The following is a 57,325-nucleotide window of genomic DNA, read 5'->3' as shown; positions in this document are numbered from 1 at the left end:
GCCGGGCCGCGTGATGACCAACGCTCACGTGGTCGCCGGGGTGTCGGCTCCCCGGGTGGAGACCCGCGAGGGCCGCCGCTACGACGCCCGGGTGGTGTCGTACGACCCCGAGCGGGACGTCGCGGTCCTCGCCGTACCCGACCTGCCGCTCGATCCGGTTCCGCTGGACGAGGGGGCCAAGCCCGGCGACGAGGGCGCGGTGCTCGGCTACCCCGGCAACGGCCCGTTCACCGCGGGTGCGGCCCGGGTGCGTTCGGAGCAGCCGCTGCGGGGCCCGGACATCTACGGCGACCAGCAGGTCACCCGCGACGTGTTCTCGCTGTACGCGAAGGTGCGGCCGGGCAACTCCGGCGGTCCGCTGATCTCACCCGAGGGCACCGCCACCGGGCTGGTCTTCGCCGCGTCGGTCGAGGACGGCTCGACGGGGTATGCCCTGACCGCGCAGGAGGTGGCCGGCAACGCCAGGGCCGGGGTGAACGCCACCGAACCGGTGTCGACCGGCGGCTGTTCCTGACGTACGTCCCCCGTTGCTCAGGCGTCGTCGAGCCAGGCCAGGAGTTCCTTGAGGAAGGCGTCCGGCGCCTCCTCGTGCGGGAAGTGACCCACGCCGTCCAGCAGCCGCCAGCGGTGGGTGCCGGCGACGTACTCCGCCGACCCCTCGGCGGTGGCGGGCAGGACCGACGGGTCGAGCATCCCGTGCACCTGCAGCACCCGCTGGGTGACGGGCTGCTTCATCCGGGCGACGAACCTGCGCCCGTCGGAGCGGAACGCCGCCCGCACCAGCCAGCGGTAGTACTCCAGCGCGCAGTGCGGCGCCGGCCACAGCTGCATCGCCGTGCGGTAACGCCTGGCCGCCTCGGGGTCGGGGAACGCCGAGCCGGGGGCGGACCACCGGCGCAGCAGGCGCTCGACGAGCGCGCCGTCGTCGGCGACGAGTTGGCGTTCGGGCAGCAGTGGGGTCTGGAACGACACGACGTGCCCGGCGGAGCGGAGCTGGCTGGCGCCGCGGAACGCCTCCCGGCGCAGCCGGAGTGGGTGCGGCGCACCGACCACCGCCAGCGAGCTGACCTGGCGGGGGTGCAGGGTGGCGGTGGCCCAGGCGACGTAACCGCCCCAGCCGTGCCCGACCAGTACGGCGTCGGAGTGGCCGAGTGAGCGCACCAGCCCGGCCACGTCACCGGCCAGGGTCACCGGGTCGTAACCTCGCGGCGTCTTGTCGCTGCCGCCGTATCCGCGCAGGTCCATGGCGACGGCGCGGTATCCCAGGTCGGCCAGGGCGGGCAGCTGGTGCCGCCACGCCCACCAGAACTCCGGGAAACCGTGCAGGAAGAGGACGAGCGGCCCGTTGCCGCACTCGGCGACGTGGAACCGCGCGCCGTTGGCCGCCACCCAGCGGTGGGTCCACGGCCCGTCGATCTCGACGGCTCCCCCTGCGTGGGCGCTCATGCCCCCACTGTCCCATAGCGGACAGCGCACCGACGCGGAGGTGACCGCTCGGCGCCCGTGGGGGCGTGTCGGCTACCGGCGCGGTGCGTCGAGCTGCGCTTGGCCGCTGGAGTTCTGGTCGTGGTGGCCGAGCTGCTGCATCATCGTCTTGGTCTCGTCGATGGACCGCTTGGTGCGCTCGGGCGGACCGGCCTTCTTCATGTTGCGCTTGCCGATCAGGGCGAGGATGCCGGCGATGATCAGGTAGACGACCCCGACGACGACGAACGCGAGCGCGGGGTGCAGGCCGGCGGCCACCAGGCCGTAGCCCGCGGCGATGGACAGCATCAGGAACGCGACGTATCCGAGGAACGCCGCACCTCCGAACATGCCCGCGCCCTTGCCGGCCGCCGTGGCGCTCTCCTTCAGCTCCACCTTGGCGAGCTCGATCTCGCCACGGAGGAGGGTGGACAGGTCGCGACTGGCGTCCGCGACCAGCTGGCCGAGCGACCGCTCGTCGGACGCCGACGCGCTGGACTGCGATCCGGGCACAGTGTCGTGCTGCGTGGCCATGCGCGCTCCTTGCCTCGTGACAGCTCCTGGCGAGGTTCTCGACCAGGTCGCGACAAGACTATGACTATGTCACCTGACGTGCTCGTCGCCGTAGCCGAAGAAACAGCACGGCGATCGCCGCGGCGACCAGCGAGGCGGTGAGGACGGCCGCCTTCACCCGGGCCGTCTGCGCCGGGTCGGATCCGAATGCAAGGTCGGTGACCAGCAGCGAGACGGTGAACCCGATCCCGGACAGTGCCGCCACGGCGAACAGGTCCCGCCACTCCAGGTCGGGGTTGAGGTCGGCCCGGGTGAAGGTGGCCGTCAGCCAGGCGCCGCCGAAGACGCCGACCGCCTTGCCGACGACCAGGCCGACCATGACGCCGACCGCGGCGGGGTCGCGCACCATCGCGCCGAGTGCCGCCGCGCTGACCGGGACACCGGCCGCGAACAACGCGAACGCGGGTACGGCCAGGCCGGCCGACAGGGGGCGGATCCGGTGTTCGAGGCGTTCGGCGGGGGAGTGTTCCTCGTCCGGGTCGGGCCGTACCCGCGTCAGCAGGCCGAGCGCGACCCCCGCCACCGTCGCGTGCACCCCGCTCTCGTGCACGAACCACCAGACCGTGAGGGCCAGCGGGACGTAGACCCACGGAGTACGGACCCTTCGGTGCTGGAGGTAGGCGTACACACCGAGCAGCACCACTGCCACGGCGAGCGCGAGCAGGTCGAGGTGGTCGGTGAAGAACACCGCGATCACCGCGATCGCGCCCAGGTCGTCCACGACCGCCAGGGTGAGCAGGAACGCGCGCAGCGCCGGTGGCAGCGCCGAGCCGGCGACCGCGAGGACGGCCAGCGCGAACGCGATGTCGGTGGCGGTCGGCACCGCCCACCCGCCGAGGGCGGAACGGTCACCGGAGCCGGCGACCACCGCGACGTACAGCAGCGCGGGCACCACCATCCCGGCCAGCGCGGCGACCACCGGGACCAGGGCGAGGGACAGCCGGCGCAGGGAGCCGGTGACGAGTTCGCGCTTGAGTTCCAGGCCCGCGACGTAGAAGAAGATCGCCAGCAGCCCGTCGGCGGCCCACTGCTCCACCGACAGCGGGCCGATCGCGAACTCGCGTACGTGCTCGTAACCGGCGTGCCACGGGGAGTTGGCCCAGACCAGCGCGATCACCGCGGCGGCGAGCAGGAGGGCGCCGCCCACCGTCTCCTGGCGAAGGACGTCGCCGAGGAAGGAACGCTCGGATCCGGTCTGGTCGGGAAGGACCAGCCGGCGGATGCGTTCGGTGGGGCGCGCCATGGTGGTCTCCGTCCGTCGGCTGGATCGGCGGAGGACCCGCACCTGGGCAGGCTCCGCTGAGGACTGCCGACCAGACTTCCCGGCGCACCGGGTCCCACCCTACGGGACGCTGCGGTCCACCTGGGGGCGGCCGGTCCGCCGCTGGCGGCCCGCCTCGTAGAGGACGACGGTGGCCGCGACCGCGGCGTTCAGTGAGCTGGCCGCGCCGCCGGCCGGTATCCGGGCAACGACGTCACAGGCCTCGCGCCAGGCGGCACTCATGCCGCGGGCCTCGTTGCCGACGACCAGCAGTGTGGGGCCGGTCAGATCCACCTGGTCGACGTCCTCGGTGCCGGCTTCATCGGTGCCGACCACCCGCAGGCGTACGCCGGCCGCGCGCAGGTCAGCGGCCCAGCCGAGCACGTCGCGGGGAGCCGCGGCCCGCACGGTGGGCAGCGCGAACAGCGAGCCCGTGCTCGCCCGCACCGCCTTCGGGTCGTAGACGTCCGCGGCGTGACCGGTGACCAGCACTCCCCGGGCGCCGAACGCGTCGGCGGAGCGGACGAGCGTGCCGATGTTGCCGGGGTTGGCCGGTCGGTCGAAGGCCACCACCAGGCCGTCGGCACCGACGTCGATCCGGTCCGGCCGGTCCTCGGGAATCCGCGCGACGGCGAGGAGTTCGGGCAGGTCGTCGGACTTCTCGCCGAGCTCGCGCAGGAGTTCGGGGTCCACCGCGATGTGCTCCACGTCCGGCTGCTCGGCGCGAACCCGCTCGGTGATCCGCCGGGCCCACTCCGACGTCGCTCCGGAGGCATCGGAGGACCTGCTCGCCGGGCGCAGCAGCGCGCGCAGCGGCCACCCGTGCTCGACCGCCAGGGTGATCGGGCGGACGCCGTGGACGAGGAACTCGCCCTGCTGGTTGCGCTTGGTCCGGTTGTCCAGCAGCGCCTGCCACTGCTGGAACCGCGCGTTGCGGGCGCCGACGTGCAGGTCTCGGTGGGGGCGGCGCGGAGTACTCGACACGGATCCCGATGCTGGCACAGGTCCACCCCGCGGGATGCGGGGCCTCGGGCTCCGTGCGTGGGCGGTATGACCTTCTCGCACCTTATGTCGCACCGTTTGTCCTGGCCTGGTTGGTGTCGGTGACGGCGGTTAGGATTTCCTCACGTCGCCGCGAGGCGGTCGGTGTTCGCGAGCGGCCCACGACAGCTGCCGAGACGACGTCGTTCCCAGCGGCGCCGCGGGTGGACGTGTGCCCTCACCGCCAGAGCTTTCCCGCCGGACCCGAAGGACGAGTGCCCCATGCCAGACCCCGACACCACCTCCTTCCGCGTCGTGCGCCGGGGCTACGAGCCGGCGCAGGTGGACCAGGCGGTACGCAAGCTCGGCGAGGCCCTGGACACCGTTCGCCGGGAGAAGTCCTACCTCGCCGGCCGGGTGCAGGACCTCGAGGCCAAGGCCGCACAGGCCCGGGAGCGGCGCAGCGAGGCGACCTACTCCGACCTCGGCGAGCGGATCGGCCGGATCCTCGCGCTGGCCGAGGAGGAAGCAGCCGAGCAGCGCGCGACGGCGACCACCCACGCCCACGAGCTACGCCAGGAGGCCGAGCAGGCCACCGGTGAGCTGCGCAGGGAGGCCGACCGGTACGCCAACGAGCGGCGCGCCGGGGCCGACCGTGGCGCCGCGGAGCTGCTGAGCGAGGCGAAGGGCCAGGCCGCGGAGATCATCGAGGGCGCCGAGCGGGACGCTGCCGCCCGCCGGGCCGAGGCCGAGGCGATGCTGGAGGACCAGCGGGCCAGGTCCGCGCAGGCCACCGCCGATCTCGAACGCGAGCTCGCGCAGCGTCGCGAGCACGCCGACCAGGACATCGCCGAGCGGCGGTCGGCCGCCGAGCAGCACCTCGCGGCCGTCCTGGAGCGCGCCGAGCAGACCCACACCGAGGCCGACCGTCACCAGGCCGAGGCCACCGCGCAGGCCGAGCGAACTGGTGAGGAGGCGCAGCGCACGGCGCAGACGATCGTGGCCGAGGCGAAGGCGCGTGCGGAGCGGATCCGCGCCGACGCCGACCGCGAGCTGGAGTCCATCACCCAGCGTCGGGACAACGTCCTCGCCCAGATGGCCAACCTCCGGCAGATGCTCGCCACCCTGTCCGGGAACGACGACACCGGAGCCGCGCTGACCGCCGTCGGCGGCCCGGCTCCTTCGGGCGGGGCCGCGGTCCCGCCCGCGCCCGCTGGTCAGGGGACGGATCAGGACGCCGGGAAGGGCGCCGCCCAGCAGGCGGATGCCTCGCCCGCGACCGGGGCCGGGCCCGAGCAGGGTGACCAGAACGCGGGCGGTGACCGGCCGGTGGACGAGTCCGCTCAGAACGGGACCCCCGGCGCGTCCGGCAACGCCGACGACAAGACCCAGCAACTCGCGCCCGTACGCCCCGACGACCAGACCCTGCAACAGCCCCGGGTGCACCAGCGGCGCAGATGACCGAACCGAAAGCAGTTGCGGTGCCCGGTAGGGTCGCCGCGATGGCACACGTTCTCTCCGTCAACGTCGGAGCACCCAAACCCAACCCGCACAAGGACGTCGGGACCACCGGTATCGACAAGCTGCCGGTCACCGAGCCGGTCGACGTGCGTGCACCCGGTCCCAAGCACGGCGGGCAGGGCAGCGGCCTGGTCGGCGACTTCATCGGCGACCGCGAGAACCACGGCGGCGACGATCAGGCGGTGTACGCCTACGCCCGCGAGGATCTCGACCACTGGCAGCGCGTGCTCGGCCGGGAGCTGAGGTCCGGCTCGTTCGGGGAGAACCTCACCACGATCGGCGTCGACGTCAACGGCGCCCGGATCGGGGAGCGGTGGCGGATCGGGTCGACGGTCCTCGAGGTGGCGGTGCCGCGGATCCCGTGCTCGACGTTCGTCGGCTGGCTCGCCGAACGCGGCTGGATCAAGACGTTCACTCGCGGGGCGCTTCCCGGGGCCTACCTCCGGGTGGTCACGCCCGGGCAGGTGCGTACCGGGGACGAGGTGGTCGTCCTCGATCGCCCCGACCACGACGTCACGATCGCGCTGACCTTCCGTGCGCTCACCCTGGAGCCCGACCTGCTGCCGAAGCTGCTGGCCGCGGACGCGTTGCCCGCCGGCGTGCGCGACCGGGTCCGCCGGCGCCAGGGCTACCAACTCGACGACGAGGCCGCTCAGGACTGACGGCAGGCCGGATCGGCCTGTGGCAGCAGGGCGAGGAGTTCGCGCATCTCGGCGTACGACTCGGCGACGCCGGCCGCGTTTCCCAGGCGGTGGCGTTCCAGCCGGGCCCCACCGAGATGCGAGGCCCGGTAGATCAGCCGGCGCAGCCGCGCCTCGTCGGTGTTCGCCAACGGTCCGTACGCCTCCCAGAACGCGTCCCGCTCGGTGCCCGGACGCCGGCCCGCGAGCAGGATCGGCCAGTCGGCCTCCGGGTCGCCCCACGAGGTTCGGTCGCAGTCGAACACCCCGCAGATCGTGGGTTCCGGCGCACCGGGCGCGAGCATCACGTTGACCGTCCACAGGTCACCGTGCAGCAGTCGCGGCTCGGTGATCCGGTTCAGCGCGGCGCGGTGGCGAGCGGCGGACTCGGCGAGCCGGCGTACGTCGGTGGAGTCCAGGCCGAGGCCGTCCAGGTCGGCGGCGAGGTCGGCCAGATGAGCAGTCACCGCCTCGGCCCAGGTGGCGAACACCGGACCGGCGACCGGGCCGAAGCGTTCACCGCGTACGTCATGGATGGTCCGGGTGATCGCGCCCAGGCTCCGGTAGAACGCACCCCAGGCCGTACGGGGATAGGCGCCCAGCCCCTCCGGCGCCGGTACGCCGGCCAGCAGCGACTGGAAGACGTGGTCGCGGCCGACCACCTCGTGGCTGAAGTCTGTCGCCAGCAGCCTCGGCATCAGCGCGGCGATCGGGGCGAGGTGGGGGATGCTCGCGACCTCGTTGCGCAGGAACCCGCGTTCGGTGCGGAACTGCCGGGCGGGCTCCGGCGCGACGCGCAGGATCACCGAGCGGTCCCCGGGCGGGGGCGCGCCGCCGTCGTCGTCATCGACCACGACGGCGCCGGCGGCTGCCAGGTCGAGGTCGACGCGGTAGGTGTTGTTGTACGTGCCGTTGCCGAGTTCGACCGCCGCGCTGACCCGAACGTGCGGACCGAAGGCGCGGCGGGTCATGGCCACGATCTGGTCGGCGGTGACCGGCTGCTGGAACGCCTCCGGCGAGCGTTCGATCGGCTGGAAGTCCACGGGTCTCTTCGATCTCCTGGGGCCGGAGGCGCAGCTGGACTGGCCGGCCTGACGGTGCCGGGTCCAGCTGCTCAGGTGACGTCGAGCACGGCCTTGCCGGCCACCTGCCGGCCGAACAACGCCTCGACGGCCTCGGCCATCTGCTCCCACGAGTCGCGGCGGCCGACCTGGATGTCGAGGCGGCCGCGGGCGGCGAGGCCCGCGAGGTAGCCCAGGTCGCCGGCCAGGTTGCCGCCCATGGTGAACGCTTCCAACCGGCGGTACGTGCCGACCGTGGCGTACGGCGGGAACACCGCCGGCTCTCCGGAGGTGGCACCGATCGACTGCAGTGAGCCACCCTCGCCCAGCAGGCCGAAAGCCTTCACCAGGTGGGGACCGCCGACGTTGTCCACCACCCCGTGCAGCGGGCCGGCCACCGAGTCCAGCCCGACGACCACCTCGGCTGCACCGAGCTCGGCCAGACCGGCGCCGCGCTCGGGCCGGCCGACGCTGGCGATCACGTGGGCGCCGGCCAGCGCGGCGATCTGCACCGCGAACCTGCCCACACCTCCGGACGCGCCGGTCACCAGCACCCGCTCGCCGCCGACGAACCCGAACCGGCGGATCGCCCGCAGTGCCGTCACGCCGGCCACCGGGAGAGCGCTCGCCGTACCAAGGTCCACCTCGTCCGGAACGACGGCGAGCTCGGTGGTGTCCACCGCGCGCAGCCCCGCCCAGGCGCCGGCCGGCCCGAACGTCACCACCCGGGAACCCTCCGCCGGACCGGTCCCGTCGGCCGCGGCGGACACCACGACGCCGGCGGCGTCCCAGCCCGGCACCATGCCCTCGGGCTGGTTGGGCAGACCGGCCAGCTCGCCGTAGTTCAGGGAGAACGCGCGGACCTCGACCAGCGCCTGGTCGGCGGCCGGCCGCGGGTCGGGCGCCTCCGCGAGCCGAAGATGTGCGGGGGCGGAGTGATCGACGACGAGTGCGCGCATGGGTGGTCCTCTCCGAGATGCCGAGTTGCCGAGTTGCCGGCCGACATGACCGGGCCGGAACTTCTCCTTGCCCCAGCAAGGCGCGGCGCGGATGTAATCCCGCGGAGGCGAACGGCAGGAACCACGCGGGCCCGGGGCTCCTGGTGGGGAGCCCCGGGCCCGCGACGAATCCTCGAATCCGGCCCGAGGCCGGTCCGCCGGCTCAGTCGTCGTCGGCCGCGCCGGGCGTGGAGAGGTTGGTCCGGATCAGCTCCATCACCGAGGAGTCGGTGAGGGTGGTGACGTCGCCGAGCTCGCGGTTTTCGGCTACGTCGCGCAGCAGCCGGCGCATGATCTTGCCCGATCGGGTCTTCGGCAGCTCCTCCACCACCAGGATCTGGCGGGGCTTGGCAATCGGCCCGATCTCGGCGGCCACGTGGTTGCGCAGCTCCTTCGCCGCCTGCTCCCCGGACTCGGTCGCGCTGCCGCGAAGGATCACGAACGCCACGACGGCCTGCCCGGTCGTCGGGTCGGTGGCACCCACCACGGCGGCCTCGGCGACATTCGGGTGGGACACCAGCGCCGACTCGATCTCGGTGGTGGACAGCCGGTGCCCGGAGACGTTCATGACGTCGTCGACCCGGCCGAGCAGCCAGATGTCGCCGTCGTCGTCCTTCTTGGCGCCGTCGCCGGCGAAGTAGCGGCCCTCGAACCGCGACCAGTACGTGTCGACGTAGCGCTGGTCGTCGCCCCACAGCGTCCGCAGCATCGCCGGCCACGGCTCGGTGAGAACGAGATAGCCACCGGCGCCGTTGGGCACGGCGTTGCCGGCGTCGTCGACCACCTCGGCGGAGATGCCGGGCAGCGGGGTCATGGCCGCGCCGGGCTTCCCGTCGGCCACACCGGGCAGCGGCGTGATCATGATGCCGCCGGTCTCGGTCTGCCACCAGGTGTCCACGACCGGGGTGCGGCCGCTGCCGATGAACGTGCGGTACCACACGTAGGCCTCGGGGTTGATCGGCTCGCCGACGCTGCCCAGCACGCGCAGCGAGGACAGGTCGAACTCCGCGGGGATGTCCTCGCCCCACTTCATGAACGTCCGGATCGCAGTGGGCGCGCAGTAGAGGATGCTGACGCCGTACTTCGCGATCAGCTCCCACCACCGGCCGCGGTGCGGGGTGTCCGGCGTGCCTTCGTACATCACGCTCGTCACGCCGTTGGCCAGCGGGCCGTAGACGATGTAGGAGTGACCGGTGACCCAGCCGATGTCGGCCGCGGTCCAGTAGACGTCGTCCGGCTTGACGTCGAAGACCGCCCAGTGGGTCCAGGCGACCTGGGTGAGGTAGCCGCCGGTCGTGTGCAGGATGCCCTTGGGCTTGCCGGTCGTGCCGCTGGTGTACATGACGTAGAGCGGCTGCTCGGCGTCGAAGAACTCCGCCGTGTGCTGGTCGCTCTGCTTGTCGACCGCCTCGTGCCACCAAAGATCGCGGCCCTCGGTCCACTCCACGTCCTGGTCGGTCCGCTTCACCACGAGGACGTTGCGGACGTCCGGGCACTCGGTGAGCGCCTGGTCGACCTGCGGCTTCAGCGCACTGGGGGCGCCCCGGCGGTAGCCGCCGTCGGAGGTGATCACGATCCGGGCGTCGCAGTCCTGGATCCGGTCGCGCAGCGCGCTGGCCGAGAAGCCTCCGAACACCACGGTGTGCGGTGCGCCCAGCCGGGCGCAGGCCAGCATCGCGACCACGGTCTCGGGGATCATCGGCATGTAGATCGCGACCCGGTCACCGGCCCGCACGCCCAGCTCGATCAGCGCGTTGGCCGCCCGGGACACCTCGCGCAGCAGGTCGGTGTAGGTGAGGGTGCGGGTGTCGCCCGGCTCGCCCTCCCAGTGGTAGGCGACCTTGTCGCCGTTGCCGGCCTCGACGTGGCGGTCCAGACAGTTGTACGCGGCGTTGATCCGGCCGCCGACGAACCACTTCGCGAACGGCGCCTTGCTCCAGTCGAGCGCCTCGTCCCACTCGCGGTCCCAGTGCAACCGGCGGGCCTGCTCCTCCCAGAAGGCGATCCGGTCGGCGTCGGCCTCGGCGTAGGTCTCCTTGGTGACGTTGGCGGCGGCGGCGAGCTCCGCGGGCGGCGGGAACCGGCGGTCTTCCCGCAGGAGGTTCGACAGTGCTTCGCTCACGGACAACCCCTTCTTCGGTCTGCTGGCTGGGTGACTAGACCCTAGCCCTCCGGTCCGACATCGCGGGAGCGTGCCCGGTCCGCGGCCGGTGGCCTGGACCGGCCGTCGGCGGACCGGCGTACCGGAGACCACCGGAGGAGCCGTCCGGGCGGGCGCGCAGCGTGACGATCGGGTCTGGGACGGGATGAGGGATGCGCCGCTCAGCGTCCGGACGCGACCTCCGCCCCGGCGCCGGTGAGCGCGCGGACCTGCAGCTCGTCGAAGCGGCGTTCGGAGTCCTTGTCCCGGCTCAGCACGGTGCCGGCCCAGCCGAGCAGGAAGCCGAGCGGGATCGACACGATGCCGGGGTTCTCCAGCGGGAACCACGAGAAGTCGACGCCCAGCGGGAAGAGCGAGGCGCTCGTACCGTCGGGGGCCACCTTGCCCGAGACCACCGGGGAGAAGAAGACGAGCAGGACGGCGCTGCCCAGCCCGCCGTAGATGCTCCAGACCGCGCCCCGGGTGTTGAACCGTCGCCAGAACAGGTTGTAGACGATCGCCGGCAGGTTGGCCGAGGCGGCCACCGCGAACGCCAGTGCCACCAGGAACGCGACGTTGAGCCGCTGCGCCGGGATCGCCAGTGCGATCGCCACCGCGCCGATCAGGAACGCGGCCATCCGGGCGACCCGCACCTCCTGGCGTTCGGACGCCTGGCCGCGTCGTAACACGTGCGCGTAGATGTCGTGGGCGAACGACGACGCCGAGGTGAGCGTCAGGCCGGCCACCACCGCGAGGATGGTGGCGAACGCCACCGCGGCGATCAACGCCAGCAGGACCGCGCCGCCGGTGGTGCCCGCACCTCCGCCGGCGGCCTGGGCCAGCAGCGGGGCGGCGACGTTGCCCGCGGTCGCGGCCACCTGGGACTCCGGGCCGGTGTCGAGCATGGCCGCCGCCCCGAAGCCGAGCACCAGCGTCATCAGGTAGAAGGTGCCGATGATGCCGATCGCCCACTGCACCGACGACCGGGCCGCGCGCGACGTCGGCACGGTGTAGAAGCGGATCAGGATGTGCGGCAGGCCGGCGGTGCCGAGGACGAGGGCAAGGCCGAGGGACAGGAAGTCGATCTTGGACGTGAGCGTCTTGCCGTACTTCAGTCCCGGCTCGATGAACGCCTGCCCCTTGCCGCTGCGGTCCGCCGCGGTGCCGAGCAGGTCGGAGAGGTTGAAGTGGAACTTCCACAACACGATGCCGGTGACCAGCAGGGTGCCGCCCATCAGCAGGACGGCCTTGACGATCTGCACCCAGGTGGTGCCCTTCATCCCGCCGACCGTGACGTAGAAGATCATCAACACGCCGACGAGGGCGATCGTGATGTTCTTGGCGGTGTCGCTGCTGATGCCGAGCAGCAGCGCGACCAGCGAGCCCGCCCCGACCATCTGGGCAAGCAGGTAGAAGATCGAGACGCCGAGCGTGGACACCGCGGCGGCGGTGCGTACGGGGCGCTGGCGCATGCGGTAGGCGAGCTGGTCGGCCAGGGTGAAGCGACCGGAGTTGCGCAGCAGCTCCGCCACCAGCATCAGCGCGACCAGCCAGGCCACCAGGAACCCGATGGAGTACAGGAAACCGTCGTATCCCGACAGCGCGATCGCGCCGGAGATGCCGAGGAACGACGCGGCCGACATGTAGTCGCCGGAGATCGCCATGCCGTTCTGGAAGCCGGAGAACGACCGGCCGGCCGCGTAGTAGTCGGCGGCGGTGCGGTTCTGCCGGCTGGCCACCAGTGTGACGTACAACGTGACCGCCACCACGGCGAGGAACAACACGATGGTGAGGGTGCGGTGGTCCGAACCCTGGGCCGGCGCCGCGATCAGGAGGGTGCTCATCGGGTGGCCCCCTGCTGGGAACGGGCGTTCTCGAACCGGTCGTTGAGCTCGCCGGCCACCGGGTCGAGGTGGCGGCGCGCGTGCCGGCTGTAGAGGAACGCGATCACGAACGTGGACAGGAACTGCAACAGCCCCCACACCAGCGCGACGTTGACGTTGCCGGCCACCTTGGTGCTCATCAGGCCGGGCGCCCAGTTGGCGCACACGACGTAGAGGAGGTACCACGCCAGGAAGGCGATGGTCCACGGGAACGCGAACCCGTGGTGCCGCCTGCGCAGCCGGCCGAACTCCTCGCTGCGCGCGATCGCCGTGTATTCGCGGTGGTCCGCGACGGTCGGTCCGGAACCCGGGCCGGGTCTCGGCTCGGGTCTCGCGTCGGGTCCGGCCACGTTGCCACCTCCGCTGTGTGCGGCGCCGTGCACCGACGGGCAGCCGCGTCCGACGTGTGACGGTGCCTCACCGGAACATGTCGGTGCCGCACCGTGACTTCGTTGGAGGCCAACCGTAGAGGTGCAGGCGGCGCATCGGAAGGGTTTTCGTCAAGTGGCGCTCAGGAAACGGCAAACCCGTCTCTCGAGTCGGGCCCGGTCGAAGTCGGCTGGTCGACGTCGGCCGGTGAAGTCGGTCAGTCGAAGTCGGTGGGCAGGCTCGGGTCGCGGTGATGGGCGAGCAGGAGCGCGAGCTGGTCCGCGGTGCACCGTGGGGTGGACAGCTCGGGCAGGTCGTCGAGGGCGAAGAAGCCGACGTCGGCGGTCTCGCCGTCCAGGCCCGCTCGCGGCGGTGCGTCGTCCAGCCGGTCGACGAGGAAGAACAGCTTGTACGTGTGCCAGGGACTGCCGGCGTGGCCGTTACGGAGCGAGCCGTCGTGCACCGCCGCCAGCCGGCGCGCACGGACGCGAAGACCGGCCTCCTCGGCGAACTCGCGTTCGGCGGCGTCCGACGGAGAGTCCAGCGCGTCCGCCCAGCCGCCGGGAAGCGTCCAGAGCCGGTCGCGCGCCTCCTGGACCAGCAGCACCCGGTCGTCGTGGAAGAGTGCGCCGCGTACATCGACCTTCGGGGTGGCGTGCCCGGCCTCCGCGCTCAGCGCCGCCCGGAACTCCGCGGCGTCGGGCGTACCGATCAACCCCATCAGCTCGGCCGACATCGACCGCAGCCGTTCGTAGCGGGCGATGTCGTAGCGGTCGGAGCTGTACGTCAGGCCGTTCTGTGCCATCGCGGCCAGCTCGACCGCCCAGCGGTGCAGGACCCGGCCGGGCTCCTCCGCCGCCGGCCCGGTCGGCTCGGTCGGCTCGGTCCCCCCGTCATGGCCCCCGCTGCTGCTCATCGAGCCAGTCTCGCACCCGGGACCGTCACCATTTGCGCACACCGGTGCGGTAGCAGATCGTCGTGTACGGCAGCAGCAGGCCGTCGGGCTGGCGGACGGTGGCGTCGAAGAGCTGCCCGACGCTGAACAGCAGGTCCTCACGGTCGGCGGGGGACATCGTCGAGACGTACGACCTGGACGCGACCAACCGGACCAGCCCCCGCCGGTCCAGCCGCTGCCACATCCGGAAGGTGGCGCGCTTCGGCGGGGTGAACAGCCTGCTCCACTCCAGCTTCTCGATCAGATCCTCCGCGTGCCCGGTCCGGTGCCGGTCGCTGCCGAGCAGGTCGGACAGCTGCCGTACCCAGGGAACCGACTCGTCGCGGTAGTTCCACACCAGTCCGAACATCCCGCCCGGCCGCAGCACGCGGGCGATCTCGGCCAGCGAGCGTTCGGTGTCGAACCAGTGGAACGCCTGGGCGGCGAGGACCGCGTCCGTACTGCTGTCGGCGAGGGGAATGCGCTCGGCGACCCCCCGGACCGCGAGGGCTTCGGGAACCGCGCGGACCAGCCGGTCCAGCATCGGCTGGGCGGGCTCGACCGCGATGACCTCGTGGCCGGCGGCGACCACCGACCTGGTGAACTTGCCGGTGCCCGCGGCGAGTTCGACGACGGTCGCGGGCCAGCCGGCGCGGCTGCGGGGGCTGTCGTCGAGGCCGGCCAGCAGCCAGTCGGCGGCGGCCTGGGGATAGTCGGGACGACTGCGTTCGTAGTCCGCCGCGGTGGACCCGAATGAGCGGCTCAGCGACCGTCGTACCGACTCTTCCATGGTGCGGCGATCGTACGCGAGAGCCCGCCGCCGGGGCGGTTTCGGGTCGCCCGGCCCCGAGGTGGGTTCCGGGGCCGGTCCTGAGGTCGGTTCCGAGGTCGGAACCGAGGTCCGCCCGCGGGTCCGCGCAGGGCCTGCTCAGCGGCCGGGCGCGGTGGTGCGGCAGGTGGCGTCGACCAGGCGGACCAGGGCGACGGTCAGCGCCCGTGGACCGTCGGTGAGGGTGCCCGAGACGTGCGCGGCCGGCCGGGTGGTGGCGGTGAGCACCAGGTCGGCGTCGGCGAACCGCCCGGCCCTGGCGCAGTCTCGTACGGTGATGTCAACGACGACTTGACGGTCGGTGTCGGAGTGCAGGCTGAGCGGCAGGCCGTGCGCGGTGACTGCGAACGCGCTTGCGGAGGACGTGCCCAGTGAGGTGAGGCGGACGTCCGGCGCGGACAGGCCGGAGCCGACCAGTCCGGTCAGCCGCAGGGTGGGCGTCCGGCCGGGCGGGCCGACCCGGGTCGCGTGCTCGCCCGACCACCACAACGTGAGCGAGGTGGGCCGCCGGCCGCACAGTTCGGCACCGGTCTCCAGCCCGCTGGTGTCGACCGCGCCGGTGACCGTCGTCCGGCTCCCGAACGGGCTCCTCGCGACGGCGGTGTAGCGCGGTGCGGGCGTCGACGCCGGTTCCCGGGTCGAGGTGGTCGGTGCGGGCTCCGGGCCCGACGACGGGCAGGCCAGCCCGAGGCGGAGGACGTACGCGAGGTAGCCGGCCGGCCGGATGACCGTGTCGCCCGAGGGCTGCTCCGGCGGCGGGCACTGCCGGCTCGTCCGCAGCCGCGGCAGCCGCACGTCGACGCGTTCGATGGTGAGCGGGTGGTCGCCGAGGTTGTGCAGGACGACCAGGACCGACACGCAGGCGCGGTCGTCGGGCTCGTCCGCACCGGAGCTTGCCTGGGCGAACAGCCGGACCGGCTCGGTGTGGGCGATGCCGCCTGGTTGGCGTACCCACCAGATGGTCGCCGCGGCGCCACCGACCAGGCCGGCGAGCAGGACCGCCACCAGGGGAACGAACCGACGGCGCCGGAACCGGCGGCCGCCACCGTGGCGAGGACCGCCGGCGGTCGCCTCCTCGACGCGTCCGTCGTGGAGAACCTCGAACGAGGGCTCACGGAACGCCGCCATGGCGCGACGATACGGCGCGCAAGCAGAGGATTGTCGTGCTTGGGAGACCTTTTCGTCGTACGCAATGCCGTCGACCGCGATCCCAGGCGGGAAAACAGCGAACCCGGCCGCAACGGAGTTTCCGGTCGTCGCGGAATCGTTCCGCGCGCGTGCCGACTCGGATGCGCCAGAAGGCGCGGAAGGCGCACGTCGGCCGGGTTACCAAGCGCGCACCTTGGTGTCGATTCGGTCCCGGGAATCCAGGAGGCGAAGCAACCGCCCTCGAAGACGGGCTGGTCGTCGCGTGGGTACCCGGCCGGCGTGCACGTCTCGTGCAATCAGAAGCGACACCGGAGTGTTTCTTCTGGTCCCACGGGACGTACTGCCTTTCTACGACCTTCGTCCCGCGAAGGAAAGGGCCCGGCCAAGATCTTTACTTTCCGCGCGAAGATCGACCCGGGCGCGTACGTCGAGGATCCGGCCGCTGCGGACGGCCCACACCACCGCCATCGCCGCGCCGGCACACACCGCGACGGCCAGCGCCGGCCGGCGGCCGGCCGTGCGCGAACCGGTCCGGTCCACCGCGGTCGGCCGGGCGAACCGCAGGATCGGCCAGCCGTTCTCGGCGGCGATGCGGCGCAGTGCGCGGTCGGGATTGACGGCGTACGGGTGGCCTACCACCCGCAGCAGGGGAAGGTCGGTGATCGAGTCGGAGTACGCGTAGCACTCGGCCAGGTCGTAGCCACGCCCGGCGGCCAGTTCGCGTACGGCGGTCGCCTTGTTCTCTCCGTACGAATAGAAGTCGATCACTCCGGTGTACTTCCCGTCCTCGACGCTCATCCGCGTGGCGATCACCCGGTCGGCGCCCAGCAGCTCGCCGATCGGCTCGACGACCTCCTGCCCGGACGAGGAGACGATGACCACCTCGTGCCCGGCGGCCCGGTGGTCGGCTATCAGCGCGACGGCCTCGGCGAACACCAACGGGTCGACGACGTGGTGCAGCGCCTCGGCAACGATGTCCTTCACGCCCTGCACGTCCCACCCGGTGACGATGGCCGACAGGTAGGCCCGCATCTTCTCCATCTGCTCGTGGTCGGCGCCACCGAGCAGATAGACGAACTGCGCGTACGCCGACCGCACCACGGCCCGCCGGTTGATCAGACCGCCGTTGTAGAACGGGCGACTGAAGGCGAGCGTGCTCGACCTGGCCAGAATCGTCTTGTCCAGGTCGAAGAACGCCGCGACGCGGTCGCCGGAGCCGGTCCGTTGCGGGTCTTCGTCGGGCATCGTCGGCAGGTCCTCGTCCGTCGTCGGTCGGGCTGTCGGTCGGGCTGTCGTTCGGGTTGGCTGGGTGGGCTGGTTGGTCTGAGCGGGCTGGTGGCGCGGCCATCGGTCGGCCATCCTCAACCCTAGGTCCGCATCGGTGAGCCAGGAATGGTCGGTGCGCAACGGTTCGCGGTCGAGCGGTGGACTTTTCGGTAACGGCTTCGACGATCAGCGATCAGCGATCGGTGTTCGGCGCCAGAATGGGCGCGATTGCGCCCCACAGCGGGTGATGTCCGGGATCGCGTCGTTCGACGGGGATCATCGTGGGCGGCCTCGGCCTTTTACCCACGAGGGATTGGCGCGGCGGACACCCGTGAGACAAACTGAGTGTGAGCCCTCGTCCGAAGTTTGAGACGGCTTCGGTAAGGGAAGCAAAATCTCAGCGGCCGACCCCCTCGCCGCTGGTGCCGGCCCAGCTCGCCGAGCGCGCTGAGGCCAGGCGACAGCCCCCGCTCTCCCCCCCGGCGGGGGCTGTCGCCTGTGTAGCTCGTGTGTCGTCTGCTCTAGTGCCCGGCGTACACCCTGGCGAACCCTCCGACTTTCCGGATTCGCACCTGCCGTTTCCCGGTTGTTTTCCACACCGACGTGATCGGCGGTCCCGTCCACAGGCCCGGTTCGGGTCCGCTCGCCGCTGGTGGCGGCGAGGCATCGTGAGTGCCTTCCGACCCCTCTTCGCCCTTCTGTGGCTGGTTCGAAAGGTTCTTCATGTCTGGACTCGTGCCCGGGTCGCGACCGGTCGTCGCGACGGCCGACGAACTCCTCCTCGACGATCTCGTCCGACTCGGTACGGCAGCCGGCGCCGGGCTGGAGGTGGCGGCCGATGCCGGGATGGCACGCCGGCTGTGGCCGGCCGCACCCCTCGTTCTGGTCGGCGCCGACCTGGTGGCGGATCTCGTCCGGGTGAGCCCGCCACGACGTCCGGACGTCATCGTGGTCGGTCACACGCTGGACAGCCGCGGGCTGTGGCAGGGCGCGGTCGAGCTCGGCGCCGAACACGTCCTCCAGCTCCCCGACGCGGAGCAGTGGATCGTTCATCGGCTGGCCGACGCCGCCGAAGGTGCGGGGCGGACCGCGGTCACGATCGGCGTCGTGGGCGGACGCGGCGGAGCGGGAGCCTCGACGCTCGCCGCCGCCCTGGCGGTGACCGCGGCAGGTCGTGGCGTGCGAAGTCTCCTGGTCGACGGCGACCCGCTCGGTGGCGGCATCGAGCTGATCCTCGGCGGCGAGGACTGCGCGGGCATGCGCTGGCCGGAGCTGGTGGCGACCGAGGGGAGGGTGAGCGCGGGCGCCCTGCGGTCGGCGCTGCCCCGCGTCGACGACCTGGTGGTGCTCTCCTGGGACCGCGGCGACCTGCTCACCATCCCGCGCGCGGCGATGCGGTCGGTGCTCAACGCGGCCGGTCGCGGGGGCGACCTCGTGGTGGTCGACCTGCCCCGGCACGTCGACGAGGCCACCGAGGCGGCACTGGCACAGTGCACGCTCGCGCTGCTGGTCGTCCCGGCCGAGGTGCGTGCCGTCGCGGCCGCCGCGCGGGTGCGCTCGGCCGTGGCCGCGCTGGTCTCCGACCTCCGGTTGGTGGTCCGCGGGCCGTCACCGGCGGGGCTGGACGGTGAGGTGGTGGCCGCGGCGCTGGAGCTTCCACTGGTCGGTGAGCTCGCGCCCGAGCCCCGGCTGGACGTGATGCTCGAACACGGAGAGCCGCCAGGTCGCCGCGGCAAGGGTCCGCTCGCGACGTTGTGCCGGCGGCTGCTGGCCGACCTGGGCATCGGCTCGGCCCGGCCGTCGGCACGGTCGGCGCAGCCCGCGAAGCCAGGGCAGGCGGAGTGGGGAGCGAGGCCGCCCACGGAGGTCGACGCGGGGCCCGCCCGCCGGGCGCGACAGGACCGCCGGGCCCGCCGGAACGGATCGGCCGCATGACCGGGACCGCGACCGCCGCGACGGTCGACCAAGGCCTGCTCGACCGTGTTCGTCAGGTGCTGGCCCAGCAGGCCGCCGACCCGACACCGGCCCGGGTGGCCGCAGCCCTCGGGGCGGACGGCCGGATCCTCGGTGACGCGGCCGTCCTGCGCATCGTGGAGACGCTGCGTCGCGAGCTCTCCGGTGCCGGTCCGCTCGAGACGCTCCTCGCCGATCCCGCCGTGACCGACGTCCTGGTCCAGGGGCCGCGCCAGGTGTGGGTCGATCGCGGCGCCGGCCTCGAGGTCACCGACGTCGCCTTCGACGACGAGGCCGCCGTACGCCGGCTCGCCCAGCGCCTGGCCGCCGGCGCCGGGAGGCGGCTCGACGACGCGACCCCGTTCGTCGACGCCCGGCTGGCCGACGGCACGCGTTTCCACGCCGTGCTGGCGCCGGTGTCGACGCGGGGCACCTGCATCTCGTTGCGGGTGCCGCGCCGCCGGGTGTTCACCGTCGAGGAGCTGGTGGCCGAAGGCTCGGTGCCGGACGAAGGCGCGCATCTGCTCAGCCGGCTTGTCAAGGCCAGGTTGGCGTTCCTCGTGTCCGGCGGCACCGGCGTGGGAAAGACCACGCTGCTGGCCGCGCTGCTGTCGCTGGTCCCGGCGTCCGACCGGCTGGTTCTGGTGGAGGACTCGGGGGAGCTCGCGCCCGATCACCCGAACGTCGTCGCCCTGGAGGCCCGCCCGGCCAACCTCGAGGGCGCGGGAGAGATCACCGTTCGTACGTTGGTACGCCAGGCCCTGCGGATGCGGCCCGACCGGCTGGTCGTCGGCGAGGTCAGGGGAGCCGAGGTCGTCGACCTGCTGGCGGCTCTCAACACCGGCCATGAGGGCGGCTGCGGCACCCTGCACGCCAACTCGGCCGCGGAGGTGCCCGCGCGGATCGAGGCCCTCGGTGTCGCCGCCGGGCTGGGTCGGGCCGCCGTGCACAGCCAGTTGGCCGCGGCGGTCGACGTGGACGTGCACCTGGTTCGCGGCCGCGACGGCCGTCGTCGGGTGGGCGAGGTCTGCGTGTTCGAACGCCGGCCCACCGGCCTGGTGGTGGCGGTGTCCGCCGTGATTTTCGACGCCGACGGCGAGGTGCGGGTCGGTGCGGGCCTGCCCAAGCTGCGCCGGCTGCTGACCAGGCGGGACGTCGGCGACCGTGGTGGTGCCCGATGAGCACCGGCGAAGTGGTCGCGGCCTGCCTGGTCGGTCTCGCCGTCGCGGCGTGCATCCCCGCTCCGCCGAGCACTCTGCTGCGTCGGCTTCGTGTAGGCGTGCCCATGACCGTGCCTCCTGCCGGCGACGGGCAGCCGGGAATCGGTGGCACCGGTTCATCTCCGAGCGCTCGGTGGACCCCCGCTCTGCATGCTCGCCTGCCCCTGCCCCGGGCGCTCGGTCACCGACTCGGCGCCGTGTGGTCCCGGCGGAAGGACGTGCGCCGGCGGTGGGCGGCCCTTTGGGAGGCGACCGAGACCATCGCCGCGGAACTCCGCGCCGGCCGCAGTGCCGACCAGGCGCTCGCTGCCGCGGCAACCGTGCTCCCCGACCTCGCACCGGCGGCTGCCGTGAGCAGGATGGGCGGTGACGTGCCCGCGGCCCTTCGTGCGGTGCGTACGCCGGGCTCGGAGGCGCTGCGGCGGCTGGCCGTCGCGTGGTCGGTCGCCGGGAGCACCGGCGCCGGCCTGGCCGTGGTGCTGGAGCGGATCGCCCACGGCATCCGGGCCGAGGAACGTCTTCGGGAGGAGGTCGCCGCAACCTTGGCCGCTCCTCGGGCCACCGCCCGGATGCTCGCCGTGATGCCGCTGCTGGGTCTGGCTCTCGGTGCGGGAGTCGGCGCCGACCCGCTGACGTTCCTCCTCCGAACTCCCTACGGCCTGGGCTGCCTGTTGCTGGGCACGCTCCTCGCCGCGGCCGGCGTGTGGTGGGTCGAACGCCTGGCGACCCGCGCGGAGGGACGGTCGTGAGCTTCCTGTCCGCCGCGCTGGTCGGCATGGCGATTGCGATGTGGGCGGGTCCGTCCACCGCTCACCGGCGGCTGGACCGCGTTCGTCCCCGGCTTCCGGTGTCCCCCGCTCGTCCGCCGGTGCGAAGGGACGAGCGGCGAAACCGGTTGCTCGCCGCCGCTCTCGCGGGCTGCGCGGTCGCGGTGGTCGTGGGAGGTCCTATCGGGCTCGCCCTCGGCGCGGGCGTGGCGTTCGCGGTGCCTTGGGTGCTGGGCCGGTTGGAGCCCCGGGCGGTGCGCCGCCGCCGCGAACAACTCACCGCCGACCTGCCCTTCGTCGCCGACCTGCTGGCGGGGTGCCTGCGTGCCGGTAGTCCGCCGCAGCGGGCGATCGAGGCCATCGCGGCGGAGCTCGAAGGACCGACGGGAAGCGAACTCGCACAGGTGGCCACGGCGTTCCGGCTCGGCGCGGACCCCCGAACGGCATGGTCGGGCTTCCTCGCCGAGGACGGGCTGGCGTCGTTCGGAAGGGCGATGGTGCGGGTCTGGGACTCCGGCGCACCACTGGCGAGCACCCTCGACCGGCTGGCCGACGACGCCCGGGCCGCGCTCCGGGCACGCAACGACCAGCGCGCCAGAACGGTCGGGGTGCGTGCGGCCGCGCCACTCGGATTGTGCTTCCTTCCCGCCTTCGTCCTGGTGGGAATCGTGCCGCTGGTCGCAGGTGCGGTGGACGTCTTCCTGCGTTGACCTTCGGCTCTCACCGGATCGTGAACTCCTTGCTGCGTTGCCTCTTCGCTCTTGCCGAGCGCAGGTCCGTGCCGTCACCGCGGGAGAGGCGCGTACTCGATCCTGGTCGTTCCGAGTGTCACGAACCATGTCAACCCATGCTTGCGCAGAGGTCGGCGTGCGGCCGGACCATCCCCGCCGCGAACCTGTCGCCTGTTCGGTGCAGCTGAATCCCTGTACTGGTTGGAGATTCGTCCACAGGGAATCGGTCGGCCGAGTTGTCCTCAGGACCGGATGAGAAGACGCCGCGACCGGCGCCGTTCCCGCATTGTCGTTACATCGCCCCGGACATCGGGGTGCCGGACCGGCCGGTCGCCGGATCTCCTGGAGGTACGTATGCGCAAGGTGCGCCAGCTCGCTCGCCCGGACGAGCGGGGCATGACCACGGCGGAGTACGCCGTGGGCACCGTGGCCGCGGCCAGCTTCGCCGGCCTGCTGATCAAGCTGCTGACGAGTTCGGAGGTGCAGCAGCTGTTGCTGAAGCTGGTCAAGGCCGCGCTGAGCCTGGCGGGCTGATCGTGGTGGCCGGCCCGCCTGTCGAGGCCGGGCGGGCCGGCCACCCGGAAGTGGGAGGCAAAGAGCGGCGGCGTGGCGGCGTGGCGGTGTGGCGGTGTGGCGGCACGTGGTGGCGCGAGCGAAGGCGAGTGGAGGCGAGTGGATGAGGCGTGTAGCGAGCGCAGCGGATGTGAAAGCGGACGTGCGGATGGAAGGCGAGCGGAGGAGACGTGAATGCGACCGGAGTGGATGTGAAGGCAGACGCGAAGGTGGACGAGCAACGACGCGGTCAGGCGGGCATGGTGACGGCCGAGACCGCGGTGGCGCTGAGCGCGCTGGTCGCGGTGACGCTGGGAATGACGTGGGTGGTCGCGGTGGTCGGAATCCAGGCTCGGTGTGTCGATGCCGCTCGCGACACCGCCCGCGCAGTGGCGCGGGGCGAGTCCGTGGGTGCGGGCGAGGAGGAGGGACGGCGCAGCGCACCCGAGGGCGCACGGATCACGGTGCGCCGCGGCGGCGGGGTGGCGAGCGTCGAGGTGGCCGCTGACGCCAGGCCGTCCTGGCCGGTGCTGTCCCGGCTGCCGGCGATCACCGTGGGCGGGCACGCGGTCGTCGCGCTCGAGCCGGGTGTCTCCTGACATGGCGGACACGAATGACCTGGCACCCGACCTGGCACCCGACCTGGAACCGGCCCCGGCGCCGGTCATGGCGCAGGACCTGGCACGAGCCATGGCGGCGGCGGACCCGTCGAGGATGAAAGGGTGCCGTCACCGGCGGGAACGCGGCAGCGGCAGTGTCTGGACGCTGGCGGCGGCCGCGATCGTGGTCATGGCGGCGGTGGTGTCGACGACGATGGTCGCCGTCGTGGGCGCGGGCCGCCGGGCCGACACCGCGGCAGACCTGGCGGCGTTGTCCGCCGCGGCGGTTCGCCCGGACCAGCTCGGCTCCGCCTGTGTCGTGGCCGACCGGATCGTGGTGGCACACCAGGCACGGCTGGTCGCCTGTGCCGTGGAAGGGAACGAGGTGGCCGTCACCGTGGAGGCGTACCCGGCCGCGCCGGGAGGCGAGCTGTTCGCCGTGCGGGCCCGCGCACGTGCCGGCCCGACCATCCAGCCGCCCTGAGCAAGGTCACCTGAGCAAGGTCACCTGGGCACGGTCAGGTGGTCACGGCATGGGGTCCTGGCGGACGCCGTGGCGGGGCTCGTGGGCCGGCGAGGCGGCCCGGTTGGTGTAGCCGCCCGGGCCGGTGTGGCGTCCGGTGTCCTCGGGTCCGCCGGCGTTGCCCGGCCTGCCGGCCTCACCGGGCGGGTAGTCGCGGGTGTCGTGCTCGGTCGGTCCGCCGGCGGCGCCGGCGGTGCCGGACTCGCCGCGCCCCGGGGACGTCCCGCTGCCGGCGGACTGCTGTGGCGCGTTGGGTCCGCCCGCGGCCCGGCTCGTGCCACCCGCCTCCGATCCGAGTTCGCCGCCGGCCGCGGAGCCGCCACCGGCCACCGCACCGGTGCCGTCCGCCGGCCGCTGGCGCAGCTCCTTCAGCTCCCGCTGACGGGTGCGCCACCGCTTGGTGCCGACCACCAGGCACCAGGCCCCGAACGCGGCCGCGATGGTGACACCGACCCCGATGAAGAAGAACGTGGAGGTGGAGCTCTCGATCCTCAGTGGCCCGAGCTCGACAGCGGCCGGTTGCCCGCCGCCCACCGCGACTCCGACCGCGGCGGCGATCAGCACCAGCACCAGAATTACTCCGACGACGATCATGTGCCGTCATCTCCTTCGACAGGCCGGGCCTCGGGGGGCGCCCCGTTGAGCAGAACATCCAGCAGCCGAACAGCACCGGACTTGTCGAGCGGGTTGTTGCCGTTTCCGCACTTCGGGGAGTGTACGCATGATGGGCAGCCGTCGGCACAATGACAAGCCGCGATCGCGTCGCGTGTCGCCCCGAGCCACCTGGCGGCGGCGGTGAAGCCCCGCTCGGCGAACCCCGCGCCGCCCGGGTGGCCGTCGTAGACGAACACCGTCATCCGGCCGGTGTCCGGATGCAGCGCGGTGGAGACGCCGCCGACGTCCCACCGGTCGCAGGTGGCGAACAACGGCAGCAGGCCGATGGCCGCGTGCTCGGCGGCGTGCGCGGCGCCCCCGACGTCCGCGCGACCCAGCCCGGCCTCCACGAGCTGGTCCTCCGACACCGTCCACCACACGGCCCTGGTCTGCAGCGTGCGGGGAGGAAGGGTCAGCGGCACCTCGCCGAGGACCTCCCCGCTGACCAGTCGCCTGCGCAGGTAGGCCACGACGCGGTTCTCCACCTTCACCGAGCCGAAGTCGAGAGTCGCCTCGCCCCACCGGTCGCCGCGTTCGCTTTCCAGCACCTCGATGTCGGTGATCTCCCGGGCGGTCGTCGAGTAGTCCGGCTCGGCGCGCTCGACCAGGGCGACGGCTGCTTCGAGGTCGAGGTGGTCCACCACGTACGTCGCGCCCTGATGGAGGTAGACCGCGCCGTCGTGCACCGACGTGTGCGCCGCACCCGCGTCCACGGTGCCGAGCAGCCGCCCGGTCGTCCCCTCGACGACGCGCACGAGCTGCCCGTCCACCGAACGGATGTCGGCCAGGTCGCTGGCGCGGCCGCGGCGGGTCCAGAACCACCCGTGCGGGCGGCGACGCACCATGCCCTCCGCCTCCAGGGCCTGCAGCGCGGCGGGCGCGGAAGGCCCGAAGCGGTCGATGTCGGCGTCGGTGATCGGGAGTTCGGCGGCGGCCGCCGCGACATGTGGTTTGACGACGTACGGATTGTCGGGGTCCAGCACCGTCGCCTCGACCGGCGGGCCGAACACCGCGTCCGGGTGCTGGACGAGGTAGGTGTCCAGCGGGTCGTCCCGGGCGACGAAGACCGCGAGCGCGCCCTGTCCGTCGCGGCCGGCGCGTCCCGCCTGCTGCCACAGCGAGGCGCGGGTGCCCGGGTAACCGGCGACCAGTACCGCATCCAGCCCGGCGATGTCCACGCCGAGCTCGAGCGCGTTGGTCGCCGCGACGCCGAGCAGCCTGCGGTTCTGCAGGGCGCGTTCGAGGGCGCGGCGCTCCTCCGGCAGGTAGCCCGCGCGGTACGCCGCGACCCGGGAGGGAAGCTCGGCGGCGACCTCGGCGAGGTGCTCGCGGGCCTGCACCGCCACCACCTCCGCGCCGCGCCGCGACCGGATGAAGGCCACCGTTCGTACGCCGTCGGCCACCAGGTCGGCGAGCAGGTCGGCCGTCTCCGCGGTCGCGCTGCGGCGGACCGGCGCTCCTCCCTCTCCGGTGAGCCGGGTGAACGGCGGCTCCCACAGCGCGAACGCCAGCCCGCCGTGCGGTGAGGCGTCCTCGGCCACCGCGCGTACCGGAACACCGGTCAGCCGGGCGGCCGAACCCGCCGGTTCGGACACGGTCGCCGAGGCCAGCACGAACGTGGGGTCGGCGCCGTAGTGCGCCACGATCCGGCGCAGCCGGCGCAGCACCTGCGCGACGTGCGAGCCGAACACGCCGCGGTAGTGGTGGCACTCGTCGACGACGACGTACCGCAGCGACCCGAGGAACCTCGCCCACCGGGCGTGGGCGGGCAGGATCGACCGGTGCAGCATGTCGGGGTTGGTCAGGATGTACGCCGCGTGGTCGCGGGCCCAGTCGCGTTCGGCCCACCCGCTGTCGCCGTCGCAGGTGGTCGCGAGCGAGTCCTCCCCGGCCAGCTCGCCCACCGCGCGGAACTGGTCGGCGGCCAGCGCCTTGGTGGGGGAGAGGTACAACGCGGTGCCGGTGCGGCGGCGGGTGGTCTCCCCGTCCGGGCCGGCGAGGATCTCGCTGAGCACCGGCAGCAGGTAGCCGAGCGACTTTCCGGACGCGGTCCCGGTGGCCAGGACGACGTGCTCACCGTCGCGGGCGAGCTGCGCGGCGAGCGCCTGGTGCGTCCAGGGACGCTGGATGCCGTTGGCGGAGAGCCGGTCGAGGACCTGACGCGGCACCCAGGAAGGCCACTCGGCCGTACGTCCCTGCCGGGCAGGCACGTGCTCGACGTGCGTCACGCGGTCGGCGCGGCCGGACCCGAGCGTGAGCCGGTCCAGCAGGGCGGCGGGGTCGGTGGCCCGGCCAGCACTGGCACCTCGCCCCCGCTCGGGGCGTTCCCCAGCAGGGCGTTCCTCACGGGGACGTTCCCCCGCGAGACGCTCCCCATCGGGATGTTCCTGGGCGGGGAAGCCCTGAGTGGGATGGTCCTGGGCGGATGCGTCGGACGGCTGGGAACGGGACGGCCGGCTGAAGGACACGAGGGACAGTGTCACACCGTCCCACCGACAAGGCTGGCCCAAGGCTTCGAGCAGGCGGCCCGGGGCAGCACGGGGACGAGCGACGGGGACAGCACGGGGACAGCACGGGGACAGCACGGGGACAGCACCAGGACAGCACCAGGACAGCACCAGGACAGCACCAGGACAGCGCCGGGCAGCACGGGGACGAGCACCGGGACAGTGCCGGAACGAGCACCCGGAGGAGCGTCGGCGGCAGCGGATGACGGGGCCGGACACCGGTAGGTCGCGCCGTGACGGGCGGGCCGACTCGCGCGGGGGGTAGCCCGGTGCTGTCGTGCGGTCACATCAGGTGATTGAATTCCCATCAGGGGCCGGTCCGTCGGATGGTAGTGCTGGAGGAGCTCGTGGATCTATCCCTCTCGAACCGCGCCGCAGGTGACCACATCGTGGTCGAGGTCGGCGGTGAGATCGACGTCTACACCGCACCCAGGCTCAGAGAACACCTGGTCGACCTTGTCGAGGCCGGCCACCATCACCTGGTCGTCGACCTGGAAGGCGTCGACTTCCTGGACTCGACCGGGTTGGGGGTGCTGGTCGGCGGGTTGAAGCGGGTGCGTTCCCAAGAGGGGAGCCTGCAGATCGTGTGCACCCAGGAACGCCTGCTGAAGATATTCCGAATCACCGGGTTGACGAAGGTCTTCCCGATCCATGACGCCGTCGCCGAGGCGGTGATGCCGAGCGTTCGGTAGGGGGTCGGGCGAAGCCCGACCGGGTAGCCCCGGAACGCCCGGCCACGTGGCTGACTCACCCCGGGGCTACCCCGGGAGCGCCTCGGGAGCACCGGGGCCATCCCCGGCCCGCGACTCGCGGGGGTCGCGTCGCCGCTGGTGGGGGCGGGCACTGTAGACTCCGGCGCGCCCCGGATTCCATCCGGTGGCGCCAGTTGTCCGCGCGCCTGTCGACGATGCCGGTCGGTACCGACACCGTTGTGCGGATGGAGCGCTGGACCGGGGACCACAACGAATCCACGGCCGGCCGGAACGGTGTTCGTACGCACGCCCACGTGCGCGCGAAGTCCGGACCGGACCGGAAATGGCCAGGTTTCCGATCCTGACGCCCCGTCTCGCGCACGCCGATGTCGGGGCGCACATCAACGGGATCGACATCGAGGGGTCGTCGTAGCCCCTGTCAAGGAGGACGAATGTCCGCGTTCCTACTCGCTGCCGAGGGGGAACCTGTCTCGCTCACCGGCGGCAACCTGACGTACGTCGCCATCGTCGCGGGGATCGGCGTGATCGCGCTCGTGATGGCAGCGGTCTTCCGCCGTGAGGTTCTCGCGGCCGGCGAAGGCACCGCCAACATGCAGACCATCGCCAGAGGTGTCCAGGAGGGTGCCTCCGCCTACCTCAACCGGCAGTTCCGGACGCTGGGCATCTTCGCCATCCTGGTGTTCTTGTTGCTGTTCGTCCTCCCTGGCGACGCGAACGTCCGAATCGGGCGTTCCATCTTCTTCCTGGTCGGCGCGGTCTTCTCCGCGTTGATCGGCTACATGGGCATGTGGCTCGCGGTACGGGCCAACGTGCGGGTGGCCGCGGCCGCCCGCGACGAGGGTCGCGACCCGGCGATGCGGGTGGCGTTCCGTACCGGCGGCACGGTCGGCATGGCCACCGTCGGTCTCGGCCTGTTCGGCGCCGCGCTGGTGGTGCTCATCTACCGCGGTGACGCCCCGAGCGTGCTGGAGGGCTTCGGCTTCGGTGCCGCCCTGCTCGCGATGTTCATGCGGGTCGGCGGTGGCATCTTCACCAAGGCCGCCGACGTCGGCGCGGACCTGGTGGGCAAGGTCGAGCAGAACATCCCCGAGGACGACCCCCGCAACGCCGCGACGATCGCGGACAACGTGGGCGACAACGTCGGTGACTGTGCCGGCATGGCGGCCGACCTGTTCGAGTCGTACGCCGTGATGCTCGTCGCGGCGCTCATCCTCGGCAAGGCGGCGTTCGGCTCCCAGGGCCTGGTCTTCCCGCTGATCGTCCCGGCGATCGGCGCGCTCACCGCCGTGGTCGGCGTCTACATCACCAAGCCGCGCGGCGGCGAGAACGGCCTGAGCACGATCAACCGCAGCTTCTACGTCTCGGCCGCGTTGTCCGCGGTGCTGTGTGCGATCGCGGCGTTCATGTATCTCCCGTCGTCGTTCGCCGATCTTTCCGGCGTGTCGGCGAGCATCGCCAAGCACGGCGGCGACCCGCGGCTGGTCGCCACGGGTGCGGTGATCCTCGGCATCGTGCTGGCCGCGGTGATCCTGTCGCTGACCGGCTACTTCACCGGCACCGAGCACCGCCCGGTCAAGGACGTCGGCAAGACGTCGTTGACAGGTGCCGCCACCGTCATCCTGTCCGGCTTCGCGCTGGGCCTGGAGTCCGCGGTCTACACCGCCCTGGTGATCGGCGCCGCGGTCTACGCCGCGTTCCTGATCGGCGGCGGCTCGGTCATCGTCTCGCTGTTCGCGATCGCGCTGGCCGGCTGCGGTCTGCTCACCACCGTCGGCGTGATCGTCGCGATGGACACCTTCGGCCCGGTCAGCGACAACGCGCAGGGCATCGCGGAGATGTCCGGCGACGTCGACGGCGACGGCGCGAAGATCCTCACCGAGCTGGACGCGGTGGGCAACACCACCAAGGCGATCACCAAGGGCATCGCGATCGCGACCGCCGTGCTGGCGGCGACCGCGCTGTTCGGTTCGTTCAACGACGCGGTCACCAACGCGCTCGCCTCCGCCGGCTCGCAGGCGGCGGCGACGACCACCGCCTTCCTGCGTACGGTCGACTCGCCGAACGTCCTGGTCGGCCTGATCATCGGCGCGTCGGTGGTGTTCCTCTTCTCCGGCCTCGCGGTGAGCGCGGTCGGCCGGGCCGCCGGCGCGGTGGTGTACGAGGTGCGCCGCCAGTTCCGGGAGATCCCCGGGATCATGGAGGGCACCGGCAAGCCGGAGTACGGCCGGGTGGTCGACATCTGCACCCGCGACTCCCTGAACGAGCTGGCCACCCCGGGTCTGCTCGCGGCGATGGCGCCGATCGCGGTCGGCTTCGGCCTCGGCGTCGGCCCGCTGGCGGGTTACCTCGCCGGTGCGATCGCCGCCGGAACGCTGATGGCGATCCTGCTGGCCAATTCCGGTGGGTCGTGGGACAACGCCAAGAAGCTGGTCGAGGACGGCACGCACGGCGGCAAGGGGTCGCAGGCGCACGAGGCGACCATCATCGGTGACACCGTGGGTGACCCGTTCAAGGACACCGCGGGCCCGGCGATCAACCCGCTGATCAAGGTGATGAACCTCGTCGCCGTCCTGATCGCACCCGCCGTGGTCCAGCTGTCGGTCGGAGACAGCGCCAACACCCCGCTCCGGATCGGCATCGCCGTCGCCGCCGTGGTGGTCGTGGTGGTCGCGGTCACCATCTCCAAGCGCCGCCCGATCGCCATCGGTGCGGAGCAGGAGGACAACCGCCAGACCGCCAACGTCGCCTGACCGATCTCCGGATCGGCCGACGCTCGTCAGGTCAGGGCCCCGTCACCGCGCTCGCGGTGGCGGGGCCCTTGCCGTTGCCCGGTCCGGCTCCCGGCAGGATGGACGCATGTTCGAACTGTCCGAGGACGTTCTCGCCCGGCTGCGTTCCCACCTGGCCGCCGTCGGCTACACCGTGGACGGCGTACGCGAGCGGCTGGGCCCGGTCGCGCACGCGGCGCTGCACCGCAACGAGACCACGCCCGGGGTGCGCGCGACCGAGGGCGGCGACCCGCTGGACACGCTGGTCCGGCTGTGGCTGCTGCAGCGTCTGGTGCCCGCGGGCCTGGCCGAGCGCGCCCTGCCCGGACTCCTCGAACCGCTCGTGGGCGCCGGCATCCTGGGCGGCGACGGTGAGAAAGGCGACGAGGTGCGCGCGCTGGTCGACGTCCGTCCGTACGGCGCGACCGGCGGGCCCACCCGCGACGAGCCGGCCGGCGACTCGCCGGCCGGCGACCGGCCGGGCGGCGACGAGGACTGGTGGGTGGTCGCCGACCTTACGCCCGGCCTGGACGGCGCCCGCCCCGCCGTGACCGCCGACCACGTGCTCGGGGTGAACAGCGCGGCGAGCACGCTGGCCCAGTTGACCGTACGCCGACCGGCCGGGCGGGCACTCGACCTCGGCACCGGCTGCGGCGTCCAGGCCCTCCACCTGGCCGGGCACGTACGCCAGGTCGTCGGCACCGACGTCAACCCGCGGGCGCTGGCGATGGCCCGGCTCACCGGTGCGCTGAACGGCCAGGACTGGGACCTGCGCGAGGGCAGCCTGTTCGAGCCGGTGCGGGGCGAGAAGTTCGACCTGGTGGTGTCGAACCCGCCGTTCGTGATCTCCCCGCGCGGCGGGCTGACCTACCGCGACAGCGGGCTGGCCGGGGACGAGGTGTGCCGGCGGATCGTGAGCCAGGCGCCGGGCTTCCTCGCCGACGGCGGGGTCTGCCAGCTCCTGGCCAACTGGCTGCACGTCCGCGGGGAGGACTGGCGCGACCGGCTGGGCGACTGGCTCTCCGACTTCGACTCCAACTCCGAGTCCAGCGCGGACTGCGACGCGTGGGTGCTGCAGCGGGAGGTGTCCGACCCGGCGGAGTACGTCGAGCTGTGGCTGAAGGACGCGGGCGTGCACGGGACGCCTGAGTACGCGCGACGGTACGACGACTGGCTGGCGTGGTTCGAGGCGCAGGACGCGGAGGGGGTCGGCTTCGGCTGGATCACCCTGCGCCGCAACGCCGGATCGCGGCCCGGTGGTCCGGCGACCGTGCTGGAGGAGTGGCCGCACCCGGTGGAGCAGCCGCTCGGGGCCGAGGTCGGGCGGTGGCTGGACGCGGTGCAACGCCTGGACGCCTACGAGGACGACGCGGCTCTGCTCGGCGCCCGGCTGCGGGTGGATCCCGACGTCGACCAGGAACAGCTCGGCCGGCCGGGCGCCGCCGACCCCGAACACGTCGTACTCCGGCAGCGGCGCGGCATGCGCCGGGCGGTCGCGGTGGACACCGCCGAGGGCGGGTTCGTCGGCGCCTGCGACGGCGAGCTGACGGTCGGGCAGATCTGCGACGCGCTGGCCACCCTGCTCGGGGAGGAGCCGGCGCGGATGCGGGGCCGGCTGCTGCCGCGGGCCAGGGAGTTGTACGCCGAGGGATACCTGCACGACGCGAGCCCCGAGGCCGGCCAGGACGCGAGCCCGGACGTGAGCTCGGCGTGAACCCGTACCAACCGGGCCGAAACGTGACGTCCCGCGCCCCGACACCGGCCACGAACCAGAAACCGGGGGTTGCAACGCGACATTCACCACGTACTCTCACTCTTCGGGTCGAGCCGCCCAGAGCCCGCGGTCCTCGGTTCCGGCATCGCCGGGCAACGCTTCGGGAGGCACCCGCGAAACAGTTCGGGGCGTCGTACGGTTACGGTCTAGCGGGCCGGATCGCCTGCGCGGCCTGACTCGGCCCGGTCCGGACCGCGCTGCCGTCGCAGGAACACCGCACGACGGGGCGGACGGCGTAGCACCGGCAGACCGGTGCACACCATGACAGACCACAACAGACCAGAACAGAACGTCGGCAAGCCCACAGCAGCGCAGCACCGTCCAGTAGAAAGACAGACAAGGACAGGCAGGAGAGGTACACAGTGCCCGCCAAGAAGGCCTCCACCCCGAGCGAGGGTCCCCGGCTCGTCATCGTCGAGTCGCCTGCCAAGGCGAAGACGATCGCCGGCTATCTCGGTCGCGGCTACGTCGTGGAGTCGAGCGTGGGCCACATCCGCGACCTGCCCGGCGGTGCCGCCGAGGTGCCGGCCAAGTACAAGAAGGAGCCGTGGGCCCGGCTCGGCGTCAACGTGGACGAGGGGTTCGCCCCGCTCTACGTCGTACCCGCCGACAAGAAGCCCACCCTGCGGCGCCTGAAGGACCTGATGTCCGACGCCGGCGCGGTCTACCTCGCGACAGACGAGGACCGTGAGGGCGAGGCCATCGCCTGGCACCTGCTGGACGAGCTGAAGCCGAAGGTTCCGGTGCACCGGATGGTCTTCCACGAGATCACGCCGGAGGCCATCAACCAGGCGGTGAGCAACCCCCGCCAGATCAACGACAACCTGGTCGACGCGCAGGAGACCCGGCGGATCCTGGACCGGCTGTACGGCTACGAGGTCTCGCCGGTCCTGTGGAAGAAGGTCATGCCGCGCCTGTCCGCGGGCCGGGTGCAGAGCGTGGCCACCCGGATGGTGGTCGACCGGGAGCGGGAGCGCATCGCGTTCCGCACCGCGACGTACTGGGATCTGGTCGCCGAGCTCGACGCCGGCGAGACCAAGGACCCGCGCGCGGTGACGGTCCGGCTGGTCAACCTCGACGGGCGCCGGGTCGCGCAGGGCCGCGACTTCGCCTCCGACGGGACGCTGAAGCCGGCCGCGCGGGACACCGTGGTGCACCTGGACCAGGCGCAGGCCGACGCGCTGAAGTCCGGGCTGGCCGAGTCGACGTTCGCCGTGCGGGGCGTTGAGTCCAAGCCCTACCGCCGTTCGCCGTACGCGCCGTTCCGTACGACCACACTGCAGCAGGAGGCCGCGCGCAAGCTCGGCTACGGCGCGGCGCGCACCATGCAGGTCGCCCAGCGGCTGTACGAGAACGGCCACATCACCTACATGCGTACCGACTCCATCACCCTGTCGGAGACGGCGGTCACTGCGGCGCGCACGCAGGTCCGGCAGCTGTTCGGGGCGGACTACCTGCCGGAGAAGCCGCGCGTCTACCAGAGCAAGGTCAAGAACGCCCAGGAGGCGCACGAGGCGATCCGGCCCTCCGGCGACCGGTTCCGCACGCCGGCCGAGACGGGCCTGCGGGGCGACGAGTTCCGGCTGTACGAGCTGATCTGGATGCGCACGGTCGCCTCGCAGATGCGTGACGCCGAGGGCCGCAGCGTCACCCTGCGGGTGGGTGCGAGGACCGCCGACGGACGGGACGCGGAGTTCACCGCGTCCGGCAAGGTCATCACGTTCCACGGGTTCCTCAAGGCCTACGTCGAGGGCGTGGACGACGCGACCACCGATCTGGACTCCGCCGAGCGCCGGCTGCCCGACGTGGTGGAGGGCGACACGATGGTGGCGACCCGGATCGACGCCGACGGGCACGAGACGAAGCCGCCGGCCCGCTACACCGAGGCCACGCTGGTCCGCGAGCTCGAGGAGCGCGAGATCGGCAGGCCGTCGACGTACGCCTCGATCCTGGGGACGATCCTCGGCCGCGGCTACATCTACAAGAAGGGCCAGGCGCTGGTCCCGACGTGGGTGGCGTTCGCGGTGGTGCGGCTGCTGGAGGAGCACTTCGCCCACCTGGTCGACTACAACTTCACCGCGAGCATGGAGGACGCGCTCGACGAGATCGCGCGCGGCGGGTCGGACATGCAGACCTGGCTGGCGCGGTTCTACTTCGGCGCGCCCGGCGAGGGTACGGCCAACGGCGGCGGCGAGGCTCCCGGCGGACCGTCCGGCACTCTGGCCGGCGGCAACGGCGGCGTCCTGCAGGCCGACGGGCTGAAGGCCCTGGTCACCGAGCTCGGGGAGATCGACGCCCGGGAGATCTCGACGTTCCCGATCGGTGACAACGGCACCGGCCCGATCGTGATCCGGGTCGGCCGCTACGGCCCGTACGTCGAGGACGCCGAGGGCAACCGCGCCAACGTGCCCGAGGACCTGCCGCCGGACGAGCTGACCCTGGACAAGGCGAAGGAGCTGCTGACGCAGCCGGCCGGGCTCGAGCGCGAGCTGGGCACCGACCCCGAGACGGGTCACCCGGTGGTGGCGAAGGCGGGCCGGTTCGGGCCGTACGTCACCGAGGTGCTGCCCGAGGACGCCCCGAAGAACGCCAAGCCGCGCACCGGTTCGCTGTTCAAGTCGATGAACCTCGACACGGTGACGTTCGAGGAGGCGCTGCGGCTGCTGTCGCTGCCCCGCTCGCTGGGTGACGACCCGGAGGGCGGCGAGGAGATCGTCGCGCTGAACGGCCGCTACGGCCCGTACGTCAAGAAGGGCACCGACTCGCGATCGCTGGGGTCGGAGGAGGAGCTGTTCACCGTCACCCTGGAGCAGGCGGTCGAGCTGTTCAAGCAGCCGAAGGCGCGTGGCCGCCGGGCCGCCGCCGCACCGCTGCGGGAGCTTGGCGAGGACCCCGAGACCGGCAAGCCGGTGGTGGTGAAGGACGGCCGGTTCGGCCCGTACGTCACCGACGGGGAGACCAACGCGACCCTGCGCAAGGAGGACGAGGTGGAGTCGATCTCGCTCGACCGCGCCGCCGACCTGCTTGCCGAGAAGCGGGCGAAGGGGCCGGCGCCGAAGCGGGCGAAGAAGGCCGCCAAGAAGACCGTGAAGAAGGCGGCCAAGAAGGCCACGGCCGGCGCGGGTGCGGCGAAGGCGGCCGCCTCGGGTGCGAAGAAGGCCGCGGCCAAGAAGACGACCGCGAAGAAGACCGCCGCGAAGAAGTCGAGTACTGCGAAGAAGAGCTGACGTCCGGCGGATGTACGTCGCACGGATCGGCCTCACGCCGGTCAAGGGGCTGGCGCACGAGTTCCGGCCGGAGCTCTACCTGCCGGCGTCGGGCCCGCCCGGCGACCGTGCGTTCTGCTTCTACGACGTCGCGGCGGACCGCATCCTCCGTACGGTCGACCACGACGCGCTGCTCGGCTGCCGGGCCCGGTGGGACCCGCCGGCGCTGACCGTCGTCACGCCCGTCGGTGAGGCCACCGGGAACGCGGAGCCGACCGGGGATCGGCTGGTCGCCGACTACTGGGGGCGGCCGACCGAGCTCACCGTCGTCCGCGGACCGTGGTCGGCGCTGGTGAGCCGGTACCTCGGCAAGCAGGTCGTCCTGTGCCGGGTCGGCCAGCCGGGCGGAGTGGTGTGGGGCGGTCCGGTGTCGGTGGTGACCACCTCCTCGCTGGCCGAGGTCGCGCGGCGGACCGGCCGGGACTCCGTAGGCGGAAAGAGCTGCGAGGACGGCCGGCGGTTTCGCGCGACGTTCGCGGTCGACACCGGGGACGCGCCGGCCTTCGTCGAGGACGAGTGGACCGGGCGCTCGTTGCGGCTGGGAGACGCCGTTGTGCGGGTGCGCGGGCCGCTCGAACGCTGTGCCCTGGTCGACCGGCGCCCGGAGGCCGGCGGTCGCGACGCGACAGTGCTGCGTGCGCTGGCCGCCGACCGGCGGGTCGGCGGCCAGATCGTGTTCGGTGTGCACGCGGACGTCGAACGGCCCGGCGCCGTTCGGCTCGACTCCGCGGTGGCCGTCGAGGACTGACCCTTTGTGGGCCGCCGCCACAGGGTCAGGGGTGACGCGACTCCACCCGGTCGCGCAGGGCGGAGTTCATTGCCCTGAACCCCGACAGCGTGTCCCCGTGCAGCCAGCCCGTCGCGAACGGCACGGCGATGCCCGTGAAGGTCTCCTGCTGCACCACGTGGGTCCGGCCGGGCGCGGTCTGCGTCAGCGTGAAGGAGTGTTCGCCGTCGAAGACGCCGGGGACGGGCAGCCGCCCGATCCAGCGGAGTTCGTGCCCGGGTTCGACGGCGAGCACGGTCGGCTTGAACACCATCGTCTTTCCGCCGATGCGGTGCACGTTGGTCACCTGCTGTCCGACCCGCAGCGGCCCGCTCGCCCGCACGATGAACGGGTTCCACTCCGGGTAGGCCGCCCGGTCGGTGAGCACCGCCCAGACCTGGTCCGGACTGGCGGCGATGTCGACCTCGGCACGCAGGACGACGGGGTGGGCACGTTGCCACACCACGCCGCCGGCCAGCAGAGCCAGCACGGCAAGGAGTACGTACGGCCAACGGCGGCGCCGTCGGCGACCGGCCTCCCGAGGCGCGGGCAAGGCCGGCTTGACAGCCGACTGGTCAACGGTCATGGCGAGGTTGGTCCTTTCGGGCGGAGGTGCGCGCGGAGCGCGGCCTCGACGAGGTGGGCGGCGTACTCCGCGGTGAGCGGGTCGCCGGTGAACAGCAGCCGGTAGTACAGCGGTCCGGCGAGTTGGTCGACGACGACCTCGGGGTCGAAGCCGGGGGAGAGGGCGCCGCGTTCGACCGCCCGGCCGAGCAGCTCCACCGCGGCGCGGCGCCACTGCGCCCAGCGCCCGCGCATGGTGTCGCCGAAGTCCGGGTCGTGCGCCATCGCCGCCATCAGGTCCGCGACCAGGGGCGCTCCCGCGGCGGTCAGGCTGCCCGCGATCCCGGCCGTCAGCCGGGTCAGGTCGGCGACGACGTCGCCTGTCTCGGTCAGGGTGACCTCGTCCTGCATCCGCGAGACGAGGTCGGCGACCAGTCGGGCCTTGGTGGGCCATCGGCGGTAGAGCGTGGTCTTGGCCACTCCGGCCCGCTCGGCGACGGCGTCGATCGACAGACCGGCGTAACCGTGGGCCGCGACGGTCTCCCGGGCCGCGGCCAGGATGCGGCGGTCGACCTCGGCGTCCCGGGGCCGCCCCCGCCTCGGCCGTAGGCCGGCGGATCCCGCGTCGGCCGGTCGTGCGTCGGTCATCGGGCTCGCCGCCTTCCAGGTCAATTACGAAACCCAGGTATCGGAAAAGACTCTACGGCGCCGCCAGCTATTACGCAACGGCGGTATCGAAAAGAGCTGCCTAGCCGTCCGGGCGGCGCATGTCGGCCCCACGGGCAACCGGGGTGGCTTTGGTTAGGCTGACCGCGTGTCTGAGCACGAGCGGTCCACCAGCACGGTCGAGGGCGGAATGTCCGTACCCGCCAACGACATCCGTGGCGTCCTGCGGATCAAGCCGTTCCGCACGCTGTGGATCGCGCTCGGCCTGTCCAGCCTCGGGGACTGGCTCGGCCTGCTCGCCCTCACCGCGATGGCCGGCCAGCTCGCCGCCGGCAACTACCGCGCGGAGAACTTCGCGATCGCCGGCGTTCTGCTGCTGCGGCTGCTGCCCGCGGTGGTGGTCGGCCCGCTCGGCGGCTACATCGCCGACCGGCTGGACCGCCGGTGGACGCTGGTGGTCGGCGACGTCGTGCGGTTCGTACTGTTCGCGTCCATCCCGATCGTCGGCACGCTGTGGTGGCTGTACGTCGCGACCGTGCTGATCGAGGCGGTCAGCCTGATCTGGCTGCCGTCCAAGGACGCCGCCGTCCCCAACCTCGTTCCTCGCGACCGGCTCGCCGTGGCCAACCAGGTCTCCATGGTGACGACCTACGGCTCGGCGCTCCCGGCGGCGCTGCTGTTCACCTTCCTCGCGTTGATCAACAGCTCGCTGGTCCGCACGTTCAACTGGTTCAACGGCGGCTCGGTCGACCTCGCGCTGTACTTCAACGCGCTGACGTTCCTCGTCGGCGCACTCGTCGTCGCCCGGCTGCGCGAGGTCTCCGGCCGGCCGTCCTCGGGTGAGATCACCGAGGAACAGACCAATGTCCTCAAGGCCGTCATCGAGGGCTGGCGGTTCGTCGCGCAGAACCGCCTCATCCGCGGACTGGTGATCGGGGTCGTCGGCGCGTTCGCCGCCGGTGGCGTGGTGATCGGTCTCGGCCGTACGTACGTCACCGACCTCGGCGGCGGCGCCGCAGGTTATGGCGTGCTGTTCGGCGCGCTGTTCACCGGCCTGGCCATCGGCATGGCGCTCGGCCCGCGGTTCCTGGTCGGCCTGTCCCGGCGGCGGATGTTCGGGCTGACGCTCACCGCGGCCGGGGTGTCCCTGATCGCGGTGGCGCTGGTGCAGAATCTCGTGCTGGTGGCGTTCTGCACGGTCCTGCTCGGCGCGTTCGCCGGGATCACCTGGATCACCGGCTACACCCTGCTGGGGCTGGAGGTCGAGGACTCCATCCGCGGCCGCACGTTCGCGTTCGTCCAGTCGCTGACCAAGATCGCGCTGGCCGCGGTGCTCGCGGCCGCACCGGCCATCGCGGGTTCGATCGGCGCGCACGGTGTCGAGCTGCCGGGCAAGGTCACCTTGACGTACAACGGCGCGTCGATCACCTTCCTGCTCGCGGGAATCGCCGCGACGGCGTTCGGGCTGGTGTCGTTCCGGCAGATGGACGACCGGCCCGGGGTGTCGGTGCTGCGCGACGTGCGCGCGGTGTTCAGCGGCCACGACCGCGGCTTCTACGCCGACACCGGGCTGTTCATCGCGTTCGAGGGTGGCGAGGGTGCCGGCAAGTCCACCCAGGCGAAGCGGCTGGCGGGGTGGCTGGAGGACCAGGGCCACACGGTCACCGTCACCCACGAGCCGGGCGCCACCGACATCGGCCGGGAGCTGCGGCAGCTGCTGCTGCACGGGGCGAGCGGCATCTCCCCGCGGACGGAGGCACTGCTGTACGCCGCGGACAAGGCCGAGCACGTCGACTCGATGATCAAGCCCGTGCTCGCGCAGGGGGCGGTCGTGATCACCGACCGGTACGTCGACTCCGCGCTGGCCTACCAGGGCGGCGGACGTGACCTCAGCCAGTCCGACCTCGTACGCCTGTCCCGCTGGGCGACCGGCGGGCTGCGGCCCCACCTGACGGTGCTGCTGGACGTGCCGCCGGAGGCCGGGCTGGCCCGGGGGGACGGCACCCCCGACCGGCTCGAGCGCGAGCCGCTGGAGTTCCACACCCGCGTACGCCAGCAGTTCCTCGACCTGGCTGCGCTCGACCCGGAGCGGTACGCCGTCCTGGACGCGACCCGGCCGGTCGACGAGCTCGCCGCCCAGATCCGGGACGCTGTCCGGCCGTTGCTGGGCGGTGTCGGCGGCGGCGTCGGTGACGAGGCCGGCGGCCCCGGTGGTGCCGGCGGAGCCGATCGTCCGTACGACGGCACGCGGGGGAGCGGGGACGACTCCGCGCCGCCGGACGACGACTTCGGTGCCGGCAACGGCCCCGGTGACGGCCCCGGCGACGGCCGGCAGGGGGATCCGTCCCGGCCCGCGCAGACGGTTCAGCCGCGGCGTCCGAGCGAGGAGGCGCAGGCATGACCCAGGTGCAGCAGGCCGACAGCGGCTCCGGCGAACTCCGCCCCGCCGAGCTCGCTCCCGCCGACGTACCCATGACCGGGGTCTGGGCCGACCTGGTGGGGCAGGAGCCGACCGTCGCCGTCCTTCGGCAGGCGGCAACAGCTGCCGCCGCCTGGCTGGCCGGCGATCGGTCCCCGTCGGCGATGACCCATGCCTGGCTGCTCACCGGGCCGCCGGGTTCGGGACGGTCGAACGCCGCCCGCGCGTTCGCCGCCGCCCTGCAGTGCGAACGGGGTGGTTGTGGGGAGTGCTCGGCGTGCCGGACCGCGCTCACCGGTTCGCATCCCGACGTCACCCTGGTCCGCACCGAACAGCTCAGTCTCCGGGTCGACGAGATCCGCGAGCTGGTCCGCAAGTCGGCGATGTCGCCGGTCGGCCGGCGCTGGCAGGTTCTCGTCGTCGAGGACGCCGACCGGCTCACCGAGCAGGCCGCCGACGCGTTGTTGAAGAGCCTGGAGGAGCCGGCCGAGCGTACGGTCTGGGTGCTGTGTGCACCGACCGTGGAGGACGCCGTACCCACGATCCGTTCTCGTTGCCGGCTGCTGGTTCTGCGTACTCCCCCCACGTCAGCGGTCGCCGAGGTGCTGCAGCGGCGCTACGACGTCGAGCCCGCGGTGGCGATGTTCGCGGCGCGCGCGTCGCAGGGACACATCGGGCGGGCCCGGGCGCTGGCGACGAAGGAGGAGGTGCGCGCCCGGCGGCAGCAGGTGCTCGCGGTGCCGAGCAGCCTGCGTGACCTCACCAGCTGCCTGACCGCGGCCGCGCAACTCGTCGAGCTGGCCTCCACCGAGGCGAAGGAGGCCACCGCCGACCTCGACGGTGCGGAGAAGCTCGAGCTGGAACGCGCGTACGGCGTCAGCGGCAGTGGTGGGCGCGGCCCTCGTCCGCGGCAGCTGCAGACGGCGCAGAAGGACCTGGACGAGCAGCAGAAGGTCCGCGCCAAGCGGCTGCAACGCGACGCCCTCGACCGCGCGCTGCTCGACCTGACGGCGTACTACCGCGACGTGCTCGCGGTAGCCCTCCGTGCCCGGACCGAGCTTGTCAACGAGGAGTTGCGCGGCGACATCGAACGCCGCGCCGCCGCGACCCGGCCCGAACAGGTCATCCGCCAGATCGACGCGATCCTCGCCTGCCGGGAGGCGATCACGGCCAACGTCGCGCCGCTGCTCGCCGCGGAGGCGATGACCATCGCCCTGTGGCACACCCCCGGCTGAGGCCCGGGGGGGCGGCCGGCCGGGGCCGGGCGGACGTCCGGCCGGCATACGGCCACCTGTGGAAGACGGGACGGGCGGCCTGGCGGGATCTCGTAGGGTTGCCGGAGGAACGAACGCCGAAGGGTGGACGACGGGTGCGACAAAAGAGCGCAAAGCAGCTCTTCGCGGCGCTGACGGTGCTGGTGCTGATGGTGGCGACCGGCTGCGCGCTCGCGCCCCGCGCCAGTGACTCGGCCGGGCAGACGCAGGACCGCGGCAGCAGCTCCGGATCGGCGACCTCGCCCGACACCGCCGCCCCCGGCGAGCCGGCGCCGATGCCTTCCGGCGTGGCGGCCGGCCTGCGGCCCTACTACGAGCAGAAGCTGCAGTGGGTGAAGTGCACCAGCGGGGCGTCGTTCCAGTGCGCTGCGCTTCGGGTGCCGCTCGACTACCGCCAACCCGAGGGGAAGTCGATCGAGCTGGCGGTGTTGCGGCTGCCCGCGAGGGACCGCGCGAAGCGGCTGGGTTCACTCGTCATCAACCCCGGCGGCCCGGGCGGGTCCGGAGTCGAGTACGCCGCCGCGGCGCCCTGGGTGGTGAGCAAGCCAGTCATCGCCCGCTACGACATCGTGGGCTTCGACCCGCGCGGGGTCGGCAAGAGCGCGCCGGTCGACTGCCTGACCGACAAGCAGATGGACCGCTACCTCGCCATCGACGGATCGCCGGACAGCGCCGCGGAGCAGACCGACCTGATGAAGGAGGCGCGCTTCTTCGCCAACGGCTGCAAGGCGCGCAGCGGCGCGGTGCTCGGGCATGTTTCCACCGTGGACGCCGCGCGTGACATGGACGTGCTGCGCAGCGCGCTCGGCGACGAGAAACTCACCTACCTCGGCAAGTCCTACGGCACCTTCCTCGGTGCGACGTACGCCGGGCTGTTCCCCCAGCGCGCCGGGCGGCTCGTCCTCGACGGAGCGATCGACCCGACGCTCAGCGCACGCGCCCTCGGCCTGGAGCAGGCGAAGGGCTTCGAGGTGGCGCTGCGCGCCTTCATCAAGGACTGCGTGAGCCGCAAGGACTGCCCGCTGGGCTCGTCCGAGTCCGAGGCCTACCGCACCATCGACGACTTCCTCGCCAAGACCGACAAGGCTCCGCTGAAGACCAACGACGGCTCCCGCAAGCTCACGCAGTCGCTGGCGATCACCGGGATCATCATGCCGCTGTACGTGAAGGAGTACTGGCCGCGGCTGCGGACGGCGATGCGGTCCGCGCTGGCGGGCGACGGCAGCAGGCTGCTCGCGCTGGCCGACGAGTACGTCGAGCGCAACCCCGACGGCAGCTACCGGAACAACTCCGGCGAGGCGATCGTCGCGGTCAACTGCCTCGACCGGCCCGACCTGAAGTCCGTGGCCCAGGCGAAGGCCGAGGAGCCGGCGTTCGAGAAGGCCTCGCCGCGGTTCGGCAGCTACATCCTGTGGGGCTCGCTGAGCTGCGCCGCGTGGCCGTTCAAGCCGACCGGCCGGCCCGGGCCGATCCACGCCAAGGGCGCGCCCCCGATCCTGGTGGTCGGCACGACCCGGGACCCGGCGACGCCGTACGACTGGGCGGTCCGGCTGGCCAAGCAGCTCGACTCCGGAGTGTTGCTGACCCGGGACGGAGACGGACATACCGGGTACATGCAGGGCAACGCGTGCATCGACCGGCTGGTCGACCGGTTCCTGATCGACGGCAAGCCGCCGCGCTCGGGCACCGAGTGCCCGGAGGGGTGACGACTCCGGCCGAGGCGCCCGGTATGCTCATCCCTCGTGTCTTCGAGACACTTGCCGCCTTAGCTCAGTCGGCCAGAGCGACGCACTCGTAATGCGTAGGTCGTGGGTTCGATTCCCACAGGCGGCTCCCACCAAAGCCCCAGGCCAGCCCCATGATCACTGCCCTGGGGCTTCTTCGTCCCCGCCAGAAGTCGCGGGAAATGCCCCTGAGATGCCCCCGACCTTCCCGGCGGCGGTCCACAGGTCGACGTCCAGCAGGTGCCCGTACAGGTCCATCGTCATCGACGCGGTGGTATGCCCCAGCACCCGCTGGACCACCTTCGGATCGGCTCCCTGGGCCAGCCAGATCGAGGCCGCGGTGTGCCGCAGGTCGTGGACCCGAAGTGTCGGTGCACCCACTGATGCGGCTGCCCGGCGCCAGCCCACCGAGCGCTTCCAGTCGAGGTCGACCAGGCCGGCGCACTGTGCGCCAGCTGCGCACCCATCCCGACCCCTCGACCGTCCCGCCGACGAACCACGGCCAAGCAGACGACCGCGAAGACGACGACCAGGCGCGGACCACGACTCAGAAGTCCGCCGCACCGAAGTCGGCCGTGCGGGGGCGGCGCTGACGGCCTCCCGCGGGATGGACCCGCCCCGCTCCACTCCGTCAGCGTCGCGGCCGCCGTCCTCGACCCACAAGGACGGGTCCTGGCCATCCGGCGCCGCGACAACAGTCACTGGGAACCACCCGGCGGCGTCCTCGAGCTCGGCGAGTCCATCTACGACGGCCTCCGCCGGGAGGTCGAAGAGGAGACCGGGCTCCACGTCGAGCCCGACGCACTCACTGGCGTCTACAAGAACATGAACCGCGGAATCGTCGCCCTCGTCTTCCGTTGCCACCTCGCTGGCGGAACCGAGCAGACCAGCGTCGAGACCGACCGCGTCGCCTGGCTCACCCGGGACCAGGTCCGCGACCGCGAGAGAGAGGCCTACTCCATCCGACTTCTCGATGCCCTCCCCACAGACGAGCCCCGCCCCGCCATCCGCAGCCACGACGGAGAACACCTCACACCCTGACCAAGGGTGTTACGTCCTAGCCGCTCGGCGCTGGCCCAAGTCTCGTGCACCGGTCGGCTGTACATTGCGCTCGTGTCCCGTACACGCACGCTCATCGTCGGTGCGGCAACCGTCACGGTCGCTGTCCTGGTCTCTGCCTGCGGCCCACCAGTGACTGGAACCATAGGTGTCGGGGTAGACGCCGCTGGAAGGCCCGTCGCCTACCTGCGCGTGTGTCCCGGCGAACACATGGACCTGGCCCGCTTGGACGCCGAGCCCCTCAGAGACAGCACCCCGCGCGTCGCCGCATGGGACGCGCGGACTGCGGTAACCGGCTCAACGTCGTGGTCGTTCGACCGGCCCGATCACGGCTGGGTCGCCAAAAGGCCCGCGCCGCAGCTGAAACCAGGTGTCATCTACAACCTCTCAGCGGGAGCTGAGGACGGCTCAGGGACAAGCAGCTACGTCACCTTCACCACCGAGGACCTGCAAGCGATAAGGCCGGGACAGGTGCGCATCTACGACACCACCCGCGAGGTACCGGCGGCCGAACCCACCGGCAGCCTAGAACAACAAGACCGCGACGAGAACAACAACTTCATGCGCGTTGTAAGCCAGCACCAATTCGCGCAAGCCTCGCTGATGTGCGACCCCTAGAGACCTGTCGCGCATCACCCAACGGAGAAGAGGGCCCAGCAGTCTTGTGATCCGACAGTTGATCTGCGACACATTTCCGTCAGCTGATGTGCGACGGCCTAAAAGCCTGCAGGCGGCCTGACGAACCGCCAACGCACGGATCTGCCGAATTGAGGACGTCCGCTCATCCGGATCATGCCGGTGATCTTGCGCATGCCGCTGGGCGGGCACGCTTGTCCCTGCGCCCGCCCATTGTCGTGGTCAGGGACGGTACGTGACGCCTTCTGCTACCTCAATGACCTGGTGACGAGTGAGAGCTGCCGGGGCCTGAAGTGAGAACGGCTGCCCACTGGATGTGCGTGCTTCGAGGATCCAGTCCGAGTCGGCCCCTTCGGCTGCCTGGCGACCGAGCTGTGCCCGGGCTCCGTTGATCGTCACGGTCTCTACGTCGTGGGCGGCGTAGCCAGACAGGTCCCTGTCCAACCGGTCGACCAGGGACACCGTCAGCTCCTTGGCGCCACCGTCATCGGGCGCCGCGAGGGTCAGGATCCGGTCCTCCTTGTAGGCCACGACGGACCAGCCCTTGGGGGCGACGCTGAGGGTGAGGTCGACTTGCTGCGGCTGGTCTTTCATAGATTCGGCGATCGTTTCGATCTGACCGGCGTCGGCGTAGCTGCCCGTCCCGGTCACGGCAGTCCAGTCGTGGTCGCCTCGCCAGACGACGGTGACTGCGGGAGCGCTGTCAAGTGTCCCGTTGTGGACGGTGCGGTGCACGACACTCGCCTTGTGGCCGTCGATGTCGGTCGTGGGCGCGTTGTCGGGCACGGCCCAGAAGTCCTCGTCGTCGACACCGGTCACGATGCTGACGCTGTTGAGCGCCGACCCATACCGGGCGGCCATGAAGTTGGCGTCCTGTTCGAACACCGGCTCGCCCAAGCCGCTTGGTAGCACTGCCGGGGTGAGTGGGAAGGTCATCGGGTCAACCGTGGCGAGCGCAACCGAGCCGCCCGAGCCGATGAGCGCCGGGGTGACCGCGAGGCCGACCGCAGCAGCAGCCGCGGCGGCCAGGATGGGCAGCCGGCGGCGAGGACGAGTCCTGCTGCCAGCAGCGTCCGTCATCGCCGCGTCAAGGCGTGCACGGGCGGCGGCCAGCGCGGTGGCCGAGAGTTGAGTCGGCTTCGGGCCGAAGCGGTCGAGAAGGTCAAGGTCGTTCATCGCAGTTCTCCCTGCAGATCGCTGAGGACCGGGCGCAGTTGCTGCCGCGCACGATGGAGGCGGGACCGCACCGTCCCGACAGGAATACCGAGCGCCGCAGCGACCTCGGCTTGGTCGAGCTGACCCCAAGCCAGCATCAGAAGCACCTCGCGGTCGGCCGGCTTCAGCGCGCCCAGGGCCATGGCCAGCCGTGGCCTTACGGCCGCCGCATCGGCCGCCGCCATTGCCTCCGGCGACGAGTCCGCCGTGACGATCGCCAACGGCACTCGCGCGAGGGCTCGATAGCGTGCCGCCTCGGCGCGGTGATGTCGGCGTACGAGGTTGGCGGCGATTCCATAGAGCCATGGCCGCGCGTCGGCTAGCTCAGCCCGGTACGAAGCTCGCCGCTCGAACGCAGTCACGAAGAGTTCGCCGAGAAGGTCGTCAGCCAAGTCGCCCAGCCGCCGACTCAGGAACCGATGTAGCTCGCGGGCATGCCGCTCGAAAAGCTCACCAAACGCCTCGGGCTGCTCAACGGACACTCGGATCAGCGAGTTGTCGTCCACGTTCGTGTACAGCGCGCGCTCCAGGGGCGGACTCAGGGCGTGAGTGTCAAGGCTCATACCTAGTCCATCGCACCTGGGCTGATCGACGTTCACGAAACGCCCGGATGTGCCGCGACCCGCGCCCGGTCGCCCTGCGGGCGGCGCTGGCGCGTCGTCCTCGGGCTCACCGGACGGCACGACGGTGAGGGAGCCGTGGCTGAGGTAGTCGCCGGACCGTCAGGCATTACCCACCTCCTTCGGGTCGGGTCCCTAAGACCGGGGGACCGGCTCGGGGCACAACGGGCAGGCCAGGACCCGCCCGAGCCGCGGAAGCTTACGGCCCCCCGGTCTCCGCGACCCGATGCAGGACACCGACCAAAGCCCGACGCTCCTTTACCATGATCGACTCTGCAGAACCCCGGGTGCGGACAAGCTCTTCGACCGACGGTCTCGTGAAGTGTCCCAGTCGCCGGGGGCGGGCGATTGTCCGTGAGCTGGACCTGGCGAGATTGGCACGGTGAGTGGCGGGTCGCCGTATGGGGAGTACTGGGTCACGGACGTCCCGGGGTGCAGTCGGTTGTCATCGTCGTACCGCTTGCGCAACAGGGCGTCCATCGAACTCGCATCCGCAGGTGGAACGGCGGACTCGACTGCGATCAGCTGGTCGGCTATGTCGTCGATGAGGTTCAGGGTGGCGTCGTCGGGTCCGCCCGGCAAGGTCATGGCACCCCAGCCATCCCACAGCAGCAGTTCGTCGGCGTAGCGGTGGGCAAGTTGCATGAGGACGTAGTTGTGGATGTACCACAGCCCGCCGAACTCCGATTCCGGACCGCCGCCGAACGTGTTCGGGTCCAGGGATCCGGTGCGGCAACCTTTCCAGACCTCGGCCGCCGTGCGGAAGGGAGCATCGGCATCAGCGGGAATGTCGTATGGCGTCGGCAGGAGCTCGGTCGGCTCGGCGATCTCTGGGTCGAACCGCAGCCAGCGCTGGGTCTCCGTGTCGTACGTCTGCACGATCACGTGGTCGTTCTTGTAGTCAGGTCTGTGGTAACCCGCGAAACCGACCAATGAGCGGGCGGGGATTCCGTGCTGACGCAGGACCCCGACGCAGAACAAGGTGTGATCGCGGCAGCAGCCCTGAATCCGTTCGGTGGGCTCGCGAGGCTCCGCAAGTGGTTTCGCATGTCGCTGCTGGTCTACCTCGAGCATGATCGAGAGCCAGCGACTGTTGATGTCGCCTCGGGTGGATGTGGGAAGCTCCAGCCCGAACCCTCCATAGTGCACGATCACGTTGCGGGCCACCGCTGACAGGTTCGGTATGCCGGTGGGCACCATGCCCAGCAGCGCCGCGTGTTTGCCGGGATCGGAGTACGGCGAGTGCCGGCTCCAGTCGTGTGGATCGGTCATCCACCAGACCCTAGGGACTGCGACCGGATCAACGCCAGAAATGTGCGTTGACGGTGAAGGACAGGGAGGCTGACGCCGACACGAACGGCGTGACGCCGTGCCCCTGATGTGCGCCCGAACGGCCATCACCAGCCGGTGATGATCAACCCTCGCCGAGCATCCACCCACGCTCAGGGGCAGCAAGACGAGGTGGTGACCGGCGCACGAGAACCCACTCGTAATGCGTAGGTCGTGGGTTCGATTCCCACAGGCGGCTCCACCCAAATTTGCCTCTGACCCGCGGAAACCCGGTTACCGCACGCCGCTCTCCAGGACCAGCCAGGACGCCGAACAAACCCTCCGACCCTCCTGCGTCCAAACGCGTCCGCGGCGACCCACAAACTGCCATGATCACCGCGTGAGTTCGCCTCGACTGATACCGCCGTGGGTGATCTTCGGTGTCGTCGCGTTGATCGTCGCCGTCACCGCCGCATGGAGCGCTCGGAACAGGCCAGAATCGCCGCCTGACATGCACGAGCGCCGGGCGGTCCAGGAACAGCTCCGCCCCGTCGAGGGCATCAGGCCTGCCCTGCCAGTGACGCTCCCGCGCGGGTACGACTTCGCTCGCTGGTACGAGCACGAGGTCAGCAGCGATGACGCCGACTCGGAGTTCGTGGACGAGATGACCGCCGCGCCGGCGGCCTCCTGGTCTGTCTACTTCTTCCCCACGGATGGACCTCGCGAGGACGGCCTTCCTGTCGTCGTCGTCTGCGTGCAGAAGCCCGGCATCAAAGACGTGCTCTGCGGTGAGCAGAACGACGCGACCCACTTGCGTAGGCAGCTTGGGCAGAACGACGTTCTCATCTCGCGCGTAAGCCGTGGCAGGCGCGACATGACGGCCTGGCGCGACGTTGAACTCACCACCGACCTCAACAAGGTGACCTGGCTGCGCTAGACCTCGGACTGCCCGATTCCGCTTCCGATTGGCTCCTTGGCCTGCCAAGATCCCGCCATGAACCTCATGCGGCCGCCAAGACTGTGGATCTGGATCGGCCTGGCGGCAGTGATCGCAGCTGTGGGGATCGGATGGTCCGCGAACCAGCAGCCTGCAAGAGGTACGCCTTCTGGTCCTGCGGACCGGGACTGGGTACGCGCCAAGATGGCCGAGGGTGGCGACTTCCCGATCGCTCTCCCGGTGAAGCTGCCTCGCGGCTATCAGGCGCCCAGGACCTACGGCCTCACCACCGGTCCCGACAACCAAGTCCTCGCCCGGAACATCTTCTTCGGTCCCACCCCAAGCGGACGTACCAGCGGATTGAAGACAGTGGTCTTGTGTGTCGAGCGAAGTAGCGCTGTTGCCGACCGCGGATGCGAAGGACCAGACAGTAGGAAGGACCCTCCGGGGTCCGGCACCACCGACGCGGACTACCCGCGGCCGATGATCCGTCACGTCGGGGAACTCCTCGTGATGCTCACCTTCGACGACAAAACCGCCGACGACCGCGCAGCCTGGCAGGCCACCGACTACACCACCGACCTCGACAAAGTGACCTGGCTGCACTGAACGTAGACCGCCGAAGCGCCACCGTGTGCCGTTTCAGCTCCAGGGCACCCTCACGGTTGCCATCATCAAGCCGTCGTCCGCACCGTAGAAGGTGAGTGCCTTGAACTTTCCACTCGTCGCCATCGACCGCGGCAACTGGGTCGGTGTCTTCGACTCAGTGGCGGAGTTCACCGGATATGTCGAGTGGGTCGCCGTCCTGGACGACGAGTACCAACTGTGGGATGCCACTGGCCGCAGGCTCCAGTTCCACGCGACCACAGACGGCAGGATTGAGGTCGCGAGCACCCGCAACGTCGAACCCGAAGCACTGCGCAACAGGCTGGCCGGGTACATCAGTGCAGCGACCGCACCGCTGTCGGCGGCGACCGACCTCAACCTCCGCGACCTGTCACTGATCGACTTGATCGAGGCATGCCGGCCACTCGAGTAGTGGCCTCAGCTTGGCCCGGTGCGGTCTCATCACCGGGCGGGACATCCTGCGTTGTCCGTGCTTCCTGGTGGACTGTCCGCATGCGATTGATCAGCGTTGATTTCCAACACGACTTCGTGGCACCTGGCGGGGTGCACTATCGGGGCCAGCCCTGCGTCGACTTCGTCACGGGCACGGTCGTGCCGTTCGCCCGCGCACACGGTGTCGCGGTGGCCGAGATCGTCTCCGACTACCGCAGTCCGGGCGGCGACGACGCCGATGCCACCTGCGTGCCCGGTCAGTGGGGGTACGAGTCCGCGATCCCTCCGGCCGTCAAGCGCGCGATTCCGTGGGTGAAGGCATCCATCGCGCCGACCTGGGTGCGCGACGGCGGCGGACGGGCTGATGCCGTCCCCGGACCCGCGCGGCCCGATCCGGCGGGGTTCACGACCTGGCTGGACGCCACGATCGGCCCGCCGGACCAGGGCGGACCAGTCGTGATCACGGGATTGGTGTTGGAGGTGTGCGTGCTGGCGACCCTGATCGAGATCAGGCTGCGCGGTTACCCCGCCACGGTGCTGGTCGAAGGCGTCGACACCTACGACGGCGACCAGCGACGCAAGTCCGAGTTCCTCGACACCCTCGCCGGATTCTGGGGGCAACCAGTGACCTGGGCCGAGTGTGTGGCCGGCCTCGCAGATTGAACGTACGTCTGGATGGCCACGCCCGTTTCTCAGGACCTCCCATTCAGTCGCTCCATCGTCTGAAAGACGTCGGTGAGAGAACGACAGCGGATGACCTTGCCGGAAACCGGTGACAGGAACACCTTCAATGTGCGGGCTCCGTTGGCATCGTCCCGTTCTCGTAGATCCTCGGCAGTTGCCGGCGGCCGTGAGGGGTAGGCCCATGCGCCACGTGCGGTTCTGACCATGGACCGTAAGTCCCAGTCACGACTCCCACGTCGGCGCCACAGAACGGCGTGCTGCAGCGCTCCCACAATGGCCACCGGCGCTGAGTAGTCGAGCCACAGGATGATGTCGGCAGCATCTCGCAGCGCTTCGGTCCAGCCTGCGTACTGACCGCCTGCCGCCCAGCGGGCACTACTGGCAAGTGCGGCAGCCCGTTCGCGTCGTGCCTCGTCGGAAACTCTCGCCCACTCCCGGAACGGGGCATTCGGCTGGTGGCTGGGTGGCTCGTAAGCCAGTCGATCCAAGTCGTGGTGCGGCAGCATCCCACGCGACGTAGCCACCATGGTCGCCACGTCAGTCGTGACACCCCCCGGACCGCCAAGAACGAGCACTCGCCTTGGACGCACCGGGGCCGCAGCGCCCCACTCCGGTGACATGACCGCACCCTACGCGCGTAAAGCACTGCGTTCATGGGAGTGAACCTGCCGACCGTTGACTCCTGCCCGCAACCATCCACTCTGTTTGGTTCCGGCCAATGTTCGCGTCTGCGATCATCACCAGGTGAAGTGGGACGTCCTCTGGAGCGGCTTACGGACTGCTGGACATGCGATCTTCTACGCAGTTGTGGGGATGGCCTGCGCGGCGTTCATCGTGATCGGAGTCATCGAAGTAGTCGGACGAGACCGTCCCATCTACTGGGGCACTTTCACGGAGACTTCGACCACCTGCGACCCGGTCACGAAAGAGCGAAACTGCACGATCACGGGCCGGTGGGTAAGTGACGACAGAAAGACCACGAAGGACGTCGTTGAACTCGATGGTTTCGTCGAGCCTGGCCACTCGGTCCGGGCGAGTTACCAACCGGGCGGCCTCATGGGGGACGACGAGAACAGTGTCGTGCACACGGCCGCCTGGTCCAGGGCCGGCCTCTGGCTGCCCTGGGTGGCTGCTGTGTTCACTGGGGCGGTGATCTGCGACCGGCGTCGAGACTGGCGACGTAACGCCCGTAGGCACCGGGGTCGCGCCCCCAACGCGGCCGAACTGAGCTGACGCACGGTCAGCGGAGGAGGACCAACCAGCTACCTGGGCCGCCATAGCGCAGGCGTGTCGAGCTTCCACGTTCCCCACGCGACCACGACGACCAGGATGAGAACGACGGGAAGCAGCCACCACTGCACATGGAGCAGGCGGCGTGGCTCGGGCGGTGGCATGTCCGGCCCTGCGAGCGGCCTGTCCCGGGCGGCCGCGATGAGCCGCTGAGCGCGACGAAGCGTGCGGTCTCCGAAGATGTCGAGGAAGATCGAACCGCCGAACGCGAGCGCACGTACGTAGTAGTAGTCGGGCATCACGATGGTCAGCCCGTCAACGGCCTCAACGTCGTCGATGGCGCGCCAAGGTATCTCGTGGGTGAACACCGGGTTCCGGACGATGAGGTGACTCGGGGTGATTTCGAGTCGTGGATAGCCGCCCGTTCGCCAGATCACCCATGCGAGCGCGACGCAGAGACTCGCTGAAATCAGCCGGTCCACAAGAGAGTTCTCGCCCGGAGGAGAGACCATGGCTGCTACTCCGAGCGCCATCATCCCCAGCGCGAGCACACCGACGAAGGCGGCCGTGCCGGGCCGTCGCAGCCGGATCACACCGTCAGATCGCTCGATCCGAGACGAGCTCTCGTGCACCACGTGCACGATTGTGCCCGACCCGGCAGCGAACCCAGATCTCGATCTCGGCGCCACTCACCTCACGGGCGCGGTCGTGGCCCTACTCTGTGCGCATGCGATGGCTGGCGGTGTCGTGGGTGGCGTCCCTGGCCGTCCTGTTGGCCGGTTGCACAGTGCCCGTCAACGGATTGACCGGGATCAGCGTCGATCAGCAAGGGCACCTGATCGTGGTCCTCGCCTGGTGTGGTCGCACGGCCCCCGATGGAGCCGTCATCTTCCACGACGTGGGGAGTGACGAGTCCGGTCAATCGGTCGGCGACGCCGACTACGACGCGCCGAAACTGAGCGGAGGTCTCGCGTCGTTCCGCGTTGACGCCCCCGGAGATGGGTGGAAGCTGGACGGCAAGCCGCCACGGTTCCGCGAGAAGATCACGTACTCCGCCTTCGGGGGGACCAACGACAACAGTTGGTCGACCGGCAACGTCGACTTCCAACTGGCTACGACAAGGCTTATCCAGCCCGGGCACGTGCTCCTCCAGGAAGACAACGGCCACGACATCCAGGTGACCAGGCGCGTGTTCTACCGGATGGCCCACGACCCCAACGAGGTGGAGTGCGGCTGAAGACGCGTGCCCCCGACGTGCCCCCGGTCAACAGCTTTGTCAGCTCTGGTTCGGCGGGCAGGCCTTTGCTCAGGTGTAGGCCCGTGCCTGCAGGGCGAACAGCTCCGCGTAGAGCCCTTCGGCGGTCATGAGCTGGTCGTGGTCGCCGACCTCGACGACGCGGCCCTTGTCGAGTACGACGATGAGATCGGCCATCCGTACGGTGGAAAACCTGTGGCTGACGAGCACGGTGATGCCGCCGACCTCGCCCGCGGCACCGGATGCGCGGGCGAACCGTTCGAGCAGCGCGTGCTCAGCCTCCGCGTCGAGGGCGGCGGTCGGCTCGTCGAGGACCAGCAACAGCGGTGTCCGCCGCATGAAGGACCGAGCCAGCGCGAGGCGCTGCCACTGGCCCACGGACAGGTCGACACCGTCTGTCCACGCAGCACCGAGCTGGGTGTCAAGTCCGGCTTGCAGATGGGTGACGACATCGGTGGCGTCACCGCGGGCCAGCGCATGACGGATGGCCTCGACGTCCTGCAGGCGTGGAAGATCGCCGACGCCCACCGTGTCGGAGGCGCGGAACTCGAACCGATCGAAGTCCTGAAAACCGGCACTTGTGCTGGCCCGCCACTTGCCGGTGTCGACGTCGGCGAGTTCGCCGGTGTCGATTCGGATGGAGCCGGCCGTCGGCTCGTACAGGCGGAGGAGAAGCTTCACCAGTGTCGATTTCCCGGCGCCGTTCTCACCGACCAGAGCCACGCTCTTCCCCGCGGGCAAGTACAGGTTGACGTCGCTGAGCGCGGCGACATCAGCCTGGGGATAGGTGAACCCGACACCGGACAACGTGATACCGGTCTGCAGAGTGCTGGGAGGTTGAGCACCGTTGGCCCGGTCGCGGTTGTGTCTGGCGTAGGTGACCAGGTCTGCGTACGCCTTGAAGTCCCGCCACGTCCTGGCGGTTCCCCGGACCTGACCGGCGACCGAGCCCGCGGTCTGATCGACGCGCGTAGCCAGCAGCACGATCAGGGCGATGTCGCCGGCCGGCGCGTGGCCGTTGCGTACGAGCAGGACGATGTAGACGATCGCCGCCGCGTATCCGAGCCCGAACGCCAACCGGGCGGCCAGTTCGACGACCAGCCCGCGGGAGCCGGCCTGTATCAGCTCCTCACGCTCGGCTGCCAGCAGCCGGCGGTGACGGTCGGGGAGCAGCTCGGACAGGCCGGACGTTCGAACTTCCACGCCGTGGCGAGGAGCCGTGGCGATCGCCTTCAGGCTCGTACGCATCCGGCGGTGGACGGCGACCCGTTGCCGTGCGTCCTGCTCCCATCTACCGGCGACGGTGCCGGACCAGACCCGCAGGAGTCCGAGCACGGGGAGGGCGAAGAACTCGGGGCGAACGCCGGCCAGCAGGCCGAAGGTGGCGGCCACCTCCAACCCGGTGACCAGGGCGGCTACCAGGCCGGTACCGATGAGGCCAAGGTTGCCGATTCGGCCGCGTAGGTAGGCCACCCGGTCGGCCTGGACGGGATTCTCGTGATGCGCGACGCCGGGGATCCCCGAGACCAACGACATCAGCTTCCGGTGGATGTACACCTGGCCGCGATCGTTCACCGTCGCCTCGATGGGATCGAGCACGGGGGAGATCAGCACGGTGAGTGCGAAGCCGCCGATCAGAAGCGCAGCCCCTGTGTGCATGGACGCAGGACTGCCGGCGCCACCGCCGGTGACGGCATCGATGACCAGCTTCACGCCGACCAGCGCGGCCAACGGGGCAAGCGCGCGGACGGCTGTCAGGACGAGCTGGACGCAGGTCAGTTTCGGGCTGGGCGCGAACCCCGCGGTCAGCCACAGGCGCAGCGGCAGCAGACGGCTCGGCTTCTGGCCGTGAACTCGTTCAGCCTCAGACATCCTGGCCTCCCGCCTGCGGAGCACTGGCGTCGGGAACGGCTACATACCGGTCGGCCTGCAGTCTGAACATGCGCGCATACAGGCCACCGGAGGCGATCAGGTCCTCGTGGGTTCCGGACTCCGCGATCAGGCCTTCGGTGAGGACCACGATCCGATCGGCAGGGCGTACGACGGAGAAACGGTGGGAGATGATCAGCGAGGTGACGCCCGCAGTGTGCTGGAGGTACTGGTCGACCAGGGAGGCCTCGGCGCGGACGTCGAGAGCGGCGGCCGGCTCGTCCAGAACCAGCATCCCAACGCCGTTCTCGATGGCCGCAAGGGCTCGCGTGAGGGCCAGCCGCTGCCACTGTCCGGCGGAGAGGTCGACGCCGCCTTCGAACTCCGCCGACAGCAACGTGTCCCATCCACCCGGGAGTCGCTGAACGAGCTCGTCGGCATCTGCACGGCGGGCCGCTGAGGCAGCTCGGAAACGCTCCGTCTGGTCCGCGGGCGCCGAACCCAGTAAGACGTTCTCGGTGACCGACATCGGGAGGCGGACGAAGTCCTGCACGATCGCGGCGACCTGCCCCTGCCATCGCGTGAGTTCGGTGGCGTTCAGGGTCGCCAGGTCGATGCCGTTCGCCAGCACCCGGCCGCCCGTCGGTCGGTAGACGCCGGTGAGCAGTTTGACGAGGGTGGACTTCCCGGCGCCGTTGACTCCGACCAGGGCCAGTCGTTCGCCCGGAGCGATCCGGACCGAGAGCCCGCACAGGACGTCACGGTCGTGGCCGGGGTATCCGAAGCTGACGTCCTCGAAGACGATCTCGCTCGCGCTGTCCCATAGGGCCGGCGCCGCGGTGTGCGGCGCCGCGCTAGCAGCTGACGGGTGGCCCGGTTCGCCCACCCTGGCTTCCAACTCTGCCAGCGCACGGAGCGCCTGCCGTCCGGTCTGCCCGCTGCCCAGCCCCGAGTTCCACCACATCAGTGCGCCAAGGGTCTGCGGTACGACGACAAGGGCGGGGATGACGGTGCTGACCTGCGTGACATTCAGGTCTCCCCGCCGGGCAGCGTCGAGGGCGTACGCGATCCCGGCCAGCAGGACGACGGCGTAGAACGCGATCGCAGCGGTGGTGATCGCAGCCGTACGTCGGCGAGCTCTCCAGACCGACTCCATCGTCGACTTCCACAGCGTCACGTAACGATCCGTCAGCCACGACGACAGGCCGAACACCCGCAACTCCTTCGCCGAGCGGCCCATCGCGAGGTCGAAGAAGTACTCGGCCCGGCGCTGCCCCTCGGTGTCACTCGCCCACACTGCGCTCTCGATCCTGCGCAGACGAGCGAGCCACACCTCCACCGACAAAGTGATCGCGACCAGCAGGCCCGCGTACCACCAGCCGAGGATCGATCCGATCACCGCACACGTTCCCAGTAAGGAAGTGTGGACGGCGGCCAGGCCGATCTGGGACCCGACAGCAGAGCTGATCGACGTCCATCCCACACCCGCCGAGGCCGAGTGCAGGTTGTGAACGACAGGGTCGTCGAGGTGGGCGACACCACGTGGCCGGACGAACGGCGTCAACCGTGCGTCCTCCACCGCCGCCTCGGACCGGGTAGTCAGCTCGGCCTTCAGATGCTCCATCACCAGCGGCAGTGCAGAACTCGCCAGAAACGCCGCGACAAGCAGAGACACCAGAACGACGAACTGGGTGGCCGTGTCGTCGCTACCGGAGGCGAACCGCCCGCCGGACCCGATCACCAGGCCCGCGAGCGGGAGCATCGCCACCCACGTGAGCGAACTCAGCACGGCGCAGCCCAGAGCCAGTAGCAAACGAGCGGGGGCGACGCGGTATGCGTACGCAAGAACAGTCAGCATCAGTGACCTCATCCACGAAGGGGGAGCGAGAAAGCTGATGCGGTGGGGCCTCGAACGGTCGAGTGAACTATCGGGAGTTGCGAGGCGGCACCGCGGATGTCGAACCCGACACGGCGACCACCTCCAAAGTCACTACGACCTGCCGCGGGACGCTACCAGGTTGGCTCCTGTCCCGCACCGGTGTTTACGGGCCTCCGGCAAAGGCTGGACCGCCGGCAGTGCTGCCCGTATCGTCCTCGCGATGGACCTGGTCTACCTCTACGGGCCGCCGGCCGTCGGGAAGCTGACCGTCGCGAGAGAGCTCGCCGCTCGCACGGGCTACCGGGTGTTCCACAATCACCTGGCCATCGACTGCGTACGGCCGGTCTTCGAGTTCGGAAGTGATCCGTTCTGGCGCCAGGTGCACGCGATCCGTGAAGGCATCCTGGCGGAGGCCGCGCGGGCGGGCCGGGACCTGATCTCCACGACGGTCTACAGCCATCCGGACAGCGATCCGCAGACCGTACGCCGGTTCGAGGCCGTGGAGGGCAACGGCGGGCGAGTGTGCCTGGTGAAGTTCACCTGCTCGGCGGGGATCCTGGCGACCCGCGTGGTGGACGCGCAGCGGAAGACGGCGGGAAAGCTCGCCACGGTCGACGGTCTGCACCGGGCCATGGCCGAACACGACCTCTTCACGCCGATCCCCTGGCGCGAAAGTCTGCAGCTCGACACCGGCCTCCTCGGAGCCGCCGAGACGGCTGAACGCATCATCGCCGAGTACGACCTACCTACCCTCGACCAACCGGATCGCTGAGGCCGAAGACGTAAGCATTGTCGTCGCGCAGGTGCTGCGACGGCAGTGGCTCTGTCATGATCCCGCCATGAAGTCGGCTCCCAGGTGGATGCCATCGGCGGTGGCGCTCGGCCTGCTGGCCGTGGTCCTCGTCTTCTGGCACGCCACCACGCCGGTCCCCCCACCGGCTCCACCCGAGCTGCCCGGGCCTTCCACTCGGGAGTACGTACGAGCGCAACTGAAGATCGTCCGCGGCGTGAAGATCGTCCTGCCGGTCAACCTGCCCGCGGGGTACGACTACCCGACGGCGTAC

Annotated in this window: 51 protein-coding genes and 1 tRNA gene (2 of these 52 only partly in view); 28 read left to right on the top strand and 24 right to left on the bottom strand. The window is 71.0% G+C overall.

Going from position 1 to position 57,325, the window contains the following annotated elements; genetic code table 11:
* Positions 1 to 514: the final stretch of a MarP family serine protease gene (locus FHR37_RS22915; protein ID WP_237768673.1), read on the top strand. Its footprint begins 671 nt before the window's first position; only the last 514 of its 1,185 coding nucleotides appear in the window; the start codon falls outside the window, past its left edge; the stop codon is at positions 512 to 514.
* Positions 515 to 531: 17 nt separating this feature from the next.
* On the opposite strand, the gene FHR37_RS22910 is transcribed toward FHR37_RS22915, so the two are convergent.
* The 4 genes from FHR37_RS22910 to FHR37_RS22895 form a co-directional block, all read right to left on the bottom strand.
* Complete coding sequence (locus FHR37_RS22910) at positions 532 to 1,446, bottom strand: alpha/beta fold hydrolase (RefSeq protein ID WP_092882092.1); 915 nt, start codon at positions 1,444 to 1,446, stop codon at positions 532 to 534.
* 72 nt (positions 1,447 to 1,518) lie between these two features.
* Positions 1,519 to 1,998, bottom strand: coding sequence for a phage holin family protein (locus FHR37_RS22905; protein ID WP_092882094.1), 480 nt, complete (start codon positions 1,996 to 1,998; stop codon positions 1,519 to 1,521).
* Between the two features lie 64 nt (positions 1,999 to 2,062).
* Positions 2,063 to 3,280, bottom strand: a complete 1,218-nt coding sequence (gene nhaA, locus FHR37_RS22900) for a Na+/H+ antiporter NhaA (RefSeq protein ID WP_092882096.1) — start codon at positions 3,278 to 3,280, stop codon at positions 2,063 to 2,065.
* Positions 3,281 to 3,379: 99 nt separating this feature from the next.
* Positions 3,380 to 4,282 carry a TrmH family RNA methyltransferase gene (locus tag FHR37_RS22895; RefSeq protein WP_237768637.1) on the bottom strand — a complete coding sequence of 301 codons (903 nt, stop codon included), beginning with the start codon at positions 4,280 to 4,282 and terminating at the stop codon, positions 3,380 to 3,382.
* Positions 4,283 to 4,561: 279 nt separating this feature from the next.
* Between FHR37_RS22895 and FHR37_RS22890 the strand changes: the two genes are divergently transcribed.
* Both FHR37_RS22890 and FHR37_RS22885 read left to right on the top strand, forming a co-directional pair.
* Positions 4,562 to 5,740 carry a DivIVA domain-containing protein gene (locus FHR37_RS22890; protein WP_092882098.1) on the top strand — a complete coding sequence of 393 codons (1,179 nt, stop codon included), beginning with the start codon at positions 4,562 to 4,564 and terminating at the stop codon, positions 5,738 to 5,740.
* Positions 5,741 to 5,781: 41 nt separating this feature from the next.
* Complete coding sequence (locus FHR37_RS22885; RefSeq protein WP_092882100.1) at positions 5,782 to 6,462, top strand: MOSC domain-containing protein; 681 nt, start codon at positions 5,782 to 5,784, stop codon at positions 6,460 to 6,462.
* Here FHR37_RS22885 and FHR37_RS22880 read toward each other — a convergent pair.
* The 9 genes from FHR37_RS22880 to FHR37_RS22840 form a co-directional block, all read right to left on the bottom strand.
* Positions 6,453 to 7,523, bottom strand: coding sequence for a phosphotransferase family protein (locus tag FHR37_RS22880; protein WP_092882102.1), 1,071 nt, complete (start codon positions 7,521 to 7,523; stop codon positions 6,453 to 6,455). The genes FHR37_RS22885 and FHR37_RS22880 overlap by 10 nt on opposite strands.
* A gap of 71 nt (positions 7,524 to 7,594) precedes the next feature.
* A complete protein-coding gene (locus tag FHR37_RS22875; protein ID WP_092882104.1) occupies positions 7,595 to 8,500 on the bottom strand; it encodes a zinc-binding dehydrogenase in 906 nt (301 codons plus the stop codon).
* A 202-nt stretch (positions 8,501 to 8,702) separates the two neighbouring features.
* Positions 8,703 to 10,661, bottom strand: coding sequence for an acetate--CoA ligase (gene acs, locus FHR37_RS22870; RefSeq protein ID WP_092882106.1), 1,959 nt, complete (start codon positions 10,659 to 10,661; stop codon positions 8,703 to 8,705).
* A 200-nt stretch (positions 10,662 to 10,861) separates the two neighbouring features.
* Entirely contained in the window at positions 10,862 to 12,523 is a 1,662-nt protein-coding gene (locus FHR37_RS22865) for a solute symporter family protein (RefSeq protein WP_092882108.1), read from the bottom strand.
* Positions 12,520 to 12,912 carry a DUF485 domain-containing protein gene (locus tag FHR37_RS22860; RefSeq protein WP_175542399.1) on the bottom strand — a complete coding sequence of 131 codons (393 nt, stop codon included), beginning with the start codon at positions 12,910 to 12,912 and terminating at the stop codon, positions 12,520 to 12,522. The genes FHR37_RS22865 and FHR37_RS22860 overlap by 4 nt, the downstream gene beginning before the upstream one ends.
* 236 nt (positions 12,913 to 13,148) lie before the next feature.
* A complete protein-coding gene (locus tag FHR37_RS22855) occupies positions 13,149 to 13,847 on the bottom strand; it encodes an NUDIX hydrolase (RefSeq protein WP_092882110.1) in 699 nt (232 codons plus the stop codon).
* Positions 13,848 to 13,872: 25 nt separating this feature from the next.
* Entirely contained in the window at positions 13,873 to 14,655 is a 783-nt protein-coding gene (locus FHR37_RS22850; protein ID WP_092882112.1) for a class I SAM-dependent methyltransferase, read from the bottom strand.
* Positions 14,656 to 14,793: 138 nt separating this feature from the next.
* Positions 14,794 to 15,822: an RAD23 family protein gene (locus FHR37_RS22845; RefSeq protein ID WP_092882114.1), complete on the bottom strand. Its 1,029-nt coding sequence runs from the start codon at positions 15,820 to 15,822 to the stop codon at positions 14,794 to 14,796.
* A gap of 369 nt (positions 15,823 to 16,191) precedes the next feature.
* Positions 16,192 to 17,088, bottom strand: coding sequence for an HAD family hydrolase (locus tag FHR37_RS22840; RefSeq protein WP_092882116.1), 897 nt, complete (start codon positions 17,086 to 17,088; stop codon positions 16,192 to 16,194).
* Between the two features lie 744 nt (positions 17,089 to 17,832).
* Here FHR37_RS22840 and ssd point away from each other — a divergent pair.
* The 7 genes from ssd to FHR37_RS22805 all read left to right on the top strand — a co-directional run bounded on the left by ssd (position 17,833) and on the right by FHR37_RS22805 (position 23,415).
* A complete protein-coding gene (ssd, locus tag FHR37_RS22835) occupies positions 17,833 to 19,044 on the top strand; it encodes a septum site-determining protein Ssd (RefSeq protein WP_092882118.1) in 1,212 nt (403 codons plus the stop codon).
* Positions 19,041 to 20,243, top strand: coding sequence for a TadA family conjugal transfer-associated ATPase (locus FHR37_RS22830; RefSeq protein WP_092882449.1), 1,203 nt, complete (start codon positions 19,041 to 19,043; stop codon positions 20,241 to 20,243). The genes ssd and FHR37_RS22830 overlap by 4 nt, the downstream gene beginning before the upstream one ends.
* Positions 20,240 to 21,031: a type II secretion system F family protein gene (locus FHR37_RS22825; RefSeq protein WP_092882120.1), complete on the top strand. Its 792-nt coding sequence runs from the start codon at positions 20,240 to 20,242 to the stop codon at positions 21,029 to 21,031. Before FHR37_RS22830 ends, FHR37_RS22825 begins: the two co-directional genes overlap by 4 nt.
* Entirely contained in the window at positions 21,028 to 21,759 is a 732-nt protein-coding gene (locus FHR37_RS22820) for a type II secretion system F family protein (protein WP_237768638.1), read from the top strand. Before FHR37_RS22825 ends, FHR37_RS22820 begins: the two co-directional genes overlap by 4 nt.
* A gap of 375 nt (positions 21,760 to 22,134) precedes the next feature.
* The gene (locus FHR37_RS22815; protein ID WP_092882122.1) at positions 22,135 to 22,314 is read left to right on the top strand and encodes a DUF4244 domain-containing protein; all 180 of its coding nucleotides are present in this window, start codon (positions 22,135 to 22,137) and stop codon (positions 22,312 to 22,314) included.
* Positions 22,315 to 22,523: 209 nt separating this feature from the next.
* Entirely contained in the window at positions 22,524 to 22,931 is a 408-nt protein-coding gene (locus FHR37_RS22810; RefSeq protein ID WP_202817946.1) for a TadE family type IV pilus minor pilin, read from the top strand.
* Between the two features lies 1 nt (position 22,932).
* Entirely contained in the window at positions 22,933 to 23,415 is a 483-nt protein-coding gene (locus FHR37_RS22805; RefSeq protein ID WP_092882124.1) for an Rv3654c family TadE-like protein, read from the top strand.
* Between the two features lie 42 nt (positions 23,416 to 23,457).
* On the opposite strand, the gene FHR37_RS22800 is transcribed toward FHR37_RS22805, so the two are convergent.
* The gene (locus FHR37_RS22800; RefSeq protein ID WP_092882126.1) at positions 23,458 to 24,048 is read right to left on the bottom strand and encodes a hypothetical protein; all 591 of its coding nucleotides are present in this window, start codon (positions 24,046 to 24,048) and stop codon (positions 23,458 to 23,460) included.
* Entirely contained in the window at positions 24,045 to 26,576 is a 2,532-nt protein-coding gene (locus FHR37_RS22795; protein WP_330831766.1) for a DEAD/DEAH box helicase, read from the bottom strand. Before FHR37_RS22795 ends, FHR37_RS22800 begins: the two co-directional genes overlap by 4 nt.
* 386 nt (positions 26,577 to 26,962) lie before the next feature.
* Here FHR37_RS22795 and FHR37_RS22790 point away from each other — a divergent pair, with 386 nt between their 5' ends.
* From FHR37_RS22790 to FHR37_RS22770, 5 genes are all read left to right on the top strand, one after another.
* On the top strand, positions 26,963 to 27,307 hold the full coding sequence (locus FHR37_RS22790) for an STAS domain-containing protein (protein WP_092882453.1): 345 nt from the start codon (positions 26,963 to 26,965) through the stop codon (positions 27,305 to 27,307).
* A gap of 452 nt (positions 27,308 to 27,759) precedes the next feature.
* Positions 27,760 to 30,078 (top strand): sodium-translocating pyrophosphatase, encoded by a 2,319-nt coding sequence (locus tag FHR37_RS22785; protein WP_092882128.1) that lies wholly within the window; start codon positions 27,760 to 27,762, stop codon positions 30,076 to 30,078.
* A 106-nt stretch (positions 30,079 to 30,184) separates the two neighbouring features.
* A complete protein-coding gene (locus FHR37_RS22780; protein ID WP_092882130.1) occupies positions 30,185 to 31,810 on the top strand; it encodes a DUF7059 domain-containing protein in 1,626 nt (541 codons plus the stop codon).
* A 422-nt stretch (positions 31,811 to 32,232) separates the two neighbouring features.
* Positions 32,233 to 35,097, top strand: a complete 2,865-nt coding sequence (gene topA, locus FHR37_RS22775; protein ID WP_092882132.1) for a type I DNA topoisomerase — start codon at positions 32,233 to 32,235, stop codon at positions 35,095 to 35,097.
* Between the two features lie 10 nt (positions 35,098 to 35,107).
* Positions 35,108 to 35,884 carry an MOSC domain-containing protein gene (locus tag FHR37_RS22770; protein WP_092882134.1) on the top strand — a complete coding sequence of 259 codons (777 nt, stop codon included), beginning with the start codon at positions 35,108 to 35,110 and terminating at the stop codon, positions 35,882 to 35,884.
* A 25-nt stretch (positions 35,885 to 35,909) separates the two neighbouring features.
* Here the strand turns inward: FHR37_RS22770 and FHR37_RS22765 are convergent, their stop codons facing one another.
* Together FHR37_RS22765 and FHR37_RS22760 are read right to left on the bottom strand one after the other, a co-directional pair.
* Positions 35,910 to 36,488, bottom strand: coding sequence for an SRPBCC domain-containing protein (locus FHR37_RS22765; RefSeq protein ID WP_092882136.1), 579 nt, complete (start codon positions 36,486 to 36,488; stop codon positions 35,910 to 35,912).
* Entirely contained in the window at positions 36,485 to 37,114 is a 630-nt protein-coding gene (locus FHR37_RS22760; RefSeq protein ID WP_092882138.1) for a TetR/AcrR family transcriptional regulator, read from the bottom strand. The genes FHR37_RS22765 and FHR37_RS22760 overlap by 4 nt, the downstream gene beginning before the upstream one ends.
* Before the next feature lie 166 nt (positions 37,115 to 37,280).
* Here FHR37_RS22760 and tmk point away from each other — a divergent pair, with 166 nt between their 5' ends.
* The 4 genes from tmk to FHR37_RS22740 all read left to right on the top strand — a co-directional run bounded on the left by tmk (position 37,281) and on the right by FHR37_RS22740 (position 42,658).
* Entirely contained in the window at positions 37,281 to 39,533 is a 2,253-nt protein-coding gene (gene tmk, locus FHR37_RS22755; RefSeq protein ID WP_237768639.1) for a dTMP kinase, read from the top strand.
* 71 nt (positions 39,534 to 39,604) lie between these two features.
* Entirely contained in the window at positions 39,605 to 40,786 is a 1,182-nt protein-coding gene (locus tag FHR37_RS22750) for a DNA polymerase III subunit delta' (protein WP_092882454.1), read from the top strand.
* A gap of 134 nt (positions 40,787 to 40,920) precedes the next feature.
* Positions 40,921 to 42,531 carry an alpha/beta hydrolase gene (locus tag FHR37_RS22745; protein WP_237768640.1) on the top strand — a complete coding sequence of 537 codons (1,611 nt, stop codon included), beginning with the start codon at positions 40,921 to 40,923 and terminating at the stop codon, positions 42,529 to 42,531.
* Positions 42,532 to 42,584: 53 nt separating this feature from the next.
* Positions 42,585 to 42,658, top strand: a tRNA-Thr gene (locus FHR37_RS22740).
* A gap of 29 nt (positions 42,659 to 42,687) precedes the next feature.
* Here FHR37_RS22740 and FHR37_RS32670 read toward each other — a convergent pair.
* Complete coding sequence (locus FHR37_RS32670) at positions 42,688 to 42,957, bottom strand: tyrosine-type recombinase/integrase (RefSeq protein WP_269086066.1); 270 nt, start codon at positions 42,955 to 42,957, stop codon at positions 42,688 to 42,690.
* A gap of 36 nt (positions 42,958 to 42,993) precedes the next feature.
* Here FHR37_RS32670 and FHR37_RS32665 point away from each other — a divergent pair, with 36 nt between their 5' ends.
* Complete coding sequence (locus tag FHR37_RS32665) at positions 42,994 to 43,590, top strand: NUDIX hydrolase (protein WP_269091215.1); 597 nt, start codon at positions 42,994 to 42,996, stop codon at positions 43,588 to 43,590.
* Between the two features lie 72 nt (positions 43,591 to 43,662).
* Positions 43,663 to 44,226 (top strand): hypothetical protein, encoded by a 564-nt coding sequence (locus FHR37_RS22725; protein WP_139238847.1) that lies wholly within the window; start codon positions 43,663 to 43,665, stop codon positions 44,224 to 44,226.
* Between the two features lie 240 nt (positions 44,227 to 44,466).
* Here FHR37_RS22725 and FHR37_RS22720 read toward each other — a convergent pair whose 3' ends face one another.
* From FHR37_RS22720 to FHR37_RS22710, 3 genes are all read right to left on the bottom strand, one after another.
* On the bottom strand, positions 44,467 to 45,420 hold the full coding sequence (locus tag FHR37_RS22720; protein ID WP_092882144.1) for a hypothetical protein: 954 nt from the start codon (positions 45,418 to 45,420) through the stop codon (positions 44,467 to 44,469).
* Complete coding sequence (locus tag FHR37_RS22715; RefSeq protein WP_092882147.1) at positions 45,417 to 46,022, bottom strand: RNA polymerase sigma factor; 606 nt, start codon at positions 46,020 to 46,022, stop codon at positions 45,417 to 45,419. Before FHR37_RS22715 ends, FHR37_RS22720 begins: the two co-directional genes overlap by 4 nt.
* Positions 46,023 to 46,337: 315 nt before the next feature.
* Positions 46,338 to 47,246, bottom strand: coding sequence for a transglutaminase domain-containing protein (locus FHR37_RS22710; RefSeq protein ID WP_237768641.1), 909 nt, complete (start codon positions 47,244 to 47,246; stop codon positions 46,338 to 46,340).
* Positions 47,247 to 47,778: 532 nt separating this feature from the next.
* Between FHR37_RS22710 and FHR37_RS22705 the strand changes: the two genes are divergently transcribed.
* From FHR37_RS22705 to FHR37_RS22690, 4 genes are all read left to right on the top strand, one after another.
* Positions 47,779 to 48,285 (top strand): hypothetical protein, encoded by a 507-nt coding sequence (locus tag FHR37_RS22705; protein WP_237768642.1) that lies wholly within the window; start codon positions 47,779 to 47,781, stop codon positions 48,283 to 48,285.
* A gap of 57 nt (positions 48,286 to 48,342) precedes the next feature.
* Positions 48,343 to 48,894, top strand: a complete 552-nt coding sequence (locus FHR37_RS22700; RefSeq protein ID WP_139238848.1) for a hypothetical protein — start codon at positions 48,343 to 48,345, stop codon at positions 48,892 to 48,894.
* A gap of 100 nt (positions 48,895 to 48,994) precedes the next feature.
* Positions 48,995 to 49,324: a hypothetical protein gene (locus FHR37_RS22695; protein ID WP_092882151.1), complete on the top strand. Its 330-nt coding sequence runs from the start codon at positions 48,995 to 48,997 to the stop codon at positions 49,322 to 49,324.
* A gap of 80 nt (positions 49,325 to 49,404) precedes the next feature.
* Positions 49,405 to 50,007 carry a cysteine hydrolase family protein gene (locus FHR37_RS22690; protein WP_175542400.1) on the top strand — a complete coding sequence of 201 codons (603 nt, stop codon included), beginning with the start codon at positions 49,405 to 49,407 and terminating at the stop codon, positions 50,005 to 50,007.
* A 1,283-nt stretch (positions 50,008 to 51,290) separates the two neighbouring features.
* Here FHR37_RS22690 and FHR37_RS22685 read toward each other — a convergent pair.
* Entirely contained in the window at positions 51,291 to 51,893 is a 603-nt protein-coding gene (locus tag FHR37_RS22685) for a PH domain-containing protein (RefSeq protein WP_139238849.1), read from the bottom strand.
* 92 nt (positions 51,894 to 51,985) lie between these two features.
* Here FHR37_RS22685 and FHR37_RS22680 point away from each other — a divergent pair, with 92 nt between their 5' ends.
* Positions 51,986 to 52,495, top strand: a complete 510-nt coding sequence (locus FHR37_RS22680; RefSeq protein ID WP_092882159.1) for a hypothetical protein — start codon at positions 51,986 to 51,988, stop codon at positions 52,493 to 52,495.
* A gap of 69 nt (positions 52,496 to 52,564) precedes the next feature.
* On the opposite strand, the gene FHR37_RS22675 is transcribed toward FHR37_RS22680, so the two are convergent.
* Both FHR37_RS22675 and FHR37_RS22670 read right to left on the bottom strand, forming a co-directional pair.
* Positions 52,565 to 54,385 (bottom strand): ABC transporter ATP-binding protein, encoded by a 1,821-nt coding sequence (locus tag FHR37_RS22675; RefSeq protein WP_139238850.1) that lies wholly within the window; start codon positions 54,383 to 54,385, stop codon positions 52,565 to 52,567.
* On the bottom strand, positions 54,378 to 56,240 hold the full coding sequence (locus FHR37_RS22670) for an ATP-binding cassette domain-containing protein (protein WP_175542401.1): 1,863 nt from the start codon (positions 56,238 to 56,240) through the stop codon (positions 54,378 to 54,380). Before FHR37_RS22670 ends, FHR37_RS22675 begins: the two co-directional genes overlap by 8 nt.
* A 241-nt stretch (positions 56,241 to 56,481) precedes the next feature.
* On the opposite strand from FHR37_RS22670, the gene FHR37_RS22665 reads away from it, so the two are divergent.
* A complete protein-coding gene (locus FHR37_RS22665; protein ID WP_092882165.1) occupies positions 56,482 to 57,033 on the top strand; it encodes an AAA family ATPase in 552 nt (183 codons plus the stop codon).
* 67 nt (positions 57,034 to 57,100) lie between these two features.
* On the top strand, positions 57,101 to 57,325 hold the 5' portion of the coding sequence (locus tag FHR37_RS22660; protein ID WP_139238851.1) for a hypothetical protein. 315 nt of this gene lie beyond the right edge of the window; only the first 225 of its 540 coding nucleotides appear in the window; its start codon is at positions 57,101 to 57,103; its stop codon lies beyond the right edge, outside the window.

The organism is Actinopolymorpha cephalotaxi, from assembly GCF_013408535.1.
Taxonomy (GTDB): Bacteria; Actinomycetota; Actinomycetes; order Propionibacteriales; family Actinopolymorphaceae; genus Actinopolymorpha; species Actinopolymorpha cephalotaxi.
The sequence above is the reverse complement of the archived record's forward strand: the minus strand, read 5'-3'. Positions and strand labels throughout refer to the sequence as shown.

Excerpts from the sequence above, each read along its gene's own strand:
- FHR37_RS22910 (WP_092882092.1), bottom strand. The coding sequence starts at position 1,446 with ATGAGCGCCCACGCAGGGGGAGCCGTCGAGATCGACGGGCCGTGGACC.
- FHR37_RS22905 (WP_092882094.1), bottom strand. The coding sequence starts at position 1,998 with ATGGCCACGCAGCACGACACTGTGCCCGGATCGCAGTCCAGCGCGTCG.
- nhaA (WP_092882096.1), bottom strand. The coding sequence starts at position 3,280 with ATGGCGCGCCCCACCGAACGCATCCGCCGGCTGGTCCTTCCCGACCAG.
- FHR37_RS22890 (WP_092882098.1), top strand. The coding sequence starts at position 4,562 with ATGCCAGACCCCGACACCACCTCCTTCCGCGTCGTGCGCCGGGGCTAC.
- FHR37_RS22885 (WP_092882100.1), top strand. The coding sequence starts at position 5,782 with ATGGCACACGTTCTCTCCGTCAACGTCGGAGCACCCAAACCCAACCCG.
- FHR37_RS22875 (WP_092882104.1), bottom strand. The coding sequence starts at position 8,500 with ATGCGCGCACTCGTCGTCGATCACTCCGCCCCCGCACATCTTCGGCTC.
- FHR37_RS22865 (WP_092882108.1), bottom strand. The coding sequence starts at position 12,523 with ATGAGCACCCTCCTGATCGCGGCGCCGGCCCAGGGTTCGGACCACCGC.
- FHR37_RS22855 (WP_092882110.1), bottom strand. The coding sequence starts at position 13,847 with ATGAGCAGCAGCGGGGGCCATGACGGGGGGACCGAGCCGACCGAGCCG.
- FHR37_RS22850 (WP_092882112.1), bottom strand. The coding sequence starts at position 14,655 with ATGGAAGAGTCGGTACGACGGTCGCTGAGCCGCTCATTCGGGTCCACC.
- FHR37_RS22845 (WP_092882114.1), bottom strand. The coding sequence starts at position 15,822 with ATGGCGGCGTTCCGTGAGCCCTCGTTCGAGGTTCTCCACGACGGACGC.
- FHR37_RS22840 (WP_092882116.1), bottom strand. The coding sequence starts at position 17,088 with ATGCCCGACGAAGACCCGCAACGGACCGGCTCCGGCGACCGCGTCGCG.
- ssd (WP_092882118.1), top strand. The coding sequence starts at position 17,833 with ATGTCTGGACTCGTGCCCGGGTCGCGACCGGTCGTCGCGACGGCCGAC.
- FHR37_RS22830 (WP_092882449.1), top strand. The coding sequence starts at position 19,041 with ATGACCGGGACCGCGACCGCCGCGACGGTCGACCAAGGCCTGCTCGAC.
- FHR37_RS22825 (WP_092882120.1), top strand. The coding sequence starts at position 20,240 with ATGAGCACCGGCGAAGTGGTCGCGGCCTGCCTGGTCGGTCTCGCCGTC.
- FHR37_RS22815 (WP_092882122.1), top strand. The coding sequence starts at position 22,135 with ATGCGCAAGGTGCGCCAGCTCGCTCGCCCGGACGAGCGGGGCATGACC.
- FHR37_RS22805 (WP_092882124.1), top strand. The coding sequence starts at position 22,933 with ATGGCGGACACGAATGACCTGGCACCCGACCTGGCACCCGACCTGGAA.
- FHR37_RS22800 (WP_092882126.1), bottom strand. The coding sequence starts at position 24,048 with ATGATCGTCGTCGGAGTAATTCTGGTGCTGGTGCTGATCGCCGCCGCG.
- FHR37_RS22785 (WP_092882128.1), top strand. The coding sequence starts at position 27,760 with ATGTCCGCGTTCCTACTCGCTGCCGAGGGGGAACCTGTCTCGCTCACC.
- FHR37_RS22780 (WP_092882130.1), top strand. The coding sequence starts at position 30,185 with ATGTTCGAACTGTCCGAGGACGTTCTCGCCCGGCTGCGTTCCCACCTG.
- FHR37_RS22770 (WP_092882134.1), top strand. The coding sequence starts at position 35,108 with ATGTACGTCGCACGGATCGGCCTCACGCCGGTCAAGGGGCTGGCGCAC.
- FHR37_RS22765 (WP_092882136.1), bottom strand. The coding sequence starts at position 36,488 with ATGACCGTTGACCAGTCGGCTGTCAAGCCGGCCTTGCCCGCGCCTCGG.
- FHR37_RS22760 (WP_092882138.1), bottom strand. The coding sequence starts at position 37,114 with ATGACCGACGCACGACCGGCCGACGCGGGATCCGCCGGCCTACGGCCG.
- FHR37_RS22750 (WP_092882454.1), top strand. The coding sequence starts at position 39,605 with ATGACCGGGGTCTGGGCCGACCTGGTGGGGCAGGAGCCGACCGTCGCC.
- FHR37_RS22720 (WP_092882144.1), bottom strand. The coding sequence starts at position 45,420 with ATGAACGACCTTGACCTTCTCGACCGCTTCGGCCCGAAGCCGACTCAA.
- FHR37_RS22715 (WP_092882147.1), bottom strand. The coding sequence starts at position 46,022 with ATGAGCCTTGACACTCACGCCCTGAGTCCGCCCCTGGAGCGCGCGCTG.
- FHR37_RS22700 (WP_139238848.1), top strand. The coding sequence starts at position 48,343 with ATGAACCTCATGCGGCCGCCAAGACTGTGGATCTGGATCGGCCTGGCG.
- FHR37_RS22690 (WP_175542400.1), top strand. The coding sequence starts at position 49,405 with ATGCGATTGATCAGCGTTGATTTCCAACACGACTTCGTGGCACCTGGC.
- FHR37_RS22680 (WP_092882159.1), top strand. The coding sequence starts at position 51,986 with ATGCGATGGCTGGCGGTGTCGTGGGTGGCGTCCCTGGCCGTCCTGTTG.
- FHR37_RS22675 (WP_139238850.1), bottom strand. The coding sequence starts at position 54,385 with ATGTCTGAGGCTGAACGAGTTCACGGCCAGAAGCCGAGCCGTCTGCTG.
- FHR37_RS22670 (WP_175542401.1), bottom strand. The coding sequence starts at position 56,240 with ATGCTGACTGTTCTTGCGTACGCATACCGCGTCGCCCCCGCTCGTTTG.
- FHR37_RS22665 (WP_092882165.1), top strand. The coding sequence starts at position 56,482 with ATGGACCTGGTCTACCTCTACGGGCCGCCGGCCGTCGGGAAGCTGACC.